Origin of the sequence: Lacrimispora indolis DSM 755 (assembly GCF_000526995.1) — a bacterium.
Taxonomy (GTDB): domain Bacteria; phylum Bacillota; class Clostridia; order Lachnospirales; family Lachnospiraceae; genus Lacrimispora; species Lacrimispora indolis.
The window spans coordinates 922,743-980,413 of sequence record NZ_AZUI01000001.1 but is presented as its reverse complement, the minus strand read 5'-3'; the positions used below and the strand labels follow the sequence as shown (position 1 = coordinate 980,413).

Annotated in this window: 48 protein-coding genes (1 of these 48 only partly in view); 42 read left to right on the top strand and 6 right to left on the bottom strand. The window is 46.8% G+C overall.

All coding sequences use genetic code 11. The features are described from left to right. Positions 1-750: 750 nt before the first annotated feature. The 12 genes from K401_RS0104690 to K401_RS0104630 all read left to right on the top strand — a co-directional run bounded on the left by K401_RS0104690 (position 751) and on the right by K401_RS0104630 (position 14,341). On the top strand, positions 751-1,581 hold the full coding sequence (locus tag K401_RS0104690) for an AraC family transcriptional regulator (protein ID WP_024291872.1): 831 nt from the start codon (positions 751-753) through the stop codon (positions 1,579-1,581). Between the two features lie 104 nt (positions 1,582-1,685). Beyond that, positions 1,686-2,663: an ABC transporter substrate-binding protein gene (locus K401_RS0104685; protein WP_024291871.1), complete on the top strand. Its 978-nt coding sequence runs from the start codon at positions 1,686-1,688 to the stop codon at positions 2,661-2,663. 168 nt (positions 2,664-2,831) lie between these two features. Further along, positions 2,832-4,553 carry an ABC transporter ATP-binding protein gene (locus K401_RS0104680; protein WP_024291870.1) on the top strand — a complete coding sequence of 574 codons (1,722 nt, stop codon included), beginning with the start codon at positions 2,832-2,834 and terminating at the stop codon, positions 4,551-4,553. A gap of 22 nt (positions 4,554-4,575) precedes the next feature. Further along, complete coding sequence (locus K401_RS0104675; protein ID WP_024291869.1) at positions 4,576-5,628, top strand: FecCD family ABC transporter permease; 1,053 nt, start codon at positions 4,576-4,578, stop codon at positions 5,626-5,628. Positions 5,629-5,642: 14 nt separating this feature from the next. Beyond that, positions 5,643-6,677: a FecCD family ABC transporter permease gene (locus K401_RS0104670; RefSeq protein WP_330363134.1), complete on the top strand. Its 1,035-nt coding sequence runs from the start codon at positions 5,643-5,645 to the stop codon at positions 6,675-6,677. Between the two features lie 20 nt (positions 6,678-6,697). After that, complete coding sequence (locus K401_RS0104665; protein WP_024291867.1) at positions 6,698-7,525, top strand: ABC transporter ATP-binding protein; 828 nt, start codon at positions 6,698-6,700, stop codon at positions 7,523-7,525. Further along, positions 7,522-8,277 (top strand): nucleotide-binding protein, encoded by a 756-nt coding sequence (locus K401_RS0104660; RefSeq protein ID WP_024291866.1) that lies wholly within the window; start codon positions 7,522-7,524, stop codon positions 8,275-8,277. The genes K401_RS0104665 and K401_RS0104660 overlap by 4 nt, the downstream gene beginning before the upstream one ends. Beyond that, the gene (locus K401_RS0104655; protein ID WP_024291865.1) at positions 8,274-9,575 is read left to right on the top strand and encodes a nitrogenase component 1; all 1,302 of its coding nucleotides are present in this window, start codon (positions 8,274-8,276) and stop codon (positions 9,573-9,575) included. The genes K401_RS0104660 and K401_RS0104655 overlap by 4 nt, the downstream gene beginning before the upstream one ends. Then, positions 9,556-10,803 (top strand): nitrogenase component 1, encoded by a 1,248-nt coding sequence (locus K401_RS0104650; RefSeq protein ID WP_024291864.1) that lies wholly within the window; start codon positions 9,556-9,558, stop codon positions 10,801-10,803. The genes K401_RS0104655 and K401_RS0104650 overlap by 20 nt, the downstream gene beginning before the upstream one ends. Positions 10,804-11,231: 428 nt before the next feature. Continuing rightward, positions 11,232-12,278 (top strand): L-threonine 3-dehydrogenase, encoded by a 1,047-nt coding sequence (gene tdh, locus K401_RS0104640; RefSeq protein WP_198018320.1) that lies wholly within the window; start codon positions 11,232-11,234, stop codon positions 12,276-12,278. An 81-nt stretch (positions 12,279-12,359) separates the two neighbouring features. After that, on the top strand, positions 12,360-13,541 hold the full coding sequence (locus tag K401_RS0104635) for a glycine C-acetyltransferase (RefSeq protein WP_024291861.1): 1,182 nt from the start codon (positions 12,360-12,362) through the stop codon (positions 13,539-13,541). A 92-nt stretch (positions 13,542-13,633) separates the two neighbouring features. Then, positions 13,634-14,341, top strand: coding sequence for an AlkZ-related protein (locus tag K401_RS0104630; protein WP_029695605.1), 708 nt, complete (start codon positions 13,634-13,636; stop codon positions 14,339-14,341). 155 nt (positions 14,342-14,496) lie between these two features. Here the strand turns inward: K401_RS0104630 and K401_RS0104625 are convergent, their stop codons facing one another. After that, complete coding sequence (locus tag K401_RS0104625; RefSeq protein ID WP_207641454.1) at positions 14,497-14,817, bottom strand: MazG nucleotide pyrophosphohydrolase domain-containing protein; 321 nt, start codon at positions 14,815-14,817, stop codon at positions 14,497-14,499. A 504-nt stretch (positions 14,818-15,321) separates the two neighbouring features. Here K401_RS0104625 and K401_RS0104620 point away from each other — a divergent pair. From K401_RS0104620 to K401_RS0104520, 18 genes are all read left to right on the top strand, one after another. Then, complete coding sequence (locus K401_RS0104620; RefSeq protein ID WP_024291858.1) at positions 15,322-15,855, top strand: VanZ family protein; 534 nt, start codon at positions 15,322-15,324, stop codon at positions 15,853-15,855. Positions 15,856-16,316: 461 nt separating this feature from the next. Continuing rightward, entirely contained in the window at positions 16,317-16,937 is a 621-nt protein-coding gene (locus tag K401_RS0104615) for a peptidase C39 (protein WP_024291857.1), read from the top strand. 182 nt (positions 16,938-17,119) lie between these two features. Further along, the gene (locus K401_RS0104605) at positions 17,120-17,923 is read left to right on the top strand and encodes a class I SAM-dependent methyltransferase (RefSeq protein ID WP_024291856.1); all 804 of its coding nucleotides are present in this window, start codon (positions 17,120-17,122) and stop codon (positions 17,921-17,923) included. Positions 17,924-18,637: 714 nt separating this feature from the next. After that, entirely contained in the window at positions 18,638-19,963 is a 1,326-nt protein-coding gene (gene aspS, locus K401_RS0104600; RefSeq protein WP_024291855.1) for an aspartate--tRNA(Asn) ligase, read from the top strand. A gap of 316 nt (positions 19,964-20,279) precedes the next feature. Beyond that, the gene (locus K401_RS0104590) at positions 20,280-21,524 is read left to right on the top strand and encodes a [Fe-Fe] hydrogenase large subunit C-terminal domain-containing protein (RefSeq protein WP_024291854.1); all 1,245 of its coding nucleotides are present in this window, start codon (positions 20,280-20,282) and stop codon (positions 21,522-21,524) included. 206 nt (positions 21,525-21,730) lie between these two features. Beyond that, entirely contained in the window at positions 21,731-22,714 is a 984-nt protein-coding gene (locus K401_RS0104585) for a hypothetical protein (protein WP_156882407.1), read from the top strand. An 85-nt stretch (positions 22,715-22,799) separates the two neighbouring features. After that, on the top strand, positions 22,800-23,303 hold the full coding sequence (gene greA, locus K401_RS0104580; protein WP_024291852.1) for a transcription elongation factor GreA: 504 nt from the start codon (positions 22,800-22,802) through the stop codon (positions 23,301-23,303). 22 nt (positions 23,304-23,325) lie between these two features. Next, positions 23,326-24,663 (top strand): MATE family efflux transporter, encoded by a 1,338-nt coding sequence (locus K401_RS0104575; protein WP_024291851.1) that lies wholly within the window; start codon positions 23,326-23,328, stop codon positions 24,661-24,663. Positions 24,664-24,667: 4 nt separating this feature from the next. Beyond that, positions 24,668-25,282, top strand: a complete 615-nt coding sequence (locus K401_RS0104570; RefSeq protein ID WP_024291850.1) for an HAD family hydrolase — start codon at positions 24,668-24,670, stop codon at positions 25,280-25,282. Positions 25,283-25,341: 59 nt separating this feature from the next. Beyond that, positions 25,342-26,223, top strand: coding sequence for a DNA glycosylase (locus K401_RS0104565; protein WP_024291849.1), 882 nt, complete (start codon positions 25,342-25,344; stop codon positions 26,221-26,223). Between the two features lie 342 nt (positions 26,224-26,565). Continuing rightward, positions 26,566-27,714 carry an ABC transporter ATP-binding protein gene (locus tag K401_RS0104560; protein WP_024291848.1) on the top strand — a complete coding sequence of 383 codons (1,149 nt, stop codon included), beginning with the start codon at positions 26,566-26,568 and terminating at the stop codon, positions 27,712-27,714. Then, complete coding sequence (locus K401_RS0104555; protein ID WP_024291847.1) at positions 27,714-28,580, top strand: ABC transporter permease; 867 nt, start codon at positions 27,714-27,716, stop codon at positions 28,578-28,580. Before K401_RS0104560 ends, K401_RS0104555 begins: the two co-directional genes overlap by 1 nt. A gap of 10 nt (positions 28,581-28,590) precedes the next feature. Beyond that, positions 28,591-29,961: a GldG family protein gene (locus tag K401_RS0104550; RefSeq protein WP_024291846.1), complete on the top strand. Its 1,371-nt coding sequence runs from the start codon at positions 28,591-28,593 to the stop codon at positions 29,959-29,961. Positions 29,962-29,975: 14 nt separating this feature from the next. After that, positions 29,976-30,956: a DUF4340 domain-containing protein gene (locus tag K401_RS0104545; RefSeq protein ID WP_024291845.1), complete on the top strand. Its 981-nt coding sequence runs from the start codon at positions 29,976-29,978 to the stop codon at positions 30,954-30,956. Between the two features lie 895 nt (positions 30,957-31,851). After that, on the top strand, positions 31,852-33,936 hold the full coding sequence (locus tag K401_RS32270) for a collagen-like domain-containing protein (protein ID WP_330363132.1): 2,085 nt from the start codon (positions 31,852-31,854) through the stop codon (positions 33,934-33,936). Between the two features lie 98 nt (positions 33,937-34,034). After that, positions 34,035-34,277: an acyl carrier protein gene (locus K401_RS0104530; protein ID WP_024291844.1), complete on the top strand. Its 243-nt coding sequence runs from the start codon at positions 34,035-34,037 to the stop codon at positions 34,275-34,277. Next, positions 34,274-35,758 carry a class I adenylate-forming enzyme family protein gene (locus tag K401_RS0104525; RefSeq protein WP_024291843.1) on the top strand — a complete coding sequence of 495 codons (1,485 nt, stop codon included), beginning with the start codon at positions 34,274-34,276 and terminating at the stop codon, positions 35,756-35,758. Before K401_RS0104530 ends, K401_RS0104525 begins: the two co-directional genes overlap by 4 nt. Next, positions 35,755-36,612, top strand: coding sequence for a hypothetical protein (locus K401_RS0104520; RefSeq protein ID WP_024291842.1), 858 nt, complete (start codon positions 35,755-35,757; stop codon positions 36,610-36,612). Before K401_RS0104525 ends, K401_RS0104520 begins: the two co-directional genes overlap by 4 nt. A gap of 210 nt (positions 36,613-36,822) precedes the next feature. Here K401_RS0104520 and K401_RS0104515 read toward each other — a convergent pair whose 3' ends face one another. The 3 genes from K401_RS0104515 to K401_RS0104505 are packed head-to-tail and all read right to left on the bottom strand — an operon-like array spanning position 36,823 to position 39,713. Beyond that, a complete protein-coding gene (locus tag K401_RS0104515; RefSeq protein WP_024291841.1) occupies positions 36,823-37,173 on the bottom strand; it encodes a cupin domain-containing protein in 351 nt (116 codons plus the stop codon). Positions 37,174-37,196: 23 nt separating this feature from the next. Beyond that, positions 37,197-38,762, bottom strand: coding sequence for an autoinducer-2 kinase (lsrK, locus tag K401_RS0104510; protein WP_024291840.1), 1,566 nt, complete (start codon positions 38,760-38,762; stop codon positions 37,197-37,199). 21 nt (positions 38,763-38,783) lie between these two features. Continuing rightward, positions 38,784-39,713, bottom strand: a complete 930-nt coding sequence (locus K401_RS0104505) for a sugar-binding transcriptional regulator (RefSeq protein WP_024291839.1) — start codon at positions 39,711-39,713, stop codon at positions 38,784-38,786. A gap of 307 nt (positions 39,714-40,020) precedes the next feature. Here K401_RS0104505 and K401_RS0104495 point away from each other — a divergent pair, with 307 nt between their 5' ends. From K401_RS0104495 to K401_RS0104450, 10 genes are all read left to right on the top strand, one after another. Next, positions 40,021-41,556 carry a sugar ABC transporter ATP-binding protein gene (locus tag K401_RS0104495; RefSeq protein WP_024291838.1) on the top strand — a complete coding sequence of 512 codons (1,536 nt, stop codon included), beginning with the start codon at positions 40,021-40,023 and terminating at the stop codon, positions 41,554-41,556. Further along, positions 41,553-42,551 (top strand): ABC transporter permease, encoded by a 999-nt coding sequence (locus K401_RS0104490; protein ID WP_024291837.1) that lies wholly within the window; start codon positions 41,553-41,555, stop codon positions 42,549-42,551. Before K401_RS0104495 ends, K401_RS0104490 begins: the two co-directional genes overlap by 4 nt. Beyond that, entirely contained in the window at positions 42,548-43,543 is a 996-nt protein-coding gene (locus K401_RS0104485) for an ABC transporter permease (RefSeq protein ID WP_024291836.1), read from the top strand. The genes K401_RS0104490 and K401_RS0104485 overlap by 4 nt, the downstream gene beginning before the upstream one ends. Positions 43,544-43,610: 67 nt before the next feature. After that, the gene (locus K401_RS0104480) at positions 43,611-44,762 is read left to right on the top strand and encodes a substrate-binding domain-containing protein (RefSeq protein WP_024291835.1); all 1,152 of its coding nucleotides are present in this window, start codon (positions 43,611-43,613) and stop codon (positions 44,760-44,762) included. 47 nt (positions 44,763-44,809) lie between these two features. Beyond that, entirely contained in the window at positions 44,810-45,691 is an 882-nt protein-coding gene (lsrF, locus tag K401_RS0104475; RefSeq protein ID WP_024291834.1) for a 3-hydroxy-5-phosphonooxypentane-2,4-dione thiolase, read from the top strand. Positions 45,692-46,053: 362 nt separating this feature from the next. Further along, entirely contained in the window at positions 46,054-47,169 is a 1,116-nt protein-coding gene (gene leuB, locus K401_RS0104470; protein ID WP_024291833.1) for a 3-isopropylmalate dehydrogenase, read from the top strand. Further along, complete coding sequence (gene ilvD, locus K401_RS0104465) at positions 47,159-48,820, top strand: dihydroxy-acid dehydratase (protein WP_024291832.1); 1,662 nt, start codon at positions 47,159-47,161, stop codon at positions 48,818-48,820. Before leuB ends, ilvD begins: the two co-directional genes overlap by 11 nt. Positions 48,821-48,837: 17 nt before the next feature. Continuing rightward, the gene (gene ilvB / locus K401_RS0104460; protein WP_024291831.1) at positions 48,838-50,517 is read left to right on the top strand and encodes a biosynthetic-type acetolactate synthase large subunit; all 1,680 of its coding nucleotides are present in this window, start codon (positions 48,838-48,840) and stop codon (positions 50,515-50,517) included. Positions 50,518-50,541: 24 nt separating this feature from the next. Then, positions 50,542-51,627: a 3-phosphoserine/phosphohydroxythreonine transaminase gene (gene serC / locus K401_RS0104455; protein ID WP_024291830.1), complete on the top strand. Its 1,086-nt coding sequence runs from the start codon at positions 50,542-50,544 to the stop codon at positions 51,625-51,627. A gap of 21 nt (positions 51,628-51,648) precedes the next feature. Further along, positions 51,649-52,815 (top strand): phosphoglycerate dehydrogenase, encoded by a 1,167-nt coding sequence (locus tag K401_RS0104450; protein ID WP_024291829.1) that lies wholly within the window; start codon positions 51,649-51,651, stop codon positions 52,813-52,815. A 341-nt stretch (positions 52,816-53,156) separates the two neighbouring features. Here K401_RS0104450 and K401_RS0104440 read toward each other — a convergent pair whose 3' ends face one another. Further along, positions 53,157-54,332 (bottom strand): IS110 family RNA-guided transposase, encoded by a 1,176-nt coding sequence (locus K401_RS0104440; protein WP_024291828.1) that lies wholly within the window; start codon positions 54,330-54,332, stop codon positions 53,157-53,159. A gap of 253 nt (positions 54,333-54,585) precedes the next feature. Between K401_RS0104440 and K401_RS0104435 the strand changes: the two genes are divergently transcribed. Beyond that, the gene (locus K401_RS0104435) at positions 54,586-55,821 is read left to right on the top strand and encodes a DUF1015 domain-containing protein (RefSeq protein WP_024291827.1); all 1,236 of its coding nucleotides are present in this window, start codon (positions 54,586-54,588) and stop codon (positions 55,819-55,821) included. 43 nt (positions 55,822-55,864) lie between these two features. Here K401_RS0104435 and K401_RS0104430 read toward each other — a convergent pair whose 3' ends face one another. Further along, entirely contained in the window at positions 55,865-56,881 is a 1,017-nt protein-coding gene (locus K401_RS0104430) for a helix-turn-helix domain-containing protein (RefSeq protein WP_024291826.1), read from the bottom strand. A gap of 281 nt (positions 56,882-57,162) precedes the next feature. Between K401_RS0104430 and arcC the strand changes: the two genes are divergently transcribed. After that, positions 57,163-57,671: the 5' portion of a carbamate kinase gene (arcC, locus tag K401_RS0104425; RefSeq protein WP_024291825.1), read on the top strand. 436 nt of this gene lie beyond the right edge of the window; the window shows 509 of its 945 coding nt (coding positions 1-509); its start codon is at positions 57,163-57,165; the stop codon falls past the right edge of the window.

Below are 57,671 nucleotides of genomic sequence, written 5' to 3'. Positions count from 1 at the left end.
GTTGCAGGGTGTGTTGACCTCATTCTAAGAGAATGGGGGTGATGCCTATGAAAAATCGTTTTGATTTTAAGGATATTATGACCTTTGGTCTTTTCCTTTTGGCATTACTTACATTCGTTTTTTCGTTTTGTAAGTAGCTGTACATAGCAAAACCACCCTATAAACTTTGGACGGTTAAGGGTGGCTTTGCTTCTCATATAATCAGCACTCTAAGTTCTTCAAGCGATAGTTTTTGCCTGTTTCATAAGGGTAAAAGTAATGTAAGTTCAACAGTTTCCGACTTATATTTACATGGGTATATTTGGATGGAAATATACAGGCTGCTTACAGGTTGCTTACAGAGAATCAGCCCCGGTATTAAGGCGGGGAACCATATGGAAAAAAAGTGAACCGGATATAAATCCCTATGCAGGGGCGGACAGTTTAGGCTGTCCGCCTCTTTTTCTGCCTGCGGGGCGGGACCGGTATTGGCCGCTGTGACAGAAGGGGGCAAGCCCAGCGCTGTTTTGCCGGTAATTGGCAAGTGCTGTTTATCATTGTAAAATCGTCGGAATTATGGTATTATAAAACGGTTAGACAAAACTAACCAGGCTTGCCGTCATGCTGTTTAAACAATTGCTGAGAGAAAGCGGCAGATAACCATATGATCCATAATGTTATGATGCCGAAAGGGTAAAGCCGTCATGAAAACCAATACCACGTGGGAATTTTGCGGGCACATGGCCCGTGACGCAGGAGGTGGAACATTAAATGAAGATAAACATTAATAATCTTGCAGATTATTACGCAGGGACAGATATAACCTTTGCGGCTGCTGGTCAATATCACATCCAGCCAGGCCGGTCTATTGTCAACGCCCAGACTTCACCGGAGTTTTGCGGATTGGTCATTCCCCTTGAGGGAAGCGCCTGCTTTACATTAAGCGGCGTACCCTATATCATGACGCCCGGCATGGTGATTCATGCGGGTCCAGGTGTGCAATTGGATAAAAAAGTAATCGGAAATACGACATGGCGATATGCGCTGCTTCATTATCAGGTCCCCCAGCACGTGCATTCTTCATCACCTTTTTTTTCTTCTGACTTTAATATCCCAGTCGGGATGAATCCCCGTTTGTTTGACATGGTAAGCCAGCTGGTTACCAGCTCAGTCACGCCGGGGAGTGCGGCAGCTCTGCGAAGCCGTTCCCTGTTTCACAATCTGATTGAGGAAATTGTTGTGTCGGCCTTCAGGCAGCATTGTGATAACTGTGGCAGCTTAATTGAGGATGCGGTCGCTTTTATGCATGAAAACTATTCCAGGCAGTTTTCCATAACAGAGCTGGCGGCGCAGTACGGCATGGATGGGAAACGGTTTGCAGAGCTGTTCCAAAGACATATGGGAATGGCACCCATCCGGTATTTAACAGCCCTTCGGATCGAGCGTTCCAAAGAGCTTCTGAGAATAAGCGACTGCCCTGTTATACAGGTGGCGGAGTACGCAGGATATATAAATTCCTATTATTTCAGCAGAATATTTAAGAAAATTACTGGGATTACACCTACGGATTTCCGGGCAGAAGCAAAAGCGGGAAAAGTATAGCTTTAAGCGGAAAAAAGTGTATTTACTTGTTTACCATGTTTTGATACACTTACTGGTGTTGAGTTAGACAAAACTAACTAATATTTATATTGGAGGAAGGAATCATGAAAAGACTACTGGGGCTGTTTTTGACAGCCGCACTTTTAACCGGATTGGTGGCGGGCTGTGCCGGAACACCTGTGGATAACAGCGGAACAAGCACGCCGGAAACAGGAAATACGGAAGCGGCAGCGTGGCCGAGAACATATGTTGATGCCAGCGGAACGGAAGTGGTCTTAGAGGCAAAACCGCAGAAAATCGCTTTGCTGTTCTTCCATCATTACGAAGCGGTATTGGCACTGAATGCACCGCTTTATGCCGCGACAGATCTGGAAGTATACAATGGCTGGGAGTCACTTAAACCGTATTTGGAAAAAACAGAACTTATTGATCTGGGCGGTACCAGGGAACCTAACCTGGAAAAACTCGTGGAGATTGAACCCGACCTGATCATCTCAGCAGCCGGGGTGCATGACGAGATATTAGACAGCCTTAGGAAAATTGCGCCGACCGTTGTTGTCAGCAGAAAAGATAACTTTGGCACCTGGCAGGGGACACTTCGTGAATATGGCAGGATATTGGGCGAAGAAGCATTGGCCGAGGAACGGATCACAGACTTGGAAGCCATGATTTCAGAAGCGCGCATGACATTGAGCGCTCATTCAGATAAAACGGTGGCTTTGATCCGGCCCTTAGAGAAAGATGTTAATTACTGGATGCCCGACTATGTATATAGCCCGGAAGGTGGCTTGGGCATAACTAGCGCCCTTTCAAAGCCGGATAGCGTGTCAGCAGGTGCAGTCACCTCCTATGAAGGGTTTGCCGAAGCCGACCCTGACTATATCTTTTTCTATGAAGATGCACTGAATGAGGATGATGAAGCCATACGAAAGAGCTTGGAAGAAAATGCGTTATGGGGATCCCTAAGTGCCGTTAAGCTGGGACATGTGTATATTCTGGATCGTTCGGCTTTCTCCGGAGGACCGCTGGCAATGGAACTTGGTGTGAAAACAATCCTGAACGCCATGGCACCTTCAGAATAAACCAAACCAACAGGACAGAACGAAAATTCGGCACAGATCTATTCCAAGTAATTTCTGGAGAAATCATGCTTGAAAACCGGGCACAGCCTGTTCGATGGCCTGCGCCCGGCTTTTTGTATTGCCTGAATTTTTATATTACCACGGAAAGGAGGGGCGAAACTGATTGTGATGAAGAACTTAAGACGCTTCCTGTGCTATTACCGCCCCTATAAAAGACTGTTTTTTCTGGATCTGTTCTGCGCGGCGGCAGCAGCTCTGCTGGGACTGCTTTTTCCGTTTACAGTGAGCCGTATTGTAGATACCCTCCTGCCCACCGGGGACTGGAACCTCATTTCATCTGCCTGCGCTGCGCTGGCGGGCATCTATCTTGTCAACACTGTTCTAAAATACATCGTGGGTTATTGGGGAGAGCGTTTGGGGCTATATATCGAAACCGACCTGCGAACCGAGCTATATATACATATGCAAAAGCTCTCCTTCCGATTTTTTGATAACCACAAAACCGGCCAGCTTGCGTCCCGTATTTCCAACGACCTGCTGGACGTGGGGAACATGGCTCACTATGGGCCTGAGCATCTTCTGATCTCGGTTTTCACCCTGATTGGCTCCATGTTCCTGATGTTTTGCGCTAACTGGCAGCTTGCCCTTTTGATGAGCATCTTTGTCGTGGTGCTGCTTGCAATCAACATGTATTTTATGAAGAAGCTCGTGGAGGCCAGGAAACGCATGTTTGGGGCCATCGGCGGCTTTATGTCCCGGTTAGAGGACGGAATCGGGGGCATCCGGGTGGTGCAGGCTTTTGCCAACGAGCCTTATCAGCAAAAGCTGTTCAGAAAGGACAATGAGAAATTCTGTGAGGCAAAAATTGAGGGCTTCAAGCATACCGCGAAGAATGAGGCAGTAACATATGTATTCCTCAGCCTGCTTCCGGTGCTTGCCCTGCTGGGCGGCAGCTACCTTTCTTTAAATGGCGGCATGAGCAGCGGTGAGCTGTTTGGTTTCATACTGCTTGGAAATGTAATGATGATGCCAATCCAGATGCTGGCCGCTTTTTCTGTCCGGTTTCCCAACGGTATGGCTGGATTTAAAAACTTTGCTGAAATCATGGACACCGAACCGGAGATCAAGGACACCCCGGACGCTGATGAAGTATGTTTTCTGCGCGGGGATATCGAATACGAAGACGTCACCTTTGGCTACAACAAAGACCAAACCGTACTGGAGAACATAAACCTTTCCGTCAAAGCTGGAGAAACTGTCGCCTTTGTGGGCGCTTCCGGTGCGGGAAAGACCACGCTTTGCAGCCTGCTTCCCCGGTTCTATGAAGCGGACTCCGGGCGCATCACCATTGATGGAACAGATATTAAGAAAATCACGCTTCAGTCTCTGCGGCGGCAGATTGGTGTGGTGCAGCAGGATGTGTTTTTGTTCGCGGGGACCATCCGGGAGAACATTCAGTACGGCAAGCTGGACGCCACGGAGCAGGAAATATGGGAGGCGGTACGGTGCGCCCAGCTCGACGAATTTATCCGGGAGCAGCCAGATGGTCTGGATACCCTCATCGGAGAACGGGGCGTAAAGCTTTCTGGCGGACAAAAGCAGCGGCTGTCCATCGCCCGGATGTTCCTAAAAAACCCGCCCATCCTCATTCTGGACGAAGCGACTTCCTCTCTGGACACAGAAACCGAGGCGGCAATACAGAAATCCCTCGCCAAGCTTACAAAAGGGCGGACAACCCTGATTATTGCCCATCGGCTGGCGACCGTGCGCAGCGCCGACCGGATTTTGGTGATGACGGAGGAGGGCATTGCCGAGCAGGGAGGGCATCAGAAGCTGCTGCAACAAGGTGGCATATACAGCCGTCTGCACCGGACGCAGTCCGAGGCATAGCGGCAAGGAGGTAAACACCCTAATGAATCAAAGAAATAAACCGGCATCGCCGGTCCAGATAAATCCACAGAAAAAGAAGAGCCGTGTATGGGCGGCGTGGCTCATTATCGTATGCGGCGGCGTGGCACTTATACTGCTCATGGCGTTTTCCGTCACCAAAGGCGCGGCACAGATTCCGCTATCCACGGTATGGGATGCCTTGTTCCGCTTTGACAGGGAAAGCACCCATCACCTCATCGTAATTGACCTGCGCCTGCCCCGTGTAATTGCCAGCGCTCTTGTGGGGGCGGCTTTCGCGGTAGCTGGCGCCATCATGCAGGGAACAACCCGTAACCCCATGGCGGATTCCGGGCTTTTGGGCATCAACGCCGGAGCAGGCTTTGCCCTTTCCATCTGCTTCGCCTTTTTCCCCGGCATGGGATACATGCAAATGATCCTGTTCTCTTTTTTAGGCGCAGCATTGGGCGCAGGGTTGGTAAACGGCATTGCCTCTATGCACCGGAGTGAAGCGACACCCATGCGTCTTGTGCTGGCAGGCGCGGCGGTCAGTGCGCTGCTGGCAGCTCTCGGTCAAGGCATTGCCCTGTATTTCGATGTTGCCCAGGACATCATGTTCTGGACAGTAGGCGGCGTGGCTGGTTCCAATTGGGAGCAGATTAAAATTATGACGCCGTGGATACTGGCAGCCCTGCTGTGCGCGGTCGCTTTGTCCCATTCCATATCTCTTCTCAGCTTGGGTGAGGATGTGGCAAAGGGTCTTGGGTTGAATGCCGCCGCCGTTAACGTTCTTTGCACCCTGACCGTTCTCATACTGGCCGGAGCCTCAGTTTCTGTCGTGGGTGCGGTGGGCTTTGTCGGCCTCATCATCCCCCATCTGGCGAGATATCTTGTGGGCGTGGATTACCGCTGGATTATCCCATCCTCGGCTGTATTGGGCGCTTTGCTTATGGTGGCGGCAGATTTGGGTGCGAGGATGATTAACCCGCCCTTTGAAACTCCCATCGGCGTATTGACCGCGCTGGTGGGCGTACCCTTCTTCCTTTACTTATCCCGCAAACAAAGGAGGGCGCTGTAATGAACAAACAACAAATGACAATACAACAGAAAAACGAAGCGTATAAGCGAAAGATCACCATCCGCAACACGGCCATTGTTTTCGGCTGTGCGGCCTTGCTTGTGATTTCCTTCATCATCAGCATGAATACGGGCTACACTAAGCTTACTCCCATGGATACCCTGCGTACTTTATTCGGCGGCGGTACCGCCAAGGAAATCTTGATCTTGTTTGATTTCCGTCTGCCCCGCATCGTCATTTCCATGCTGGTAGGGAGTGGGTTGGCACTTTCCGGGTGCATTATCCAAGGTATATCCAAAAACGCCCTGGCCGACCCAGGTTTGCTGGGTATCAACGCTGGGGCAGGGCTTATGGTCATCTTATATGTGATGTTCTTCGGGGCACAGTCCTTCCTTTCGGTGTTTACTCTGCCCTTCCTTGCTCTGGCAGGCGCGGGAGTGACGGCCAGAGTTATCTATGCGCTGGCATATAAGAAGGAAGAGGGCATTGCACCCATGCGCCTGATCTTAACAGGCGTGGCAATACAAGCGGGCATTTCCGCGCTAACCACCTTGCTGGTGGTCAAGCTGGACGACGATCAGTTCGGCTTTGTGGCGACATGGCAGGCGGGCAGCATTTGGGGCAGCAACTGGAAGTTCGTGATGGCTTTACTGCCATGGCTCCTTTTATTGATTCCCTATGTGTTGTATAAGGCCCGTGTGTTAGATGTGCTGAATATGGGGGACGATGTGGCGTGCAGTTTGGGTGCGAATGTGGAGCATGAACGGCGCTGGCTTCTGACTGCATCGGTAGCATTGGCGGCTTCCTGCGTGGCGGTCAGCGGCAGCATCAGCTTTGTTGGGTTGATTGCACCCCATCTGTCAAGACGGCTGGTGGGACCCAAACACTCAATATTGCTGCCCACCTGCGCCCTGACGGGCGCTGTGCTGGTATCTGTTGCGGATACCATAGCACGGGTGATCGTACAGCCCTCGGAGATACCTACCGGCATTATGGTGGCGATTATCGGAGCACCGTATTTCCTCTATCTGCTGGCAAAAAGCAGATAGCGACGAAAGGATTGATATACATGAACAGCATTGCAACAGAGAAGTTAACCGTCGCCTATGACGAAAACCTTGTGGTGGAGGACTTGGATATGCAGATTCCGCAAGGGAAAATAACGGCCATCATCGGGCCGAACGGCTGCGGGAAGTCCACGGTACTCAAGGCCGTGGGCCGTATCCTGAAACCTAAGGGCGGCATGGTTTACTTAAACGGGGATGATATTCGCCGTCTGACCACAAAGGAAGTGGCGCAGAAAATGGCAATTTTGCCTCAATCTCCCCAGGCCCCGGCAGGACTGACCGTGAGTGAGCTGGTGGCCTATGGCCGCTTTCCCCATCAGCGGGGATTCGGCAAGCTCAAGCCTGAGGACAAAGAAATCATCCAATGGGCGCTGGAGGTCACAAAACTTACGGAGCATGAAACAACTGACGTGGACAACCTCTCCGGCGGACAGCGCCAGCGGGTGTGGATTGCGATGGCGCTTGCCCAGCAGACCGACCTGATCCTTCTGGACGAGCCGACGACATATCTGGATCTGGCCTATCAGCTGGAGGTATTGGAACTGCTCTACCGCCTGAACCGGGAGCAGGGATGCACCATCATCATGGTATTGCACGACTTAAATCTTGCTTCTCGTTTTTCCGACTACATGATCGCCATCCGCTGCGGTGACATCATCAAGCATGGCACACCGGAAGAAGTGATGACGACCGGGGTGCTACGGGAAACCTTCCACATTGACGCTGAGATTGTAAAGGAATCCCGCACAGGCCGCCCCACCTGCGTTTCTTATGACCTGATTCCTGAAATGCCGAACGAATGTGATGATTGCGAGTGTGCATGTTCATGAAGAAGCTGGCAATTTACGGGAAAGGCGGCATCGGCAAGTCTACCACCGTTTCCAATGTATCGGCGGCAATGGCGGCAATGGGGCTGACCGTCATGCAGATTGGCTGCGACCCGAAGGCAGACTCCACGTGCAACCTGACAGGCGGCAGGAACATTTCTACGGTTTTAAATACCCTGCGGGAGAACGGCGATGCAGAGCTGGGTGATTTGGTGGTCAAAAGCAGCACCGGTGTGCTCTGTGTGGAATCGGGCGGGCCGGTGCCCGGCGTGGGCTGTGCGGGCCGTGGCATCATCACCGCCTTTGAAAAGCTGGAAGAATTGGACGCCTATGAAGTCTTTAAGCCAGATGTTGTTCTCTATGACGTATTGGGCGACGTGGTGTGCGGGGGCTTCGCCATGCCTATCCGGGGCGGATACGCCGACCAGGTGTGCATCGTGACCTCGGGGGAGATGATGTCCCTCTATGCCGCCGCAAATATAGCCCATGCCGTCAAGAGCTTCGGCAAGCGGGGTTATGCTTCCCTGCGGGGACTGATCCTCAACGCTAAAAATATCGAGGGTGAAAACGAGCTGGTAGACAAAGCGGCAGCGGAGATTGAAACAAGCGTCATCTACCGCCTGCCACGGAATCCCCTGGTGCAGCAGGCGGAAGCAGAGGGCAAAACCGTGGTAGAGGCATTCCCGGACTCCGATATGGCGAACCATTACAAGGCGCTGGCAACATTGCTGCTGGACGGAGGCGAAGGATCATGAAGGATGAATTAAAACACATAAAACCCTTGTCGGCGGTGAAGTCGGGAACAGGTATAAGGTTTCTGTCCCCAGCCGTTTCCCCCGGCTGCCACTGTCCTATGAGAATGGCGGCTCTGACGGCAAAGGACATCCGGGGACTCTCATCCCTGTTGGTGGGTATGCCGGAATGCGCCACCCATGTGCGGCTTTTCAATCCCAAGCCGGAGGGAAAGCATGGCGAGCTGCACTGGCTGTATGTGCTGGATCAGCATGAGGTGGTGTTTGGCTGCCGGGACGGACTGATAGATGCCCTCAAAAAAATGGGCAAAGCCGGTGCGAAGGCCATCCTGCTGATCGTCACCTGTATCCCTGAGTTGATCGGGGAGGACATTGAAGGCATTATCCGCGAGGTGCAGCCGGATATTTCCGCGCCTGTGGCCTATGTAATGCTGGGACAGTTCAAAAACTTCAGTTATCCGCCCGGCTATTGGAAAACGCTGAAAGCTATGGGTTCGCTGATGAACGCAAAGCAGACGGAGCCGCTTCGTATCAATGTGCTGGGCCGACGTCCGACGGAGGATCATATCGTTATGCCGCCGCTGCTTCAGGAACTGGAGCGCCGCGGGCTGTCCATTCGCTATCTCGCGCCAGGGGCTTTCCTGACGGATTTCCAGAGCGCGCCCGACGCAGCGCTGAATCTGGTGGTTTCTCCATATACACAGCCTTTGGCAGTCAGAATGAAAGAGGAATTCGGCGTACCATACGTTGCTCTGCACACTCTCTTTTCTGTGGAAGCTATTGACAGGGCTTATGAAGAAATCGCGGAGAGGTTCGGTTTTACATGGGCTGGTGAATTCTCCAAGGAACGGGAAAAAGCCCGTTCCTTGGAGAATGAAGCGGTGAAACGGCTAAACGGACTTCGGTATATTGTTTCTTTGGGGGTTGGAATGCCCCTTGCTCTTGCCGGTTATCTGGCGGGCTTTGGCATGGAGCCGCTGCTTTTGCATATGGAGGAATTCTACCCCGAGAATAAAGATCACGCCAAGGCACTTCTTGCCCTGGGGCAAAATCCCCTCATCTGCCGGATGGTGAATTTGAACGCGGAATATCCGATTATTGCAGAAATGGCTCCAGATCTTTGTTTTGGGCGGCTGCCGCCGGAGAACAAGACCATTCCCAATGTGGAAAATGTGTATCAGTTATATGGGAAAATTGGTTACGGGCTGACTATAGCGCTTTTGGAACAAACGCTGAAGGTATTACGCAGAGACGGAATATCCGAGAAAGGGGTGAATGCCTATGGGACTGCATCGGTTTAAGCCGCTTCCTTCGGGGCGCATGGGGATTCTGTGGACGCTTGCATCCATTCGGGATGCGGCTGTGGTGGAATTTGGCTGCATGGGGCACATGATGTACAGCGGCGTGACACTGGAGAACACTGGTGTGCGCGGTGCAGGCAGGCGGTACTCCACCCACATCGACGAAACTGATATCGCTTTGGGCGGCACGGACAAGCTGGCTGCAACCATCGCTCATGTGGTGAGATATGACAATCCTAAAGTGATTTTCCTGCTCCCATCCTCCATCCCCCAGGTGATCGGGACAGACCTTCCCGCTGAAGCCAAACAGTTGCAGCGGGAATATCCCGGCACCCTCCTGCTGCCCTTGGGGCACGGTGGGTTTGAGATAACCCAGCACCGGGGAGTACAGGAGGCGCTTTTGCGGCTGGTGCAGGCGCTGCCCCGGGATGCGGATAAAACGTCGCAACCGACCTTCAATATTATTGGCTCATGTGCCGATTTGTTTCGGTTTCAGGCTGATGCACAGGAAATTCTGCGTATCATGCAGGGGGCATTTGGTATGAAACCGCTGTGCGTGCTGACTTCCGATACCTCCATCGCGGACATTGAAAGCATGGGCGGGGCGCATATCAACCTGGTCATTCGGCGCGAGGGCGAGAGCGCCGCAAAGCATTTGCAGGCGCGATTCGGTACGCCGTATCTGATTGGCCGGCCCTACGGTGTGGAGGGAACGGCGCGCTGGATCCGGGATGCTGCTGAAATGCTGAACGCCCCAACCAACCGTGATTTTATGAACAGCCAAATAAGGGAAGTGAAAAAACTGCTTTCGGATATAGCTCCCTGGCTTCGGCACCTTATCCGAGATCAACCCGGAGAGATCCGGCTCTCCGTCGGTGCTCACGCCGATGTGGTACGGGGCATCCTCGATTTCGGCCACGGCGAGCTTTCCCTGCCCAAAGGCACATGCTGGTGCGACAGTCCCGACATGGCGGGTGACGGCATCCCCTATTTCACCGAGGAACAGTGGATGCAAGCAATACAGGCTCAGAAAAAGGGGCTGTTGATGGCAAGCGGAGAGGCGCTGGAATGGGCGGATCGAAACCGGACGCTGCAAATCGCCAATCCCGATACGCGGCGGCGGCTGAATCCCTATGTTCCGCCCTTTGTGGGCTTCCGCGGTGCGCTTCACCTGATCGACCTGTGGCTGAACGCTGCGCTGGAGCAGGAGGAGGGCGAGGAAGATTAATATTTCCATACACTGCTGAATTTTGTAAAGTGGGAACGGCTGTATGAAAAATCTCACTCAATCCCAGTCCTATTATATTTGTGTTTTCATTATGTGTAAAAACACCTCATTTTCAAACAGTATAGAAAGTGAGGTGTTTTTCCGTATTCAGTTTACTTTATGGGGTGAATTCACAACTTGTCCTTCTGACTTCCCGGCTTTTTGCCGGGCTTTTTTAGATCATATGAATGCAAAGCCATTGTATATGGGGAGCCTGGAAAAGCATGTGCTTTACTGGAATTTTCTCATAAGAAAAGGGATTGCAATCTACCTGCATTCGTGTTATTATGTCCTTGGGGTAGAGACATTAAAAGGGAAAGTGTCTGCGTATAAAAGACATTTTTCGTCTCACAAAGACATATAAAACAATAAGGAAGGTGGAGGTTACAATGAAAGAAAGAATGATGTATGCAATTGTAAAAGAACAGGCGGCGGGTGGTCTGGTCCTTAGAGAGGTCCCCATTCCAGTAACAGGGGAAAATGATGTTAAGATCAAGATTCACTACACATCAATTTGCGGTACGGATTTACATATCTATAACTGGGATAAGTGGTCTCAGGAAACAATAAAACCACCAATGACCATCGGCCATGAATTTGTAGGTGAAATCGTGGAAATGGGCAGTCATGTGGGGGGATTTAAAATCGGTGATATCGTATCGGGGGAGGGCCATATTGTATGCGGTCACTGCCGTAACTGTAAAGCAGGAAAACGCCATCTCTGTAAAAATACCGTGGGTGTAGGGGTAAACCGTGACGGAGCATTTGCACAGTATCTGGTAATTCCGCAGACAAATGTCATCATCTGTGAGCCGGGAATCCCCGAGGAATTATGCTCCTCCTTTGATCCCCTGGGCAATGCGGTGCATACTGCTTTGTCCTTTGATATGGTGGGAGAAGATGTGCTGATCACAGGAGCCGGTCCTATCGGCATTATGGCCGCTGCGATCTGCCGCCATGTGGGAGCAAAACATGTGGTAATCACTGATGTCAATGATTACCGGCTGAATCTGGCCCGGGAAATCTGCGGCGCTCATACTGTCAATGTAGCCAGAGAGAGTTTAGATGATAAAATGAGGGAACTTCATATCGAAGAGGGCTTTGATGTGGGACTTGAGATGTCCGGCAACGGCCAGGCGTTTACTTCAATGATTGACCATATGTATAACGGCGGCAAGATTGCAGTGCTGGGACTTCAGGCAAGTGATACCGTGGTGCCATGGAATAAGATCGTGGTTAACTGTCTGCAGTTAAAGGGTATTTATGGAAGGGAAATGTTTGAAACCTGGTACAAGATGATGGCCATGCTAAACAGCGGCCTTGAGATTGAGAAAATTATCACCCACAAATTCGATTTCCGGGAGTTCCAGAAGGGCTTTGATGTGATGAACAGCGGACAGTGCGGAAAGGTGGTTCTGGACTGGACGAAGGCCTGAAAGAGGAAGGAAAGAACGAATTGGCAAGGTTAGTTTATTCAGCCAGGCGTGGAAAATAAACGACAGGAGAGAGGGAATATTATGAAAGAAGCATTAAACTATTTTAAAGAAGCGGTGGAACTGGCCAAGGGAGACGGAACTTACAAGGAAGAGCGCATTATCACAACTCCTCAAAGGAGCAGGATTAATACTACCAAGACAGAAAATGTCATTAATATGTGTGCCAACAATTATCTTGGACTTTCTGACAACCAGGAGATTATTGAGGCGGCCAAAGCCACTTATGACACATGGGGATACGGCTTGTCTTCCGTACGTTTCATCTGCGGAACCCAGGGGATACACAAGGAACTGGAAGCCAGAATCTCTTCTTTCTTAGGCATGGATGACACGATTTTGTACTCTTCCTGCTTTGATGCCAACGGAGGCCTGTTTGAGACACTGCTGACGGAGGAAGATGCAATAATCAGCGATGCGTTAAACCATGCCAGCATCATTGACGGCGTGCGTTTATGCAGGGCAAAACGCTTCCGTTATGCCAACAATAATATGGAAGAGTTAGAGCAGTGCTTAAAGGATTCCCAGGATGCCAGGATACGTCTGATTGCTACCGACGGTGTGTTTTCCATGGATGGCATTGTGGCGGATTTAAAAGCAATCTGTGATCTGGCTGATAAGTACGATGCGCTGGTGATGGTGGATGACAGCCATGCAGTAGGATTTATGGGAAGGTTTGGCAAAGGCACACCAGAGCACTGCGGTGTCATGGGCCGGGTGGATATCATCACCGGCACACTGGGTAAGGCCCTGGGCGGAGCCAGCGGCGGATATACCAGTGCCAGGCAGGAAATCGTGGATTTGCTCCGCCAGAAGAGCAGACCGTATCTGTTTTCCAATACTGTAGCTCCTGCAATTGCAGGCGGAGCTATAAAGACCTTTGAAATTCTGGAACGGAGCACAGAGTACAGAGACCGGGTTCATGAAAATACCCGCTATTTCAGGGAGAAGATAAAAGAGGTGGGCTTTGATATCATAGAAAGTGATCATCCGATTGTGGCGATCATGCTGTATGATGCAAAGACGGCTGTAGAATTTGCAGCAAGGATGCTGGAACGCGGGGTATACGTCATCGGCTTCTGTTATCCGGTGGTGCCAAAAGGAAAGGCAAGAATCCGTACACAGATATCCGCCGCCCATACCAGGGAGGATCTGGATTTTGCAGTGGAATGCTTTAAACGCGTAAAGGAAGAAATGGGGATTTGAAAAACCGGCAATGATTAACTGAATCAATTTTTAAATAAGACATACCGTTGTCCAGTCGCTTATGATAAAATGGTAAAAAAGGGGTGGCAGAGATGAATCACAAGACTATAAAAAATTACCATGATTTTATAACCGCATTGCTGGAAGCGGGATTTTCAATGGGAGGAGGAAACAGTGAGGATGTTTTTTCTTTAATCACCTGGAATTGGGATGAACAGCCGCCCTATGATACTCCGGTGCGTTGGCATACAGGAGATTCTGAAACCGATCCATGGGAATGGCGCATGCGGGTGTTAGATGAGAGAGATGACATTGCCTATGCAAAACTCTTCTTCAAGAAAAGCGGATACATTACGAAACAATGGATTCCTTATTTTCTTGCAGCCCGGCGTAACGGTATACTTTTTGAAGAAGCCTATGAAGAAGGATTGATCAGCAATTATGCCAAACGGATATACAGCGTTGTTGCCGAACATGAAATACTGCCTCTTCATGCAATAAAGCAGCTTGCGGGTTTTGGAAAAGAGGAGAAAAGTCAATTTGACCGGGCTTTGGTTGAACTCCAGATGAAAATGTTTCTGACCATGTGCGGCAGGCAGCAAAAGGTTTCCAGTAAGGGTGAGGAATACGGCTGGTCCTCCACAGTATTCTGCACCACGGAAAGGTATTGGGGAGAGGGAGTTTTCAAAGAAGCATCCAATATGGATCAGGCCGAAGCCATTGAAAGAATAACGAAACAAATTTATACACTAAACCAGGATGCAGACCCTAAAAAGGTTATGAAGTTCATCAAGGGATAATTCATTCAGTACTGTTTATTACAATTCGAAATTATTAGGAACCTCTCAGGACTTTTCCTGAGGGGTTTTTAATAATTAAAGATCAAGATACCAATGCAGTGATAGAACCCTTTTATCCATGTCATTTTTATTGGAAGGACCGCATAAATCAAGGCTTATTTTGTTGGGTCAAATTCAATTCCCGTATTATATTTTTGATTGTTGATATACTCTTTTTGAGGAATAACTTTTTCCAAATCGATGTCATAGCAATTTGCAACAGCAAGGACGTAGTAAATAACATCCCATAGTTCTTCTTCAATTGTTTCTTTGATTTGAAATTCCGTTTCAGGACGTAAATTTTTCCGGATAGCCTTTGCCAATTCTCCGGTTTCTTCAGATAATTTCAAATAGTATTCCATTGTTAAATCAGGATTATAATCTTTTGATTTTATGTATTGCTGTAAATACTTGATCGTAATTTTACCTTTATCCATTTTTCGTTCTCCGAGTATTATTAAATTTATTTTAACAAGATACAGAGCTGGTAACGGTTTTATTATACCGCCGGCAACCCTGCAAATCAATGCTGTAAAACCCTATTGCCCGAATTTCTGCTGCTAGTCTGTGCATTTGCGGAATACGTTATAAGGCTAATGATCCTGGAGTATGTTTTGATATTGGGGCAGCTGGTAAAGTTCTATCATGCGTTATCGATTATCTGTTGAAAGCATACTTTTTTGAACTGCATTTGAATAATGATGAAATGATAGAACCATAAAAAGTGGGAACATTAATATCTGGCTGCTTTTCTGCAAGCAAAAACCCCTGTCAGGCATGTGGGGTGAGAAGACGGAAATGACAGGGCTGGATTTATGTGATAAAATGAATGTTATTAATCTAATGGAAATCTGCAATGGGAAAAAATGGCGACGTACGGTATATATTTTTTGTTCGTCTTTGGAGTACAGGCTGGTTAACCTGAATATGTGAGGTAATACATGATAAAAAAGATATTTAACATCGCTTTTTATGTAATGGCTATTTTCTATGTTTTCTTAATGTTTGATTTGTTTTTCAGGATTAATATTATTTCTAGCAGCAATGGTATATCGCGTAGTTATAATTTGATCCCATTCAAGACAATCTGGGATTACGCAAGCGGGAATATTTATGTCTCAAAATCCATGGTTAGATATAATATCCTTGGAAATATAGCGGTAATCATTCCGTATGGACTGTATTTACAGGTATTGCTGAAAAATAAAGTTTTTGGCAAAAGTCTATGGATAATAATTGGCACATCTGTTTCCATAGAGATCATTCAGTATATTTTTGGATTAGGTGCTGCGGACATAGATGATGTTATATTAAATGTCTGTGGGGGTGTCATTGGCATCATTGGGTATAAGGTGCTGCGGAAATTATTTCGTGAGGAAAGCAAAACAAAGACAGCTATAACCTTAATTTCACTCGTTATTGGTATGCCGGTTATGTTTGTATACTTTATGGTTTGTATCCGCAGGTATTTCTGAAATCAGGCTGTTATCAACAGATTGTTCGGCGATCTGTGTGTAGTTCCACATAAATGAACCCAATGGGAAAGGCCGCCCTTTCCCATTCTTGTTATAGAAGGGGGAATCATGGAAGATTCACAATACAAAAAAACCAACATTCAAGAAACCTCCATCCCCGCATCAGACATGTTCCATCGTATATAAAGCTGTTAAAGTTTAACCGAAGCAAGTAGCGAAGCGGATTGCGGATATCTGCCGTCATAAGAATTTTAAAATCATAAAGTTCCTTATGTGACATGATGGGCTTAAAATGCAAACAATAGGATCCCAGAGAATAATATGGATGTAAATATATTGACAACAGTGTGCTAAAATGATACAAATAATGCTTATAAGAAAGAAATGTGATTCCAACGATATAAAGTATTTTCTTAAAGATAATCCCCTAATACACTTAAGAACAAGGAAGTGAACCCAATATGAAAAATCCTTTAAATTATCAGGTCACGGAATACGATTGCGGTCCAACCACATTACTGAATGCAATGAGTTACCTCTTTACCCGGGATCAGATTCCGCCGGATATTATCAAACATATTATGCTTTTTTGCCTTGATTCCTACAATGCCAAAGGAGAATTTGGGAAAAATGGAACCTCCCGTATGGCAATGATGTTTTTCAGCAACTGGATCAACCAATTCGGCAAAATGAAAAAGTTCCCTGTTCAAAGCGATTATCTGACTGGGGATGAAGTGTATATGGGGGAAAACAGCAAGGTCATGTATGGTCTGCAGCAGGGGGGAGTAGTGGTAGCGCGGGTGATGTACGGCTGCTGGCACTATGTATTGCTGACAGGGGCTGACAGCCAGTGCGTATATTTATTCGATCCTTATTTCAGGAAAAAGCCCTTTAAGCAAAAGGGGTTGGAGCTGATCACAGATATGCCTTACGAAAGAAACCGTTGTGTGCCGTGGGAAATGTTTAACGACACAGGAAAGGGCACTTATGCACTTGGTCCTAAGGATACAAGAGAGGCGGTCATTATTTTTAACAAAGTGACACAGAAGAAACCGGCAGATACCATTGAATATTTTATTTAATGCAGGACCGGTTTCCGGTCTGTTTTTCAAAAGGGGAATTGCAGCGAAATGGCAAGGAAAAGTCCGGACTGTCAATGGACGGAGATATTTTTATTGTTTTGAGCATGCATATGTGATATATTTGAGTTAGTTAAAACTAACCTACTGATTTTGTGTCTCATATGAAAGGTGGAGAGTATCCAATGAAACTTAGTGTTCAATTATCAGGCGTATCAGAAACCATGCTCATTCCCATGTATGCCAGGGCAATAGAGAGCAAAAAAGAAAATCCGGCATTTTTTGATCGGTACGCGATTGAAATGACGGAAAAACTTGACTATGACTTTTCGAAATTCGATAAAGGTAAAATGAGCTTATGGGGATGCGCCGCCAGAACAATTATTTTGGACCGGGAGGTAAAAGCTTTTATCAAGGAGCATCCTCATTGCACCTGTATTAATTTAGGCTGCGGACTGGATACCCGGTTCCATCGGGTGGATAATGGGAGCATACGATGGTACAATGTTGACTTTCAGCCAATTGCCGATTTAAGGGCACAGCTATTACCCGTTGAGCAACGGGAAACAATGATCTCTTGTTCCGCGCTGGAAAGCGGTTGGATTAATGAAATTGCCCGGGATGGCGAAGTGCTCATCATCATGGAAGGTCTGATCATGTACTTTTCAGTGGATGAAATCAAAGCCCTGATGGGTATGATCCGCGATGCATTTCCGGACTGTACGCTTCTCATTGAATTGCTGTCTTCCTTTACGCTCAAAAACCAGAAGCAGCACGACACGATCAATAAAACCAGCGCTGTGTTTAGGTGGGGCGTAAAGGAAGCTAAAGAGCTTGAAGTCTTGTGCCCGTATGGGAAATTAAAAGGAGAATGGAACTATACTCCTGTGATGAAGCGGTTTTCGCCTTTTTTTATCACTTTGATTTCTCCCATACTGACCAACGCAAACAATAGAATTGCAAAATTTGAGATTTCTGCGGCATCATAACAAGAGCAGAAGCATTATTATGGTTGCATTTGCAGCAAAATAAGTCGGTGGCGTAGATAAAAACTATTCCGCCGCCTTGCCTTTTACTGCTTAGTATTTTGTGTCCTGGGCGGCGGCTGTTCCCTCTGTTTCTGCCGCAAAATCCTGTACACGCTTATGCGTATTTGTCAGGCTTCTTCTGCGGCCTTTTTTTCATAGCTTATTTTATCATGCTCGTGCTTATGCTGATGGCGGCGTAGGCTTTGGACAGCTGTTCTCCGTTCCTTTATGAATTTAGATTGATCATATTGTTACATAATTCCAATTCCTTAATTTCAGGCATTTCCTTTTGGACTGAACTGGTCCTCTTAAGCTTAATAATAAAGCAAATATATTTGACAAAATAAGTTCTTTGTGATAACCTGAATCAAATTACAGGTGGAGGCAGCCATAATGAATCAATTTCAACAACTAAAAAAGCTGAATAGGGACGACGATCGGTAGCGCTTGTATCTGTGATGAATCATAGGTGCGAGCGCTTAACGCGTTGTGCCTGTGTGGATGGATATTTTACGGACCACATTGGTAGATTAAATTTACTCGTGTGGTTCTATTTTTTTACCCATACGAGGAAAAAGAAAGGTTGTGATCGTATGGGACATAATGATAATGTCCTCATGGATATATTGAATCGCAAGGAAAATCAAAATAATTATAATCCAGGAGGAATAGATAATGAAAAGTATTGTTGGAGCCATAGAAAAGGTAACTGTTGAAGCAGAGGAGTTAGTAAGCCATATCGGTGAAAATGTCCGTATACACGGCAGCATATATAAAATCAGAAAAATGAGCGATTTCGCTTTTGTGTTATTAAGAACAAAAAGAAACGTAGTCCAGTGCCTTTACTCAGAGGAAATATCAAAATTTCCACTTGGAGAATTAAAAGAAGAAAGCAGTGTAATCATAACTGCCCATGTCAAGGCGGAAGAGAGATCAAAGACAGGTTATGACCTGCAGATGCTAGAGGCGGAGGTTTTATCAGGGCCGGAAGAACCAGGCCCTGTTGTAATCAATAATAAATATGTCGATGCCTCCATGGAAACTTTGCTTAATTTCAGGCCAATCACCCTGAGAAACGAAAAAGAACGGGCTGTTTTTAAATTGCAGGAAGGAATCACCTATGGAATACGTGAGTTTTTAAAACAGGAAAGGTTTACGGAGATCCATACTCCCAAGATCGTTTACGCAGGAGCTGAAGGGGGTGCAAATATCTTTTGTCTTGATTATTTTGGCAGGGAAGCTTATTTAGCACAAAGCCCTCAGTTCTATAAGCAGATGATGGCAGGCGTTTATGAAAGGGTGTTTGAGATTGCTCCGGTATTCCGGGCGGAAAAGCATGATACTTCCAGGCATTTAAATGAATATATCAGCGTGGATTTTGAAATGGGATTTATACGCAGCTTTGAAGATATTATGCAGATGGAAACCATGATGCTCAAGTTTGTAATGGAATATTTGAATAAAGAATATGTCAATGAAATAAGGCTGTTAAAGGCGGTTATTCCGGTAATTAAAGAGATCCTGGCAATTAAATTCAAAGAAGCAAAAGAACTGATTTCAAAGGAATATAACAGACCCGTAAAGGATTTTGATGATTTTGAACCGGAAGAGGAAAAACTGCTTTATGAGCTGATAAAACGGAAAACAGGAAGTGAGTTTGTGTTTGTGACCCATTACCCAAGCCAAAAGAGGCCTTTTTATGCCATGGACAGCCAGGAGAACAAAGAGGAAACGTTAAGCTTTGACCTTTTGTTCCGGGGGCTGGAAATAACCACAGGCGGCCAAAGGATCCATAAATATAAAGAACAGACCGAGAAAATGAAATCCAGAGGAATGAATGTGGAGCTGTTTGGAACTTATCTCATGATGCACAAATATGGGATGCCGCCTCATGGAGGGCTGGGATTGGGCCTGGAGCGTTTTACAAGCAGACTGCTGGAACAGGAAAACGTAAGGTTTTCCACCCTGTTCCCCAGAGATATCAACAGGCTGACGCCATAATATCATGAAAAAGCAGAACCATTGTAAAAGGATTGGTTTCCTGCCATATATCATAGAGCTTGATTTTGAAGAGGAGCTGTGTACGGATAAAACAGAACATCTGTATATAGAAAAGGAATTCAAGGGAAAATAGAAGATGAGTAAGGAATGATCATCTATTGCCCCAACCATTATTGGGTAAAAATTATCATTTATTCCATGAATGGTGTGGTAAGGATGGAGAAAAAGTATTATAATAGCTGTAATAGAATCGTCTGATTCCATGAGTATCGCAGCACCACAAAGAAAAATAAAACATACATGCGGGAGGTATCTTATGCAGACATTTAAGCAGTTGTATGAAAGTATGGTGAAATCCGTATTAGATAATAATTCGGATCCCGAGAAGGACCTGGAAATCTCATATGATCCTCATCATCTGGACTGTCTTTTAAATCCCCAAAAGCATCCGGTGGTAATCCGCACCGGAACCTGTACCTGTTCTAAAGAGGACCGGGAGGAATGTTTAAAGCGATGTCCTTTCGGAGCCCTGGGGATCGAAAAGGATGGGATCACCGTTGATCCGGAGTTATGCCTGGGCTGCGAAAAGTGCATTGAAGGCTGCGCGCCGGAAAAGCTGACGGCCAGCACGGATATTATTCCGGCTTTAAAGGCAATCAAAAGCTCCAAGGGGCTGGTATATGCAATGATAGCTCCCGCATTTTTAGGACAGTTTTCAAAGGATGTCACTCCCGGAAAGCTGAGGACGGCTTTAAAAGCCGTGGGGTTTGACGGCATGCTGGAGGTCGCCCTGTTTGCAGACATCCTTACATTAAAAGAAGCCCTTGAGTTTGATAAAAATATTAACGATGTAGACGATTATCAGCTGACAAGCTGCTGCTGTCCCATGTGGATCGGCATGATTCGTAAGGTCTATCACCAGCTGATTCCTCATGTCCCTGGTTCTGTTTCTCCCATGGTTGCCTGTGCCAGAGTGGTAAAGGCGCTGCATCCGGATGCCTTGACCGTGTTCATCGGGCCATGCCTTGCTAAAAAGGCGGAAGCACGGGAAAAGGATCTGGCCGGTGCGGTTGATTTTGTACTCACCTTTCAGGAGGTAAAGAATATATTTGACGCCCTGGGAATTGATCCGGCAGTCATGGAAGAGAGTGAAAAGGATCACTCCTCAAAGGCCGGAAGGATTTATGCCAGAAAGGGCGGAGTCAGTGAAGCGGTGGAGAATACGGTAAGAGCCATTAACCCTAACAAAAAAACTGAAATCCGCACCAAACAGGCCGATGGAGTGCCTGCGTGCAGGAAAATGATCCAGGATATTATGGACGGGAAGATCGAGGCAAACTTTTACGAAGGCATGGGCTGTGTGGGCGGCTGCGTGGGCGGGCCAAGATCCATTTTAGGAGTTGAGCAAGGGACAGAGCTGGTCAATGATTATGGAGAAATGGCTACCTATAATCATCCGGCGGAAAATCCATATGTAATCGAGCTGCTGCACCGCCTGAATTTGGACAGCATTGAAAGCCTGTTGGAGGAAACGGATCTGTTCAGCAGAAATATTACGTAAGGCAGATTGCGTTCATAAGCTTTATACCATTTAAGTGAAATCAGTACACGGGAACCGGAATGAGAGGTTCTCATGTGCTGATTTTTTGATTTTCCTGCTGAAATGAGGATAAGGGGGTGATTGCATCTTGCTTTTCCCCCCTTAAAAATGCTAATATAAAAGAGTATGTATGGACAGGACAGGGAACTGGAAGAAAGGAAATGGTTATGGCAACGGGCAGAATGAATCAGCTGGTGGTAATGGTCAATTTATGCAGCAGTGTTGTGGAAGGAATCGAACACCTTATGGCCTATGAAAAAAATGAACGGCTGAAAGAGGACGCTGTCACAGGGCTTCTCACCTTGGAGGAGAATTTAAGAGGATTTAAGGCAGATAAATCCGTGATCCATGAAACGAGATGGATGGCGGAAGTCATAAGGAACTGGCTGTTTGTTTTTGATCAGGAATTTAAAAGCAGGCTGTACCGCTGGTATTTTACAGCCTTAAAAGAGCTTCGGAACCTGATGACGGCGGAAATAGAGCTGTGCCCCATCTGCTCAGGGAAAGGCGTTCCCCATTATGGAGCAGTGTTTTATATGGAAGACGAGGAAACGGATCAATATGTATTGGAGCCGGTCCGGGTCTTTATGAAGTGCAGGGATTGCGGAAATTATTATCTTGCAAAGGAAGAACGGGGATTTTCCGGCGGAATGAAAGATTTCCGCCGCACAAAGGCAAGATGTGAACGGCTTTTAGCCGATATCGGTGAATTTGCGGAAGAAGGAACCATGCTGTTCATCGGAGAAGAGAAAAGCCAATTATATAAGGAAGCCAGAAGGGCCGGGTATGATCCTCATGCCATGTCCCTGGAAGATGCCGGAAACCGGAAAGAGGAAGGAAAGGGGGCGTACCGGATCGTCCTCATTGACCGGATCTCCCGCACCCAGGATATGAAACAGGTCCTGACCAGGGCGGCGGAGTATTTGGGGGATGACGGAGTTCTCTGGTTTGACGGGCCGGATCTGGATAAATCCATTAAAAACCTGGAGCAAAAGGGGGCGTCCATGTGGAAGGGAGAAGCGGCGGAAGTCTGCTTAACAGATATGGGAATTGATGCTCTGGCAGAAAAATGCGGACTTTCCATACAATCATACCGCCATGTGGGGACTGCTTCCGGACGCATTGAGGTGATCGCACGGAAAAAGGAATGATATAAAAGGTATTTGGCCATGGTTCATGCCGCCTCCCATAATGGCAGACGGCTTATAAGCAGAATGAAGGAAAAGGAGGGGCAGTGTGTTTGACAAATTGACAGAAAATGATATTAAAAAAATGCAGGAAGAAATAGAACACCGGAAGCTGGTTGTCCGGAAGGAAGCTCTGGAAGCCGTAAAAGAGGCAAGGGCCCATGGGGATTTAAGTGAAAACTTCGAATACCATGCGGCAAAAAAGGATAAGAATCAGAACGAAAGCAGGATCCGTTACTTAGAGAAGATGATAAAAACGGCCCAGGTCATATCTGATGAATCCAAAGATGATGAGATCGGCCTTTATAATACGGTTGACTTGTATTTTGAGGATGACGACGAGGAAGAGACCTACAAGCTTGTGACAACTGTCCGGGGAAATTCCATGAAAGGCCTTATCAGCTCTGAGTCTCCTTTAGGAAGTGCCATTATGGGCCACAGGGTAGGGGACCGGGTTTATGTGAAGGTCAATGAAAAGACAGGCTACTACGTAGTAGTAAAACGCCTGGAAAATACAAAGGATGACGGCAGCGATAAGCTGAGAAGCTATTGAGCTGCCGAAAGAGTTGGATAATATGATGAAGGATATGACAAGAGGAGATATTTCCTCCCAGCTGATACGGTTTTCCATTCCTCTGGTTTTGGGAAACTTATTCCAGCTTACCTATAATGCAGTGGATTCCATTGTGGTGGGCCGGTTCGCCGGGGAGGAGGCACTGGCAGCGGTCGGAACGGCAGGCCCTGTCATGAACATAGTGATCCTGGGGATCACAGGGATCTGCATCGGTGCTTCAGTGCTGATGAGTGAATTCTTTGGTGCGGGAAACCATGAGAAGTTAAAAAAGGAAGTGGCCACCACTCTTTTATTTGGTTGTTATTTTTCCCTGGCTATTGTGATTCTGGGGCTTTTCTTTTCCGGAGGGATCATAAGGCTTCTCCGGGTGCCGGAGGAGATCACAGAGGATGCGACCGTCTATTTAAGGCTGATACTCATAGGAATGCCTTTTACCTTTTTTTACAATGGAGTGGCTTCCGCTCTTCGGAGCGTGGGGGATTCAAGAACCCCGGTCCGGTTTCTGGCTGTTGCTTCGGTTTTAAATGCAATTCTGGATCTAATATTTGTGGCAGGGTTCCATATGGGGGTTTTTGGAGCGGCCTTTTCTACAGTCATTGCGGAGGCTGTTTCTGCATTTCTGTGCATCTTTTACATATACAGAAAGGTTCCGCTTCTCAGGCTTGGGCCAAAGGATTTCCGCATGGACCGGGAACTTTTAAGGCTTACGGTAAAGCAGGGGGCGGTCACGGCGCTGCAGCAGTCCTGCCAGCCCATTGGCAAGCTTTTGATACAGGGAGTCATAAATCCTCTGGGAGTCAGTACGATTGCGGCATTCCAGGCGGTAAACCGGGTGGATGATTTTGCTTTTACCCCGGAGCAGAGCATTTCCAGCGGAATGATGACCTTTGTGGCACAAAACCGGGGAGCCGGTAACGGGGAACGGGTGAAGAAGGGATTCCGGACCGGACTTTTTATAGAATTCAGTTACTGGGTGATTATATGCATCGTCATTCTGCTGGTAAAGGAGCCTGTAATGAAATTATTTGTCTCCCAGGGAGATGGGGCTATGGTCAGGATCGGAGCAGAATATTTAAGCCTTATGGCATTTTTTTATCTTCTTCCGGCATTTACCAATGGGATCCAGGGATTTTTCCGGGGAATGGGAAATATGTCCATCACTCTGATTTCCACCTTGATCCAGATATCCGTCCGGGTGGTATTTGTTTATCTGCTGGTTCCCACCATGGGGATGAAAGGCGTTCCCTATGCCTGTCTCATTGGCTGGATATGTATGCTGATCTACGAGGTTCCGTATTATTTCTGGTTTAAAAAGAAAAATAAATTATTACAGGAGTGAAATGATGATTAAAAATATCGTATTTGACATGGGAAAAGTACTGGTCCATTACGACGCAGACATGGTTTGCCGCCATTTTATTGAGGATGAGGCAGAGAGGAAAGCGGTAAGAATCGCTGTGTTCGAATCTCATGAATGGCTGTTTCTGGATATGGGAGTGATCTCAGAGGAAGAAGCATTAAAGAAAATGCAGGCGCGTCTGGACACAGAACACGCAAAGGAAATGGCGGCTCTTTGCCTGGAACACTGGCATGAATATAACATGTGGCCTGACAAGGAGATGGGAGAGGTGATCAGGCAGCTTAAGGAGAAGGGCTATGGCATCTATCTTTGCTCTAACGCTTCCCTCCGTCTGCTGACGTGTTACAATATCATTCCAGGAATCGAATATTTTGACGGGATTTTGTTTTCCGCAGAGGTAAAGTGCATGAAGCCTCAGAAGGAAATGTATTGCCATTTATTTGAACGGTTTCATTTAAAGCCTGAGGAATGCTTTTTCATTGACGATATGCCCTTGAATATTGAGGGGGCAAAGGCCTGTGGCATGGATGGATACTGCTTTGCCGACGGAGATGTTGCACGGCTGAAGGAATTTCTGTCCCATATCAATGGTGACTAGGAATGGTATGGCAGCATGAGATCTTATGGTTTGGACAATGAAATGGAGAAAGACTTATTATGTACCGGATTCAGATAAAGGATATGGATTTTGAACAGATCGCCAGATCCGGCCAGTGCTTTCGCATGGAAGGCCGGGGGGAAGACAACCGGGTCTGGTCGGTCGCGGCAGGGGGAGAATATGTGGAAGCAGTAAAAGAAGAAGATGGCTTTCTGTTTTCCTGCGGGGAAAAGGAGTTTGAAGAAACGTGGGCCGGTTATTTTGACTTGCAGACCGATTACGGCGGCTATAAAAAGCGTGTGGATTCTGAGGATTTTTATCTGAAGGAAGCAATGGAATGGGGCTGGGGTGTCAGGATCCTTCATCAGGACTTATGGGAAATGCTGGTGACCTTCTTGATTTCCCAGAATAACAACATCACCCGCATCACAGGCAGCGTGAAGGAATTGTGCAAACGGTTCGGAGACAAAAGAAAAGGGCTGGGTCTTGCCATGTCTTCTGACGGGAGCTGGATAGAAACAGAAAGAAGCTATGATGCCTTTCCTGAGCCGGAGAGCCTTTCCGCGGCAGGTCTTCAGGGGCTGTCCGGCCTGGGCCTTGGTTACCGGGACAAATACATTTTGTCAATTGCAGAAGCCTGCAGCAGGCAGGAGGGAAAAGAATGGCTATTACGCTTAAGGGAAGCGGATTATGAAAGCGCCCATACCATGCTCATGGAACAGTATGGGATCGGAAGAAAAGTGGCTGACTGTGTCTGCCTTTTCGGCCTTCACCATGTGGGAGCTTTTCCTGTGGATACCCACGTAAGACAGATTTTAGAGGTTCACTATCCTAAGGGTTTTCCTCTGGAGCGTTATCAGGGGTATGCCGGAATCCTTCAGCAGTACATGTTTTATTATAAGGTAAATCAAATCTCCCGCAGCAAGTTACGGGGAATTTGACCTTGCAGCATTTGCCGGTTGCAGGAATACAAACAATCCTGCGCCTGGCTCATTGCTTACGGAAATAAACTGTTAAAAAGGAACTTATTCCTTTGTCCTGGTTGCCTGTGCAGCGGAAGCTGCCAGGCGTTTTTTGTATTACAGGGAAATGCATTCTATGATATAAAAACCTCTGGTTCGCCTCTCGGGTCTGCAAAGCAGACTCTTTGTTTATTTAAAATAATGTCGAAATATTTCATACTTTTATCACACAATCAACAAAAATATATCACACAATTTTCACAATTCCCTTTTACCCTAAGTAAGGATGCAAAAATGCATAAAGAACAGGAGGAGAGAGAGTTGATTGAAGTCAGGAATCTTGTAAAGGATTACAGCGGCCATTTGGCTGTGGACCATTTGAGCTTTACCATCAGCGACGGGCAGATATATGGTTTTTTGGGGCCAAATGGTGCAGGAAAATCCACTACAATGAACATTATGACCGGGTACATAGGGGCAACGGAGGGCGATGTGCTGATCAACGGCCATAACATACTGGAGGATGGGGAGGAAGCAAAGAAGTGTATCGGCTATCTGCCGGAGCTTCCGCCCCTTTATGTGGATATGACTGTAAGAGAGCAGCTGCTGTTTGCAGCTGAATTGAAGAAAATACCGAAAAAGGAAAGGGAGGAAGCTGTTCGTGAGGTTATGGAGCTTGCCAGACTGGAGGATGTGCAGGGCCGCTTGATCCGCAACCTGTCAAAGGGTTACAGGCAGCGTGTGGGCCTTGCCCAGGCGGTTATAGGGTTTCCTCCTGTCATCATTCTGGATGAACCCACTGTGGGATTGGACCCCAAGCAGATCATTGAGATCCGGGATACTATCCGCGAGCTGGGTCGAAAGCATACGGTTATTTTAAGCTCCCACATCCTTTCTGAGGTCAGCGCGGTGTGCGACCACATCATGATCATTGACAAAGGAAGGCTGCTCGCCAGCGATACACCGGAAAACCTGGAACAACAGATGGCCGGAACAGCCGGAATGGAGCTTTTGGTCAAGGGAGAGGAAGAACAGATACATAAAACCCTGGAAGCCATTCCCCAGGCAGCCGATGTGTCACTAAAGGAAAGCGGGGAAGAGGGAATTTACAGGGCATTGTTCCGCATCCGTACGGATGAGGAGGGAAATGGAGAGGATATCCGGGAGACTATTTTCTTTGCATTTGCAGACCAAAGGATTCCTATTCTTTCTATGCATGAAACAAAGGCATCTTTGGAAGAGGTATTTCTGGAACTGACTGCGGAAGCGGACGGCGGGGAAATAGAAGATGAGGAGACCGGTAACGAAGAGACCGGTAATAGAGAGACAGACAACGGGCTGACAGATAACGGAGATGCAGGCCAAGGTTTTGAGGAGGCTGATTTTGAGGGATCTGAAGAATATGAAGAGCCTGCCGGGACAGCAGACCAAAAGGAAGCCGGTGGAATCGGAGAGGGGGATGAAGAATAATGGCAGCAATATATAGAAGAGAACTGAAGGCCTATTTTCAGTCCATGACCGGATACGTATTTATTGCCTTTATGGTGCTGTTCGTAGGCATTTACTTTATGGCCTATAACATGATGAGCGGGTATCCTTACTTTTCCTTTACCTTGTCCGGCATGGTGACCATTATCATGATCGGCATTCCTGTGCTTACCATGAGAAGCTTTGCAGATGACAGAAAGACGAAGACAGACCAGCTGCTCCTCACTTCTCCGGTATCTGTTACCCAGATGGTACTTGGAAAATATCTTTCCATGACAACCGTATATGCTATCCCTGTACTGCTTTTCGGAATCTGCCCACTCATTATCAAGCTGAACGGAAATGCAAATTTGAAGGCGGATTATGCTTCCATACTGGCCTTTTTCCTGCTGGGCTGTGTCTATATCGCAATTGGGATGTTCATTTCGTCCCTGACTGAGAGTCAGATCATTGCTGCAGTAGGAACCTTTGGAATCATCCTTTTACTGCTTTTATGGCCCAATCTTGTGGGATTTTTGCCCACCTCTGCTTCCGGATCTGCAATAGGGTTTCTGATCCTTTGGACCGGAATCGTTTTTGCCGTACACCGGGTCACAAGCCATGGCCCTCTTGCAGCCGTTTTGGAATCGGCCGGAGTTCTTTGCATCGGGGTTCTATACTTTGTGAAAAAGGGCATTTTTGACCGGGCTTTGACAAATATTCTGGAAAAGGTTGCCATAACGGACGTATTCCAGAACTTTGCCAGTCATTACATCTTTGATGCAGGCGGCCTGGTTTACTATATCAGCATCATATTTCTGCTGGTATTTTTGACCGTGCAGTCCATAGAGAAACGCAGATGGAGTTAGGAGGATGGAAATGACCAGAAAATTAAAAAAAGGCGGCTACACGGCGATTCTTTCCGTGATCGTCATAGCAGCCGTGGTAATATTGAATTTGATCGTAGGCCGTCTTCCTGAGAAGGTGCGGCAATGGGATATGAGCAGCAGCCAGATCTACACTCTGGGAGGAACTACAAAGGATCTTGTAAGGGCCCTTGATAAAGATATAACGATCTATGTGGTAGCTGATCCGGCTTCTGTGGATAAGCGGATCACAAGCTTTATAAAACGCTACGAGGATTTATCCGGCCATATTAAGGTGGTGACCGTGGATTCTGTCCTTCATCCGGACCAGGTAAATAAGCTGAAGGCACAGGACAATACCCTTTTGGTAAGCTGTGAAGCCACAGACAAGACAGAAACCATCGCCCTGACGGATATCATTAAGATGGATGAAATGTCCTACTATTATTATGGACAGTCTCAAGAAACAGAATTTGACGGAGAAGGCAAGCTTACCGGAGCCATTTCCCATGTGATCAACAACGTGCAGAAAACGGTTTACGTTACAGAGGGCCATGGAGAGGGAGCTCTAGGGGATACGGCATCTGACATGCTGAAAAAGTCCAATCTGACCGTGAACTCCTTAAATATTCTGACAGAAGGCAGCATTCCTGAGGACTGCCAGCTTTTGCTCATCAACGCCCCGGCCTCAGATCTGGCCAATGACGAAAAGAAAATGGTCTCCGATTATCTGGACAAAGGCGGAAGGGTAATGATTCTTGCCGGCTACTCAGAGAAGGACCGTCCCAATCTCAATGCTCTTATGAATGATTACGGTCTGAATCTGGAAAATGGGCTTGCGGCGGATACCAAGAAATTTTACCAGAACAACCCTTACTATATATTCCCAACCATTCAGGTTGGAAGTGAAGTGACAAATGGTATTGATGGAAAAAGCGCGGCCCTTGTCCTTCAGTCTGCAGCCCTGACTCAGAAGGAAGAACTGCCGGAAGGCGTGGAAGTGACTCCATTTATGGAAACCAGTGACGGAGGCATGCTGGTAACTGCCGATAAGCAGACCCAGGGGACCTATATTCTGGGGGCAGTATCAGAGAAAACCCTGGACTCAGGAACAGCCCGTTTGACCGTGTTCAGCACCCCTTCCCTTATTGATGAGGGTCTGAATACCAGCTTCTCCAATTTGACCAACTTAACCCTTTTCATGAACGCAGTTACCTCCAATTTCGATGACGTTTCCAATGTGTCCATTCCATCAAAGAGTCTGGAAGTGACCTATAATACCGTCACTCATGGAGGCATGTGGGGGATCCTGTTTATCTTTGTCATCCCTGTGGTGACGCTGGCAGCAGGACTGGTGATCTGGCTGAAGCGCAGGCGTCTGTAGAAGGAGGCGTGGACATGAAGAAGAAAAAAGGCCTTATATACGGAGCGATCGCCCTGGTGGTTTTATGCGTGATCTATGGGGGAGTGGGAAGATATATGAATCACTCTCAGAAACAGGAAAAGGAGAAGGCAGAAGGGGATAAGGTCTATCTCACCGACCTATCCAATGTTGCTTCTGTTTCTTATGATATTGACGGTCAGGAGCTCTCCTTTTCGAAAAAGGACGGCAAATGGAAATATGACGGAGATGACCTCTTTCCTGTAAATCAGACGGAAGTGGATTCCATCGCTTCCACGGTTTCAAAGCTTGAGGCATTGCGGAAGCTGGAAGGAGGGGACAGCTTAAGCGCCTATGGCCTGGATCAGCCCGTCAGAAAGATCACTGCAGCCGCAGAGGATGGGACGAAGTCTGTAATTCTGCTGGGCAATGCCACCGGAGACGGGGATTATTATGCCGCTGTAGAGGGACAGGATACGCCGTATCTCATCAGTTCTGCCCTGTACAACGAAACCGGCAGCAGTCTGACTGATCTTATGGCTCTGGAAGAATTTCCTGCCGTTTCCGGAGCCGACATAAAAAGCATCACAATTACAAAGGAAGGCTCCAGTGAACATTTTATAAAAAAGAAACTGGATGATAAAGAAGGGACCATCGAATGGTACCGGGATTCTGTGGAATCTCAGGGCAACAAGCTTTCCGATAATTCCGGTTTAAATGTTCTGGCAGATTCTTTAAGCAGCCTGAAGGTGAAAAGCTGCCCTAATTATAAGGTGCAGGAAAAGGAATTGGCAGACTACGGCTTAGATCAGCCCGCTGCGGTCATAACCTATACTTACGATAAGAATGGTTCAGAAGAAACCTTTACCCTGTCAATAGGTTCCTTAAACAGTGATTCCAGCTGCTACTATACCCGTACAGATAATTCTTCTAATATTAATGAAATTGAAAAAGCTTCTATAGATAAATGCCTGACAGTTGACAAGGGCATTTCATAAAAAATAACCTGTCCCCTGGCGGAAAGGCATAGAAAGGAGGGGGAGACCCCCTCTTTTCTATACCCAGCTGTCAGGAGACAGGTTGCAGGCGCTAAAATGTATAGTTATCCACTTCTGTTTTATCCATTTCTTGAAACGCGTCAGCGTTGAAATTGTTTCCTGTCTGAATGGTTACAAGATTTATGTGTATCCTTTTGTTAAATATCTTGGAATAAATCCTTAAAATGTTTTTGATTCATTGATAATAAACATCTTTTTTCTCTTTTCTCCCATGCAATCTGGGCATAAATATCTGGCATATTATCTCTTTTTCAGAGTGACTTTAGAATGGTATTAAGGGCATGAAGCTGTCCTGTTTCCTGACAGAGAAGGAGTACAAGTCCTGGATCCCTTCATACCAGATGTTTTACTTCATTATTACTTCGGGCCTTTACATTGGTGCAGGCCCGGCTTTTTTGCCTTTTCTCATAGGACGATACATTTCCTCATACGGGGAGCGGATATGGTGACTCGGATGGGAGGTAAATCAAATAGAACTGTAATGGAAAAGCATCTGTTTTTGAGTTTCTCATCTTTGTGATAATAAAAAGCATTCTTTTTCTTTTGACAGGATTGGCTTGAATGTGAGCAATTCTCTGTTTTGGAAAGGTGTATAAAGCAAGCTGCGGGAATTAAACCCTGAAAGATATAAAAGCATATAATTAAGTGTAAGGAGCAAAAAGCCCTTTATATTATGATTTTTAGCTTTCTATAAAATGCTTGTAAGTAAAAACGTAACATCAGATCCTAATAGGAGAGAATTATAATGGGGAATTGTAGAAATTGTAATGATGATTGCTGCTTTAATGGAAGCAGATGCTGTAACTCTAATGGGTCACAGGGGTGCAGGTGTTGTGTGGGGCCAACAGGACCACAAGGCCCGAGAGGCTGCCCAGGCTCGACTGGACCAACAGGAGCCCAGGGTCCAACTGGCCCAACGGGGGCAACGGGAGCGACAGGAGCCCAGGGTCCAACTGGCCCAACGGGAGCAACGGGAGCGACAGGAGCTCAGGGTCCAACTGGCCCAACGGGAGCGACAGGGGCTCAGGGTCCAACGGGGGCAACGGGAGCGACAGGAGCCCAGGGTCCAACCGGCCCAACGGGGGCGACAGGAGCTCAGGGTCCAACTGGCCCAACGGGAGCGACAGGAGCCCAGGGTCCAACTGGCCCAACGGGGGAGACAGGAGCGACAGGAGCCCAGGGTCCAACCGGCCCAACGGGGGCGACAGGAGCTCAGGGTCCAACTGGCCCAACGGGGGCCACAGGAGTTCAGGGTCCAACGGGGGCAACAGGGGCCCAGGGTCCAACTGGCCCAACGGGAGCAATGGGAGCCCAGGGTCCAACTGGCCCAACGGGGGAGACAGGAGCCCAGGGTCCAACCGGTCCAACGGGAGCAACGGGGGCGACAGGAGCTCAAGGTCCAACCGGTCCGATGGGAGCCACTGGGGAAGAAGGTCCAACTGGCCCAACCGGTCCGACCGGAGCCGCTGGGGAAGAAGGTCCAACTGGCCCGACGGGAGCTACAGGAGCCGAAGGCCCAACCGGTCCGACGGGAGCGACAGGAGCCGAGGGCCCAACTGGTCCGATGGGAGCCACTGGGGAAGAAGGTCCAACTGGCCCGACGGGAGCCGAGGGCCCATCAGGTCCAATTGGTCCGACGGGAGCGACAGGAGCCGAGGGCCCAACAGGTCCAATCGGTCCGACGGGAGCTACAGGAGCCGAAGGCCCAACCGGTCCGACGGGAGCCATAGGAGCTGAGGGTCCGACCGGCCCGACCGGTCCGATGGGAGCGACAGGAGCCGAGGGTCCAACCGGCCCGACGGGAGCCACTGGGATAGAAGGTCCAACTGGCCCGACGGGAGCTACGGGAGCCGAGGGCCCAACAGGTCCAATTGGTCCGACGGGAGCGACAGGAGCCGAGGGCCCAACAGGTCCAATCGGTCCGACGGGAGCTACAGGAGCCGAAGGCCCAACCGGTCCGACGGGAGCCACTGGGGAAGAAGGTCCAACTGGCCCAACAGGAGCCACCGGAGCGACAGGAGCCGAGGGTCCAACCGGCCCAACGGGAGCGACAGGAGCCGAGGGTCCAACCGGCCCAACGGGAGCGACAGGAGCCGAGGGTCCAACCGGCCCAACGGGAGCCACAGGAGCCGAGGGCCCAACTGGCCCGACCGGAGCTACAGGGGCCGAGGGCCCAACCGGCCCGACTGGAGCGACAGGAGCCGAGGGTCCAACCGGCCCAACGGGAGCGACAGGAGCCGAGGGTCCGACCGGCCCGACGGGAACCACAGGAACTGAGGGCCCAACAGGTCCTACTGGCCCAACAGGGCCTGCGGGATCGACCGGCCCCGACCGGGCAGGAGTGATCCCATTTGCCATTGACAACGAATATGCTGAAGTTTCCACAGATGATCAGGGGAATCCGTCAATTATTCAATTTGCTGGATTTGAAGCAAATCAGATTAATTCAGGCAGGCCTACACAGCTGCAGGAAGGTGATTGGGAAGCTGGAATAATTACGTTTAATTTTAATAATTACGATCAATTTTACCGCAGTTGTTTTGTAATGCCTTATGACGCAGTGGTAAAAAACATCTATGTGTTATTTGGCGCAAAATTGTCACTTTTTTTAGATGACGGAGTAACCATGTATCCGTTTGCGGCTCTTGCAGTGTTAACCTCAGATACTCCAGGGCAAACGACAGGAGGGATGGTATTTACCATACTTCAGGATACCCTGACTTATTCGGAACCGTTTACAGCGCCGGAAGGAGGGGGAGTGGTTCCCAAATATACACTGAGAAGAGGTTCCACAACAGATATCAATGCCCTCATTCCGGCAGGTTCTCTTGTTGGCATTATAGTCGGATGCAGAGCAGAAGGAGTTACAACGGAAACATTCGGCAGATTCTCAGTCAGCGGTGGAATTTTGCTTGAATAAATACTTGAATAGACGATAGAAAAAGGCCTGTGATCAGCTTGTTTGTATGATGCAGGCCTTTTAAAAAAGAAATATCTGAAAAAAGGAGGAAAACTGCAGTGGTGATCCATGACGAAATTATCCGTCTGATAGAAGAAACGGCAAAGCTACCGGTTTCTGACAGAAAACGCAATCTTTATAAAGACCTGGGCTTTGATTCCCTTTCCTTTATCCACCTTTTGCTTAAGATAGAAGATATGTATTCCATTACCTTTGACATCTCAGAAATGGAATCCTGTCTGGAAGTCAGCCAGCTGATCGCACTGACTGAAAAAAAAGTAAAGGAGAACATGAAAAGATGATTAGAAATCTATTTCTGAATCCCCCACTCCCCCAAAAAACGGCAGTTATTGATGGGGAAGCCAGCATTACCTTCCAGGACCTCATACAAAAAGCCATAAGCATTCAATCCTGCCTGCCCCGGAGTCATTGGGAAAATGCCGTAATATTTTTACCTGACGGGAGCGATTTTATTGCCGCTCTTTTCGGCATATTCTTAATGGGGAAAACAGCATTTCCTTTAAATGTCCATCTGACGAAACACGAAATGATTCCTTTGCTTAAACAGACAGACACAGGCATTATCATTACATCCCAAAGATTCCATCCGGTTTTTGAAGAGATAAATGCCGGGCCAGTCCCTCATTTACAGGTGATCTATGTAGAGGAATGCCAGCCAAAAGAATCTATGCAGCTTCTTTTCGAACCCAGTACAGGATCGGATGTACCATTGGTCCTGTTAACCACATCAGGCTCTACAGGCAGAGTCAAAATTGTGCCTCTTACGGAGAGGAATGTTGAAACTTCTGTTTTGGGTTATATTGACAGAATGTGTTATGAAGACATGAATGAGGAGGAAATTAAGTATATTCTTGCAGTTCCGTTTTCTTCAGCGTACGGCCTGATGATCCTGTGTGCCTGTCTTATAAAAGCATTTCCCTTGGTTCTGCTTAAGGAAGGCTTTACTTTGGACTCCTTTTATAAAACGGTTCAGGACCATAGGGTGACTCACTATGAGGGCGGGGCAATGATCCCCCTCTTAATGGAGCAGACAGCAGGAAGGCCCATCCCTTATGATATTCATTTATTAAAATACTACGGTTTCGGGGGAAGTAAAATTTCTGGTGCTACATTGAGAAACCTTTTAAATGCATATCCCGGAATCCAGCTCTGGCAGGGCTATGGGATGACGGAAGCTGCCCCGCTGATTACAAAGTACACGAAAACCAGTGTGGAGAAGCTGGATTCCGTGGGAAAGGCGATAAAGGGCGTTAAAATTTTCATAGAAGCTGACGGTATGATCACAGATAGCCCTTATACCAATGGAGAAATCCTTGTAAAGGGACTTAACGTGATGTCAGGGTATTACCGAAATCAAGAAGAAACAAAGGCGGTGCTGAAAAACGGCTATTTGTATACAGGCGATCTTGGCTATTTGGATGAGGAAGGCTATTTGTATATTTACGGGCGGAAGAAAAATGTGATTATCGTCAGAGGATTTAACGTATATCCGGAGGAAGTGGAAGCCTGTATCTTAAACAGCCTGCTTGCAAAAGACTGTGTTGTCTATGGAGAAACGGATGAGTGGGGAAATGAAACTGTCTGCGCAGATATTATTCCGGCCGATACCCAGTCCAGCCGGGAAGAAATCCAGGAAGAGATCAGAGCTTACTGCAAAGTGCATTTGTCAGGATTTAAACAGCCCCGGAAAATAAAAATAGTTGATACAATCAGAAAGACTGTGTCTGGTAAAAATGAAAGAAGGAGAGAAGAACAGTCATGAGTCTGATTTATTTTCAGGGATTAAACTGTTATTCCAGCAGCATATTGAATGCTGCTGTTTTCACAGGTGTGGATTACCGGAACGCTTTTGCTAACCTGTGGTCAGAAACAGATTTTACGTATGATCAGATCCATCATCTGTATTTATCCAGAAGAATGCCTGTTAATCTGGAGGCTCTGGGTGTAAAGCTGGAATTTCTGAATTGCTGTTCTTCAGAAGAGGTAGAAAAAAACTTATCGCGGCTTTCCCACGGGCAATGGCTGGTAGCTGGAATGGATGCCTTTTTTATTCCGTGGACTCCTTATTTCCAGACATTGCACAGCTTTCATTATTTTATTGCAAGGAAAGAGAAGGAAGGCGTATTTTCCTGCTTTGACCCCACGTATGACAGAAAGGATATGGAGATAACGGAGAAGGATATGATTTTCCACGCCTTTGATATTTGCTGGATTTATAAAACTGCGGAACAACAGTCTGATATGAGCATCCAAAGGGAAGCACAGGAAATTCTGCATTCTCATCCAGGAACACAGGAAAATCTCCTCGCCCAAATCAGGGAGTGTGCTTATGGAAAACAGAAAAACGGGGAATTGCTTGCAAAGTACATAGATGCTTTGATCAATAACCGTTATCTCTATCTTCATTATCTTCAGAACATGCCGTTGTACAAGGGAAAGTATGACCAGTATTTTTCTAAAGAATTCTTTCTCAAGTGGACGGCGGTGAAATATGGATTATACAAGGCCTCAATCAGGTTGAATAACCAGGAACTCATCCAGGAAGCATGCGGACATTTCCAGGAACTGATAGAGGAAGAAATGGACATTGCCCGGAAAATAGGGACAGTGTTATAAAACTTCTATAAGCCTTCATGAATGAATAGACATGTTTTTAATCATTATTATTAAAGCGATAGAAGAGATTTTAGAAAAGAAAAAGAATATTTCAGAGAATTGGTGAATTTTCGGCATCAAAAAAGTAAACTGTATCCTGAAAGAAAGATATAGAAAAGAGGTTGACATCCTCTGCTTCTATCTCAATTGTCAGGATACAGTTTACATATGCTAAAATGTATAGTCTTCCAATTCTACCTTATCCACTTCCTGGAATGGCGCCAGTGTGGATATCATCTTTACGATGTTCCTGTAGGGATTAAAGCAATAGTGAGTCTCCGAAGGCTCAATATGGATAAAATCCCCCTGTTTTAAATGATGGACGACTCCATCTACAACAATGTTAACCTCTCCCTCAAGAATGAAGAAATTCTCTTCCATCACGTTATGATAATGAGCGGTGAAATCCTCACCTGGCTGGAATTGCACCACTGCAAAATTCATGCGTGGACCTTTCATTAAATATTTTGGACCGCTGTTGCCAAAACGGAATTCTTTCTCTGATTCATTGATGATAAACATATTTTTTTCTCCTTTTTCTTCACTTATAAGCCAGGTGCAATCCACATATTCTTTGTGATTTTACGATCACAAAGAAGCAGCTGGGCTTGGTAAAATTCTCTCCAGTTTTTATAAATCCCACAATAAATTCTATGATTCTCCATGTTTGGCATAAACTGGTGCTCTATGGTTACCAGTTCTTTTGCAGTCTCAGCAATATCCTGATACATGCCGATCCCATATCCTGCCAGGATGGCAGCACCCAGCGCAGTGGCTTCCTTTACTTTGGGAACCTTTACAGGGAGTCCCAGAACATCTGAGAGGATCTGGGCCCAGAGAGAGCTGTTTGCGGCTCCGCCTGCAAATGTGATTTCTTTTGGAAGATGGCCGGTGGCCTCCCGAACCAGTTCTAAATGTCCCTTTGTAACCAAAGCCGTATTTTCTAAAATCGCCCGGTAGAAGGTATAGTGGTTGTATTTCTGAGGATCCAGTTCAAAGTTGGAGAAAGTTGGTGCAGCATGTTTCCAGTTTATAAAGTTCATCACATCTGAAAAAGTGCACATCATGCCGTAGCAGCCTGCCGGTATTTTTTCTGCTTCCTCATTCATCAGGTCATAGACACTCTTTCCTGTTTGATCTGCCAGCCTTTTTTCTGCATGACAGAAGCTGTCCCGGTACCAGCGCATGACAAGTCCCGGCTGAAAGGCGAGGGCTTCATATTGCCATATGCCTGGTATGGCATGACAGTTTACCCGGACACGGCAGCCAGGGTCTGTGTCTGGCTTGTCTGTATTGTATTCGTACTGCCAGAAACTGCCTCCGAATAATGCGGCTTCCTCTACATGCACAACACCTACTCCTATACAACCTAATTGGGCATCTCCTCCGCCTACGACAACCGGAATTCCTTCCGGCAGTCCTGTATGGCCTGTGCAGTCAGAAGATGTTCTCCCGATTACTGTTCCGCATTCCTTTACAAGGGGGAATATATCCGTTCGTAATCCGCATCGCCCGGCAATCTTTGGATTCCAGAGGCGGGTCTTTAAATCAAATAGTCCGGTTGTAGATCCGTTGCTTGGCTCTACGGCCAGGATTCCGGTCAGCTTAAACATAAGCCAGTCGTTGAACATACCAATGTATGCAATCCGTTCATAAATATCCGGCATTTTATTCTTTACCCATAGAAGCCTGGGAAGGGCATCCAGGGCATAAGACTGTCCTGTTTCGTAATAGAGGAGGCGTTCCAGTTCTGGATCGCTGGAAATCAGCTGTTTTACTTCATCATTGCTCCGGGCATCTACATTGGCGCAGGCCCAGATTTCTTTTCCGTCTTTGTCGTAAAGAACGATACCTTCTCTCATGCAGGTAGTGGAGATGGCGGCTATCTCATAAGGTTCGCCGGTACTTGAGCATAAGACCCTGCGGATACAGGAGGAGGCAAGCTCCCAGTTCCTTTCCCAGTCAAAATCCATACTCCCCGGATACTTAGGATCCTCCCTGTGTTCCCATTCCTCCTGAACACAGGAGAGCTGATTGCCCTTACGGTCAAATAGTACTGCACGAATACTTCCAGTGCCTGCGTCAATAGCTAAAAGGTAATTTGATGACATATCCATTCCTCCATTCTATTTTCATTTCGGCGAATCAGGATCTTCTTCCATCAGTTTTATTGCTGTTTGTTCATCTGTGATCAGCACATTTAAATAACCGCCCTTTAAAGAAGCGCGTATGGCTCTGACTTTACTGTCTCCGGCGGCGACCCCAATTACATTGGGCAGGGTGCGCAAGGTTGCAAGAGATGTGCTTAACAGCCGGTCCTCAATATCAGTATGGACGGGATTTCCATCTGCATCGATGAAATGGCTGAGGATATCGCCTACGGCTCCCTGCATGGACAGGTAGAGAAAGTCATTTTTCGTAAAAATTCCATTCTTGATTATGGTTGCATCTTCTTTGATTCCCCCTATGCCTACCACGGTCATGGAAGCCAGGTTCACCATACGGGATATTTCCTGTATGGAAGGTTCGTTTTGCATGGCATTGCATAGCTCTTTGGTTGAAACAACCAGAGGAGCGGGATAAAGAAACAGCTTTGCGTTAAACCTGCTGGAAAATGCATTTGGAAGATAATAGCTGACACCTCCTGTTAAAGATACGGCAGAAAGAGGTGCTTCCGTTATGTTGGCCAGATGATTGATTACCCTGCCCAGGGTATCTCCGTATCCGATGTTGACGTATGTGTTTTCTGTGATCCGGTCACTGATGTACATGGCGGCAGCTTTGGCAATGGTATCGTTTAGGCAGGAGACATCAGGGGCAGAGGGAACTACAAACGCATCTTTTAAACTCCATCTGCGGATTATTTCTTGCTCGATTTTTAAGTGACGGCTCCGTTCCTGGGAAATCTGGAACTGTATCACACCGTCCTGTCTGGCTTTTTCCAGAAGCTTAATCACTTTCATACGGGATATTCCGAGTTTTTCCGAGATTTTTTGCTGGGTCATATTTTCTATATAATAATACCACGCTGTTTTGATAATAAGGGAATCTTCATAATTCATGTCTTGGTCTCCTATTCGTATCATTCGTTCTAAACAAATGTTTTTGTAATGATAAAATGTTTGAATTTGTACTTAGTATAGCAAAGGAAGATCTATATGTCAATAGTGCCAAAACAAATAAAACATCACAAAAATATGTGTGGTAATTTTGATAAAACATAGAAGATATAATGAGAAATTTCGTATAAAATCACCATGCTTTTGGAAAAGGCTATTGACAATACGGGCTATATCATGTATGATGTGGACATGAAACAAAAGTTAGCATATGAAACAAAAATATCAACTTTGATGGGTGGGAGGAAATATGAAGCAGTCTGAAGCAGCCCGTTTGGAACAGGTATTGTTCTCTGTCAGCGATATTGTTAAATCATTTGGCTCCAATGCTGTTTTAAAAGGAATTGATTTAAGCGTGAGAGAGGGAGAAGTCCTTGCGCTGATCGGCGGAAACGGAGCAGGAAAAAGTACCTTGATGAAGATTATTATGGGCATATATCAGCCGGATGCCGGAAGTGTAACGGTAGCCGGGGAAACACTTTCGGTATTTAAGCCGTCTGTTGCTCTTGCAAAAGGGATTTATATGGTTCCCCAGGAACCCATGCTGTTTCCAAACATGACTGTTGAGGAGAACATTCTCATTGGTTTTCATGAAAATACGGCCATTCTTCGAAAACGTCTGCACCAGATCATGGATGAGATTGGCTGGCACCTGGACACCGACCGGAAGGCTATGAGCCTTTCCATAGCGGAGCAGCAGCTGGTGGAGCTTCTCAGAGGGTTGTTAAGACAGGCAAAGCTTCTTATTTTAGATGAACCCACCAGCGCCCTGACCTTTGATGAGGTGGAAAGCCTTTTCCGGATTGTGGAGGATTTAAAAAAGAAAGGAATAGGTATCATCTATATTACTCACCGGTTGGCTGAGGTATTTCAGATTGCTACCCATGTGGCAATTATGAGAGACGGAGTGATTACATTAAAGGGAAGGACTTCAGATTTTACCAGAGAAATGCTGGTTAAGGGGCTGCTTCCCGCCAATATGGATGGGCAGAAGGAATGTGAAAAAAAGGAATCTTCTGATCTGGACTATTCTGAACTGAAACCGGTATTTGAATTAAAAGGCTACTCGGGTTACGGATTCAAGGATATGGACCTTAAGATCTACCCTGGAGAGATTCTTGGAGTTGCAGGAGTTGTGGGGGCTGGGCGTACCGAGCTTGCAGTTACGATTTTTGGAAAAGATAAGGTTCTTAGCGGAAAAGCTTTTCTGGATGGAAGAGATGTGACAGGCCTCTCTACCAGGGAAATTTTAAAAGCCGGTATTAATTATGTACCGGAGGACCGCCGCTTAAATGGTCTGTTCGGAATCAGTGATGTGGCAGCAAATACTACCTCTGCCTTAGTTCCGGGGAAAGCTCTTGGGCGGATATTCTTAAACACAAGGACTGAGCGGGGAATCACCCGGAAATATGTGGAGGACTTTCGTATTAGGATTACGGGCCAGGATCAGGCGGCGGGAAGTCTTTCCGGAGGCAATCAGCAGAAAATAGTCATTGGACGGTCACTGTCTACAAATCCAAGGCTGGTGATTTTGGACGAGCCGACACGGGGAATCGATGCGGCGGCCCGCGGCGATGTGTATGCAATTATCCATGAACTGAAAAGGCAGGGAGTTGCGGTCATGCTGATTTCTTCTGATATGGAAGAGATCGTGGAGCTTTCAGACAGGGCGGTTGTGGTCTTTCAGGGAAGGCTTAAGGGAGAACTGAGCAAATGTGAGATCAGTCAGGCAAGCCTTATGGCGGCCTCCTTTGGGGTGACGGAAGGAAAGCAGGTGGGGGCATGAAGAAAATTGGAAAAGTCCGTGAGTTAAACAGTTTTCTGTTTCTGGCGGGGCTGATTTTTCTGGTAGGCCTGGTTAACCGGAGTTTCTGGCAGCCGGCAGTCATATGGAATTGTTTTAATGACAGCGTTGTATTTACGCTTCTGTCAGCAGGAATCGCATTTGTCATCCTGACAGGGGAAATCGATGTTTCCATTGGGGCGGTACTGGGCTTATCGGCAGCCGTCGGAGCTACACTTTTAAGGGACGGTTATGGAGTGATAACAGCCGCCGCGGCTGCCCTTATCATCGGCATTCTGGCCGGACTGGTCAATGGGGTGGGGGTAGCGATATTTCACATTCCATCTCTGATTTTTACACTGGGTGTTAATGGTGTTGTACGGGGCTTGATTTATGTATACACAAAGGGAGCCTGGGTTGAGAATCTTCCGGCTGCATTTACCAGAATGTCAAACCGCATGCTTATGGGAAATCTGACGGTTTTTTATGCCATGACAGTTGTTATGGTTTTGATTGTCCATCTCGTTTTGACGAAGACCAAAAAGGGAAAATATTTTATCGCAGTGGGGGATCATGAAGCCGGTGCAACCCTGGTTGGAATTCCGGCAGATAAAACGAAAATCATGGCATATGTCCTGTGCGGTATGTTTGCTTCTGCTGCAGGTATGATTTATGCGTCCCGCATTGGTTTTATTACGCCTACGGCAGGTAACGGATATGAGATGAAGGCAATTGCGGCATGTGTTCTGGGGGGCTTAAGTTTAAATGGAGGAATTGGAAGCCTGGCAGGTGCATCCATCGGTGCGGTAATCATGTCCTCCATCAGCAGAATCCTTGTGTTTCTTGGCTTCTCTTCCGATTATGACAATACCATCACCGGCATTATGCTGCTGACCATTGTGGTAATCAATACCGTGGCGCAGAACCGGGCGGCTGAGAAAAACCGCCGCAGGATCTTGTCTGCCAGGACTGGTGGAAAAGGAGGAGAGAAGAAATGAAAGCTTCTGTCTGGAAAAAGTGGGAATTTGCACTTTTCTTGATTTTGATTCTGGAAATTGTTGTCTTTGCGTCAAAAAACAGCAAATTCCTTATGCCCAGAGTGCTGTTTGGCAGTATGAATGACATTATTTCCATTTGTATCATTTCGCTGTTTGTCACCTTTGTCATGATTACGGGAGGGATTGATATCCAGGCCGGTTCCATTGTAGGGCTTTCTTCCATTATTATGGGAGTTGCCTGGCAGGATGGGGGAGTGAATATCTGGGCGGCTTCCCTGGCTGCCATAGCTGCTGCGGGACTGTGCGGCGCTCTTTCCGGCTATTTTATCGCATACTGCGGTGTGCAGCCCATGGTGGTTACTCTTGGAGGGAGTTTTCTGTATTCCGGGGTTGCGCTGATGGTGTCAAATTTGTCAGCAACAGAAAGCTACAAAGGGATCAGCGGTTTCCCGGATAGTTTTTTAAGGCTCTCTAAAATAAAGCTGTTTGGCGTCATTCCAAGCCAGGTTATCATATTTCTGATCCTGGCAGTACTGGCTTATTTTCTTCTGCATAAGACCAGATATGGAAGACAGGTATTTCTGGTGGGGGTAAATCCCAATGCAGCGGAATATTCAGGCATTCATACAAAGCTTATTATCATGAGTACATATATTCTTTCCGGAATCAGTGCGGCTGTGGCCGGAATTATCCTTACCTCTTATCTTGGTACGGCAAAAAGCGATATTGGTTCTACACTGACCCTCCCCATCATTACTGCAGTGGTTCTGGGAGGTACCTTAAGTACAGGAGGGAAAGGAAGTGTACCTGGGACGGCACTTGCCGCAGTGGTGATCGGGACTTTAAGATTCGGACTTCCGCTGTGCTTTAAGGTGAGCCAGCAGTATCTGGACATTCCGGCAGGGATTCTCCTTCTGGCAGTAGTGACGGGACGGGCATTCCTGAATAATCCGGGTTTGAGAGCACGTTTTCTGAAAAGAGAGCGGAAGTGACTGATAAAATGAGGGGAAAACCTTATCATTATAAAACTATATAAAGCATATTAAAGGAGGATTTTTTATGAGAAAAGCAATGGCATTTGTATTGGCGGGACTGATGGCGGCGTCACTGTCTGCCTGCAGCGGTTCGGAAAAACTTACTGACACAACCAAGGCAGCCGGTGGGGAAACAAAAACAGAATCTAAAGCGGAAGAAGGCACGGGCAATGCCGGTTCTACCGATATTTCCGGAAAAACAGTGGCATTTATTCCAAAGCTGACGGGTAATGCATTTTTTGAATCAGCCAATGCGGGAGCCCAGAAATACGGAAAATCCTGGGGAATTACCGTTGATTATCAGGGAAGCGCCAATGCGGCCGTAGCAGACCAGGTTCAGGTAATCAACAATGCGGTGGCAAGCGGAGTGGATGCCTTATGTGTTTCCTCTGTAGATGCGACGGGACTTGACTCTGCATTAAAGGAGGCAAGTGATGCAGGCCTGACCGTGGTCACATGGGATTCCGATGTTTCTGATACGGCACGCACCTTGATGGTTTCCCAGGGAACGCCAGAGATGCTTGGCAAAATGCTTGTAGATATGGGGGCGGACTCTTTAACAAATAGGGGGAAGGATGTCAAAGCGGATGGGATTAAGTACTGCTGGCACTATTCCCAGGCAACCGTGGCAGATCAGAACTCCTGGCAGGTTGCGGGAGAGGCTTATATAAAGGAGACTTTTCCCAATTGGGTGAATGTTGCTCCCAATAATTATTATTCCGAACAGGATGCAGAAAAAGCAGTATCCATCGGCGCCTCCATTCTGGAAGCCAATCCGGATATTGATTTGATTATCTGCAATGACTCTACAGCACTTCCGGGTCAGTGTAAGGCGGCTCAGAACAAAGGAATTACAAAAGAAGATGTGACCATCACCGGTTTTGCTTCTCCCATGTCCATTAAGGATTACTGCAATGCAGGTGTGATCGAGCAGTGGGGACTTTGGGACTGCCAGGTTCAGGGTGCTATTGGCTGCTATCTTGCCGCCTATTTATCTGCGGGAAATCAGGTAAAGGTAGGAGATAAGATTGACATACCGGAGATCGGCGCTGTGGAAGTAATGCCCAATGACTGTCTGGTTGAGGGAGCCACTACCGGTGAGGTAAACAATGGAGTCGTTCTCCTTCCGGAGCGCACGGTATTTAATAAAGACAATATGAATAACTATGATTTTTAATCCGGCCAAACCGCTGGGTGCAATGACAGTAAAAGGAGAGAATGAACATGGCAGATCTGGAAGGAATAAAAGTAACACATAATTATTATAAGGATGTACTCTTTGCAAATAATAAGCCTTTTTATGTAAAAGGAGCCAATCAACTGGATTGGGGAATGAAAAAGCATTTATCGAATATTTTTGATGAGAGCAGCGGGAATACGGTCATGTTTGCATTTGACCATGGATACTTTATGGGTTCTGTTGCCGGTCTGGAGCGTTTGGACTTAGTGGTGCCCAAGCTGCTTCCCAACATTGATGTTTTAATGGGAACAAGAGGGGCGCTGCGAAGCTGTGTGCCTGCAGAGGGAAGAAAAGGCATTGCACTTCGCGTCACCTCCGGTTCTTCCATGCTTGATGAGGACTTGTCCCATGAGGTTCTCGCTGTTGATATTGAAGATGTGATCCGTATGAATGCGGATTGTATGGCCGTTCAAACCTTTATCGGAGCGGAAGGTCAGCTTTCAAGCCTTGATAATCTGTCAAAAGCGGTGAACTTAGGTGTGCGCTATAGCATACCTACTATGGGAGTTGTGGCAGTAGGAAAGCAGATGGAGAGAACAGACCGCTTCTTTAAGCTGGCTACCCGTATTGTGGCAGAGTTAGGAGCCAATATCATAAAAACCTACTATTGTGAAAACTTTGAAGAAGTGGTATCTGCCTGCCCGGTACCTATTGTAGTGGCAGGGGGGAAGAAACTTCCTGAGAAAGAAGCACTGGAGCTTGCGTACCAGTCCATCAGCCAGGGTGCAAGAGGAGTTGATATGGGAAGAAATATCTTCCAGAGTGAAAACCCTGTGGAGATGAGCGCAGCTGTCCGCAGGATCGTGCACGAAGGTTTTACTGCGAAGGAAGCTTATGAGTTTTATCAGGACATGATTCATCAATAAATGCAGAGGTATAGTTAAAAAGGATAGTTAATAGTGCGTCTTGAAACGGTATAAGCCGAAAGCCGGAATAAGACGCACTTTTTTTGCGCATAGCAGTTTAGAAGGGACAGGGCTTTTCCATATTTATCAAATAACTCATATGAAATGCCTCTTTTATAACCTATGTTTATAGTTTCAATTCCAATCTTATATAGTCTTTTCCCGAAAATTATTTTATTTTAGTTGAAAAATCCCGATAAATGTTCTATTATGAGAAGAAATATATTATCGAAAGCATAAAGCGCCTTCGATAATCGGATGGACGGCAGTAAAAATACTGCCTTTTATCAGCATAGTGCAGTGACATAGAGGGAGAGGCAGAGATGAATTACAATATTGCAGTGATTCCCGGCGACGGGATCGGGCCTGAAATCATTGGAGAAGCGAGAAAGGTCCTTGATAAGGTGGGAAGTGTATACGGTCATGACTTTCAGTATACAGAAGTATTGATGGGCGGCATTTCTATTGATACCCATGGAGTTCCTTTAACAGAGGAAGCTCTCAAAACAGCAAAAAACAGTGATTCCGTTCTCCTCGGAGCAGTCGGCGGAAATGTGGGAAATTCAAAATGGTACGATGTGGCACCGAATCTGAGACCTGAAGCGGGGCTACTTGCTATCCGTAAGGGTCTTAATTTATTTGCCAATATCCGTCCGGCCTATTTGTACAAAGAGCTATCTGATGCCTGCCCTTTAAAAAAGGAGATCATTGGAGACGGATTTGACATGGTCATCATGAGAGAGCTGACAGGCGGCCTGTATTTCGGAGAGCGGCACACCGAAGAGGTGGATGGTGTCATGACTGCCGTGGATACCCTTGCCTATAATGAAAATGAAATAAGAAGAATCGCCGTTAAGGCCTTTGATATTGCCATGAAACGCCGGAAAAAAGTGACCAGCGTGGATAAGGCGAATGTGCTGGATTCCTCCAGGCTTTGGAGAAAAGTGGTGGAAGAGGTGGCAAAGGATTATCCGGAAGTTGCCCTGTCCCATATGCTGGTTGATAACTGCGCCATGCAGCTTGTGATGAATCCGGGACAGTTTGACGTGATCCTGACGGAAAACATGTTCGGTGATATCCTGTCCGATGAAGCCAGCATGATCACAGGCTCCATTGGGATGCTGTCTTCAGCCAGCATGAATGAAAGTAAATTTGGAATGTATGAACCAAGCCACGGCTCTGCCCCGGATATTGCGGGAAAAAATATTGCAAACCCCATAGCCACCGTTCTTTCCGCAGCCATGATGCTCCGCTTTTCCTTTGATTTGGACCGGGAAGCAGCAGCGGTGGAGTCAGCAGTGGAAAAGGTGCTGAAAGAAGGATACCGGACGGCAGACATTTATTCAGAAGGATGTAAAAAAGTTTCGACCGCAGAAATGGGAGACAGAATTGCGGAACGGATTAAAAAAGAAAAGGAGTGTGCAGCAGATGAAAAGTGATTCAGTAAAAAAAGGGATGCAGCAGGCGCCTCACCGTTCCCTGTTTAACGCGCTGGGAATGACAGAGGAAGAGATGGAAAGACCTCTGATCGGTATTGTCAGTTCTTATAATGAAATCGTACCAGGCCATATGAACCTGGACAAAATGGTGGATGCCGTTAAAATGGGAGTTGCCATGGCAGGCGGTACCCCGGTCATGGTTCCGGCCATTGCGGTCTGTGACGGAATTGCCATGGGACACATTGGTATGAAATACTCTCTGGTCACCAGGGACTTAATTGCGGATTCCACGGAATGCCTTGCAAAGGCCCATGCCTTTGATGCCCTGGTCATGGTACCCAACTGTGATAAGAATGTACCCGGACTCTTAATGGCAGCGGCCCGCATTAATGTACCCACAGTGTTCGTCAGTGGCGGACCAATGTTAGCTGGGCGTGTGCATGGCCATAAGACCAGCCTTTCCAGCATGTTTGAGGCGGTAGGAGCTTATACTGCAGGAAACATGACTGAAGAGGATGTGAGGGAATATGAACAGCATGCCTGCCCCACCTGCGGCTCTTGTTCCGGTATGTATACGGCCAACAGCATGAACTGTCTGACAGAGGTCCTGGGAATGGGACTGAAAGGTAACGGAACCATTCCGGCGGTTTATTCGGAAAGGCTGAAACTGGCAAAGCATGCAGGAATGGCTGTTATGGAAATGCTTAAGAAGAATATCTGTCCACGTGACATTATGACGGAAAAAGCCTTCCGCAATGCACTGACCATGGATATGGCCCTGGGCTGCAGCACCAACAGTATGCTCCATCTTCCCGCCATCGCCCATGATGCGGGTGTGGATTTGAATCTGGAGATCGCAAATGAGATCAGCGCAAAGACCCCCAACCTTTGCCATCTGGCTCCGGCAGGGCCTACTTATATGGAAGATTTAAATGAAGCAGGCGGAATTTACGCTGTTATGAACGAGATCAGCAAGCTGGGACTTCTGGAATTAGACTGTATGACCGTGACAGGAAAAACGGTTGGAGAAAATATAAAGAATTGTGTAAATAGGAATCATGAAGTGATCCGGCCTGTGGAAAATCCCTACAGCCAGACAGGAGGCATCGCCATATTAAAAGGAAATCTGGCTCCTGATTCCGCGGTGGTAAAGCGCTCCGCCGTAGCGCCTGAAATGTTAAAGCATGATGGTCCGGCAAGAGTCTTTGACTGTGAAGAGGATGCAATAGATGCCATTAAGGGAGGAAAGATCGTGGCAGGAGATGTGGTTGTTATCCGCTACGAAGGACCCAAAGGCGGCCCCGGCATGAGAGAGATGCTAAATCCAACCTCAGCCATTGCAGGCATGGGACTTGGTTCCACGGTGGCCCTGATCACTGACGGCCGTTTCAGCGGCGCTTCCAGAGGCGCTTCCATTGGGCATGCATGTCCGGAAGCAGCGGTGGGAGGTCCCATTGCCCTGGTGGAAGAAGGAGACATTATTTCCATTGATATTGACAACCACAGGTTGGATGTAAACATATCTGACGATGAGATGACAAGAAGAAAGGCCAATTGGCAGCCAAGGAAACCTCAGGTGACTACAGGATACTTAGCCCGCTATGCGGCTATGGCAGCCCCGGCAAGCCGTGGAGCAATTCTTGAAATATAAAGGAAAAGGAGCAGCCTATGAAAACATTGAATGGAGCAGAGATTGTAATCGAATGCCTGAAGGAACAGGGGGTTGATACTGTTTTCGGGTATCCCGGCGGTACGATCTTAAATATATACGATGCCCTTTATAAGCATCAGGATGAGATAACCCATATCCTCACTTCCCATGAACAGGGGGCAGCCCATGCGGCCGACGGATACGCGAGAGCCACCGGCAGGGTAGGTGTCTGTCTGGCAACCTCAGGCCCTGGGGCAACCAACCTGGTGACCGGAATCGCCACCGCTTTTATGGATTCAATCCCAATGGTGGCCATTACCTGTAACGTGGCTGTAAACCTTCTTGGACGTGACAGCTTCCAGGAGGTGGATATCACCGGCGTGACCATGCCTATTACCAAATACAATTTCATTGTTAAAGATATAACAAAACTGGCGGATACCATCCGCCGGGCATTCCAGATCGCACAGACTGGAAGGCCTGGCCCTGTGCTGGTGGATATCACAAAGGATGTGACCGCAGCAAACTATGACTATGAATATGTAACTCCGGAGCCCATCAAAAGGCAGGAGGATACCATAACAGAGGAAGATTTGGAAAATGCCCTGCAGCTGATCCGGAAATCCCAGAAACCGTATATTTTCGTAGGAGGAGGCGCAGTTGCAGCCAATGCTTCAGAAGAGCTTTCTTCTTTTGCCCACAAGATCCAGGCCCCTGTTGCGGACAGTCTGATGGGAAAGGGGGCCTTTAACGGAACCGACGAATTATATACCGGAATGGTGGGAATGCACGGGACCAAGACCTCAAATTTCGGAATCACGGAATGCGACTTATTGATCGTTGTGGGGGCCCGGTTCAGTGACCGGGTGACAGGTAATGCCGCCAAGTTTGCCAGAAAGGCGAAGATCCTTCAATTTGATGTGGATCCGGCGGAAATCAATAAGAACGTCAAGACTTATGCCAGCGTGATCGGCGATGTAAAAGTGATCTTAAAGAAGCTGAATGCACGGTTAGATCCTATCAACCATGAAGAATGGCTGGCCCACATTGACCGCTTAAAGGATATGTATCCCATGCGCTTTGACAAGAGTATCCTGACCGGCCCCTATATTATAGAAAAGATTTATGAGGTTACCCAGGGAGATGCCATCATCACGACGGAGGTAGGCCAGCATCAGATGTGGGCTGCCCAGTTCTATCAATATAAATACCCCAGAAGCTTCATTTCCTCCGGCGGCCTTGGAACCATGGGCTACGGTCTGGGAGCTTCCCTTGGAGCAAAGCTGGGCTGCAAGGATAAGGCAGTCATTAACGTGGCAGGAGACGGGTGTTTCCGCATGAATATGAATGAGATCGCCACAGCTACCCGCTACAATATTCCCATCATTCAGGTGGTTTTAAACAACCAGGTACTGGGCATGGTCCGCCAGTGGCAGACCCTGTTCTATGGAAAGCGGTATTCACATACAGTACTTAATGACCAGGTAGATTTTGTAAAAGTAGCGGAGGGGCTGGGAGCCAAGGCTTACCGGGTGACCGGTAAGGATGAGTTTGAGCCTGCTCTCAGAGAAGCCATTGAGTTAAACGTTCCTGTTGTTATAGAATGTCAGATCCATTGTGATGACAAGGTATTCCCCATGGTATCTCCGGGAGCGCCGATTCAGGATGCGTTTGACGCGGAAGACTTAAAGTTTTAGATAAAAGTATGAGGAGGAAGAGATATGAGCAGAGTGTACAATTTTTCCGCAGGGCCAGCCGTGCTGCCGGAAGATGTCTTAAGAGAAGCCGCGGAAGAGATGTTGGATTACAGGGGCTGCGGTATGTCCGTCATGGAGATGAGCCACAGGTCTAAAATGTTTGAGACCATCATCGGCGATGCTGAGGCGGATTTAAGGGACTTATTAAAGATTCCGGACAATTACAAGGTGTTGTTTTTACAGGGCGGAGCCTCCCAGCAGTTTGCCATGGTTCCCATGAACTTATTCAAGAACCGGGTGGGAGACTACATTATCACGGGACAGTGGGCAAAAAAGGCATACCAGGAAGCAAAGCTTTACGGTACGGCCAATGCAATTGCTTCAAGCGCTGATAAAACCTTCAGCTATATTCCGGAGGTTTCGGATCTTCCCATTTCTGAAGATGCGGATTACGTTTATATCTGTGAAAACAACACGATTTATGGTACAAAGTTCAAAACATTGCCCAATACAAAGGGAAAAACACTGGTAGCTGATCTCTCCTCCTGTTTCTTATCGGAACCCGTTGACGTTTCAAAGTACGGCCTGATTTTTGCAGGCGCCCAGAAAAACGTAGGGCCTGCAGGCGTGGTCATTGCTATCATCCGGGAAGACTTAATCACAGAAGATGTGCTTCCCGGAACTCCTACCATGCTTCGTTATAAAACCCATGCCAACGAGAAATCTCTATACAATACGCCGCCGGCCTATGGGATCTACATTTGCGGAAAGGTATTCCAGTGGCTGAAGAAGCGGGGCGGCTTAGAGGCCATGAAGGAATTCAATGAAAAGAAGGCTGCCCTCCTTTATGATTATCTGGATCAGAGTCAGATGTTTACCGGTACTGTGGTAAAGGAGGACCGTTCCCTGATGAATGTTCCTTTTGTCACCGGAAATGAGGAACTGGATGCATTGTTTGTAAAGGAATCAAAGGCAGCAGGATTTGAAAACTTAAAGGGCCACAGGAGCGTTGGCGGTATGCGTGCCAGCATCTACAATGCCATGCCAATGGAAGGTGTAGAAAAGCTGGTTTCCTTTATGAAGGATTTTGAAGAAAAGCATGGGAAATGACTTACTTGGAGGAGAGGAATTATGACAAAAAAAATTCATTGCCTCAATGCGGTTTCTAATTGCGGAACCGTATTGCTGACAGACGATTATACATTAACAAATGACATCAATGAAGCGGACGGAGTTCTTGTCCGAAGCGCTTCCATGCATGAACTGGAGCTTCCTGAGGGCCTTTTAGCCATTGCAAGAGCCGGAGCGGGGGTGAATAACATTCCCCTGGAGGAATGTGCTGCAAAAGGGATTGTGGTATTCAATACGCCGGGAGCCAATGCCAACGGAGTAAAGGAACTGGTCATCGCAGGCCTTATGATGGCTTCCAGGGATATTGTGGGAGGCGTCCGCTGGTGCAAGGATAATAAGGACGATGAAAATATTGCAAAATCTGCAGAAAAAGCCAAAAAGGCTTTTGCAGGCTGCGAGATCAGGGGAAAGAAGCTGGGTGTTATCGGCCTTGGAGCCATTGGTACGGAGGTGGCAAATGCCTGTTCTTACTTAGGGATGGACGTCTATGGATATGATCCCTTTATTTCCATAAACGCGGCATGGAAGCTTTCCAGAAACATCAAGCACATCACCTCTGCGGATACCATTTTCCAGGAGTGCGATTACATAACCCTTCATCTTCCTCTGGTGGATTCCACAAAGGGAATGGTGAATAAATCTGTCCTTGATCATATGAAGGATGGTGTTGTGATCCTGAATTTTGCAAGAGATGTTCTGGTGAACGAAGATGATATGGCAGAGGCTTTACAGTCAGGCAAGGTAAGAAAATATGTGACTGATTTCCCAAATCCAAAGTCTGCTCACATGGAAGGAGCCCTAGTCATTCCTCATTTAGGCGCTTCTACGGAGGAATCTGAGGATAACTGCGCAAAGATGGCTGTAGAAGAGATCATGGATTATATTGACAACGGCAACATCCGCAATTCCGTAAACTTTCCTTTCTGTGATATGGGAGTGTGCAAGGCGGCCAGCCGCATTGCAGTGCTTCACTTAAATATCCCCAACATGATCGGGCAGATCACAGGAACCCTGGCGGCAGGGGATGTGAATATCTCCGACATGACCAACAAGAGCCGTGAAAAGTACGCTTATACCATGCTTGATCTGGAGAGTGTTCCTGATGAAGATAGCATACAGAAGCTGAAAAACATCAAGGGTGTGGTCAGGGTAAGAATCATTAAATAGAGTTCGGGTTCTGCCATGCCATTCGTCATTCAGCGGATAGAAGTTATTTCCTCAAGGGAAATAGACAGGCCGCTAAATGATTCATGTCGGGCGTCCGCCCTATAGAAACATGTATAAAATTTGTACGTGTGAGCTTGCTCACTAAGTACAAATTCTATACATATTTCTGCATGGCAGAACTGGTAAGCAAGTAAAGACTAACTATTAAAAGTCAAGTCTAAAAAAGAAAGTTTATGAATGAATTGCAGAAATGCATTTCAAGTAAATCAGTACCTTGAAAACCGCATGACAAACAGAGCATCTTTACAGGTGCTCAAAAAGAAAATTATTAAACAGAAAAGTTAAGAGACTTTGTTGTATGCCTGTCCCGATTTTTCTAACCGATAAATGACTCTGACCAGCTTCTTCGCAGCATGAGAAACAGCAACGTTATAATGCTTACCCTCCGCCCTCTTTTTTGCAAGATAGGCGGCAAATACCGGATCCCACTTACAGACAAATTTAGCAGCATTAAAAAGTGCGTAGCGCAGATACCTGGAACCACGCTTTTCCATATGTGAATGAGAAGATTCCAACTGTCCGGATTGGTAGGTAGAGGGAGATAATCCAGCATAGGCAAGAATCTTATCAGGAGAGTCAAAACGGGAAAAATCACCGATTTCAGCTAGAATCATGGCGCCCATCCGGTAACTGATTCCAGGAATCGTAAGAATAGGGGAATGGAGTTCATCCATGATACGTTTTATTTCCTGTTCGATTTCATCAATTTCGGCATCTAATTCACCTATCAGCTTTAGGGTGTGTTTCAGTTCCAGAGATTTTACAGGCATATTCGAACCGATAGAGGCTCTGGCTGTTTCCCTGAACAGGATGGCGTTGTCTCTGCCGTAACGACCCTTAGAGGTTTCGTAAAGCAGATTGGTCAGTCTGGTAAGATGAGCAGAAGCAATCTGAAAAGCACCGGGGAATTCGCTTAGTAAAGCGGAAATGGAAGGCATATGAAGAGTGGGAACCAGCTTTTCCAGTTCAGGAAAAAGAATCGTAACCAGACGGGAAACAGAAGTTTTAAGCTTGGCGCGCTCCCTGACTTTATCAAAACGGTAACGGGTTAGTGACTTTAATTCCTCGTTGTGGTAAGATATGTCTGAGTAGGACTTTAAGTTCACATCAGACATAAGCATTGTAGCAATCGTATGGGAATCAACTTTATCCGTTTTCGTCTTTCTAAGGCTTAGACTTTTTCTGAAAAGACTGGTATGTAACGGATTGATAACAAAGGTGGTCAGACCTTTATCAAGAAGAAAGCCCAAGATGTTATAACTGTAGTGTCCAGTGGCTTCAAGGCCTACTTTTACATTGGTTAAATCATCTGTAGTGGAAGTGATCTTCTGATAGAGGACCTCAAAACCTTCCCGGTTGTTGGGAATGGTAAAGGATTTAAAGAGAATCTTCCCATCTGAGTTGGTGATAAAACAATCATGCTTATCCTTGGAAACATCAATCCCTGCGTATATCATAGCGAAACTCCTATTAAATGAATTTGATACTGTTTTAGACCACGGTGGCTCTCTGCGATTGTAACCTTGTTCTAAATAAACCGTCATGCGGTATCTAACTGATTAACAAGTGAACAAAGAGACTGTGGTTAGAGCCTTTACTAAACCATCAAGTGGTAGGAGAAATGAACTAATCCACAGTATCTAAAACAGCATAGCTCATACCTAAGAAAAGGTAAAGAAAAGCTATGACTATATAATACAAGGAGATATTATGGCGATTGTAAAACCATTCCCTTGCGTCAGACCGGGCCAGGGGTATGCCCATCAGGTGGCAGCTCTTCCCTATGACGTGTACAGCCGTAAGGAGGCCTGTCAGGTAACGGCAGCCAACCCAAGGTCGTTTTTAAACATTGACAGGCCGGAAACACAGTTTTCCGATGATGTGGACATCTACGATGACCGTGTATATGAAAAAGCCGGGGAAATGTTAAAAGACTGGATAAAGGATGGGATTTTTGAGGCAGATCCTCTGGAAGCCTACTATATTTATGAACTGACCATGGACGGAAGAAAACAGACCGGACTGGTGGCCTGTTCCTCCATTGATGATTATGTAAACGGAGTTATTAAAAAGCACGAAAATACAAGAGAAGAAAAGGAAGTGGACCGGATCCGCCATGTGGATACCACAGATGCCCAGACAGGTCCCATTTTCCTGGCTTACCGGTCCGATGAAGGGATCAACGGGATCGTTAATTCTGTAACAAGTACTGAGCCATTATATGACTTTGTTGCGGAAGACGGGATCAGCCACAGGGTATGGCGGATCCATGAAAAAGGCAAAATCTCCCTGATCCAAGAGGCTTTTCATGGGATTCCCTCCACTTATATAGCAGACGGCCACCACAGAGCGGCTTCCGCCGTGAAGGTAGGACTTAAACGGCGTGAGGAGAATCCGGGCTATAGGGGGGAAGAACCTTTTAACTACTTCCTGTCCGTGCTGTTTCCCGACGATCAGCTGATGATCATGCCTTATAACCGTGTGGTAAAGGATTTAAACGGCCTTTCACAAGAGGAGTTCCTTCATAAGACAGGACAGCTCTTTGAAGTATCCTGTATGGGAACAGAGGCCTTTGCACCTTTGGAAAAAGGGACCTTTGGGATGTATTTAAACGGGAAGTGGTACTGTTTAAAAGCATTTAATTCCTTAAAATCCTCAGACCCGGTAAAGGGCCTTGATGTATCCATCCTTCAGGACAATCTGCTAGGCCCTGTTTTGGGGATCAAAGATCCCAGAACGGATAAGAGAATCGATTTTATCGGAGGGATCCGAGGACTTAAGGAGCTGGAAAAACGGTGCAGCCAGGATATGGAGGTAGCGTTTTCCATGTATCCCACTTCCATTGATGAATTGTTTTCCGTGGCAGATGCAGGGCTTTTAATGCCGCCCAAATCTACTTGGTTTGAGCCAAAGCTGCGCAGCGGATTATTTATCCACTTATTATAACTGGGAAAAACACGAAAATAACGCCGTCCCCGGCAGGTGAAACTTATGGGGACGGCGTTTCTTTTTCAGGCTCCTGTTTTAGCTGGTCTCTGCGGTAGACGTCATAGACCTCTAAAAGCTGAGGACGTTTTACGACTCCTATTTTTTGAAAAATGTTATGGACATGGGTTTTAGCTGTTCCCAGGGAGATATATAAGTCCTCGCTTATTTCCTGGTTGGTTTTGTCCATCAGAAGAACTCTTAAGATTTCCCTTTCCCTTGCGGTCAGGTGGTAGATCTCGCTGAAATGAAACAGAATGCTTTCTTCAATATCAGAGGGAAGATTTCCGCGGGTCTGGCTTGTCACCTCTTCCACAATGGTATTATTCTTTAATAATATTTTCAGGTAATACATAAGATATCCGGCAGAAAACAGGGCGTACATAAAATACAGAATATCCGAGGTAAAGCTCCGGTTGTTCATATTGATATAATATTTTGAATAAGTATCAAAATTAAAAATTACTATGGTATCTTCCACAATGATGAGGATATTCATGAGAACAGTGATATAAAAAAGTCTTTTACACCATTTAAAGAAAGGATCCTGATATTCCTCAGGATTCTTTTTTATTATCCCTAAGCACTCCGCTCCTATATAGGCGTTGTAAAGCTGGCTTGGGAGGAAATAGAGCCATATTTTCCAGGCGCTGTTGTCCATGGCCGGAACAAAGAGCATGAAGGTCACGTATACTGCTAAGATTCCATAATCACGGTAGGTAATCGTTCTGTTTAACAGCCGTTTGAAGATCGTTAAGTATCCCAGTGACAGGATCAGGTAGATCATGGTCTTATGGGTGGGAACGATCATAAAAATCCTGTTATAAGATTCTGCAAAATTCTCAAACATTTCTGACGCAAAAATCACAATATCATCCACTAAAATTGCTCCGAATATAATGCCTATCCATAAAAGGATTTTTTCTTTCCCATTAAAAAGAAGGGAGAAAGACATCCAAAGGATACCAGAGTATACCGTGATCAAAATCAGATTGTAAATGAATACGATTTCTTTTTCCATAACCTGTCTCCTGCCTATTGTACGTCCTCATGTTGTCCAACATCAGTATAACAAATAAAAAAGTTTTTTCAACTGCAAAATTTCATGAGAGGTCCATTTTTTAGTGCACAATGCATAAAAGTTTAGGAGAGTTTATGTGGATTAGAGTTAAAAGTGATATAAATATCCACCTTTGGTTGCATTCTCAACCGGTGCTGAAACTGCTATTTTCATCTTGTGAGGACGCCCCTGAAAGAGCAGATCACAAAAATCACAGCAAAGCAAAAAAGGAGGTTTTACTGATGGCAGAGAAAATAGTCCTTGCCTTAGGCGGAAATGCGCTGCAGTCAGGAAAGGGAGAAGCAACTGCCAAGGCACAGCTTGAAGTCGTTCATAAGACTTGCGAGTATATAGCAGAATTAAATGAACGAGGATATGAGATGGCCATAGTACATGGGAACGGACCTCAGGTAGGGAGAATTTTGCTGGCATCTGAAACTGCAAAAGATGTAACACCGCCTATGCCGTTTGATGTATGCGGGGCAATGTCCCAGGGTTATATCGGATATCATTTGCAGCAGGGCCTGAAATATGCGCTCAATAAGAGGAATCAGAACTTTCCTGTTGTCACCATCGCTACCCAGATGATTGTAGATGAACAGGATCAGGCTTTTCATCATCCAACCAAGCCCATCGGGCCTTTCTATACCAGAGAAGAGGCTCACGCTTTGGAAGAAGAAAAGGGATACGTTATGAAAGAAGATGCCGGCCGGGGATACCGCAGAGTGGTTGCATCTCCGATTCCTAAAAA

What these genes read in the sequence shown, in the direction of transcription:
- K401_RS0104690 (WP_024291872.1), top strand. Translation starts at nt 751, where the DNA reads ATGAAGATAAACATTAATAATCTTGCAGATTATTACGCAGGGACAGAT.
- K401_RS0104685 (WP_024291871.1), top strand. Translation starts at nt 1,686, where the DNA reads ATGAAAAGACTACTGGGGCTGTTTTTGACAGCCGCACTTTTAACCGGA.
- K401_RS0104680 (WP_024291870.1), top strand. Translation starts at nt 2,832, where the DNA reads ATGAAGAACTTAAGACGCTTCCTGTGCTATTACCGCCCCTATAAAAGA.
- K401_RS0104675 (WP_024291869.1), top strand. Translation starts at nt 4,576, where the DNA reads ATGAATCAAAGAAATAAACCGGCATCGCCGGTCCAGATAAATCCACAG.
- K401_RS0104670 (WP_330363134.1), top strand. Translation starts at nt 5,643, where the DNA reads ATGACAATACAACAGAAAAACGAAGCGTATAAGCGAAAGATCACCATC.
- K401_RS0104665 (WP_024291867.1), top strand. Translation starts at nt 6,698, where the DNA reads ATGAACAGCATTGCAACAGAGAAGTTAACCGTCGCCTATGACGAAAAC.
- K401_RS0104660 (WP_024291866.1), top strand. Translation starts at nt 7,522, where the DNA reads ATGAAGAAGCTGGCAATTTACGGGAAAGGCGGCATCGGCAAGTCTACC.
- K401_RS0104655 (WP_024291865.1), top strand. Translation starts at nt 8,274, where the DNA reads ATGAAGGATGAATTAAAACACATAAAACCCTTGTCGGCGGTGAAGTCG.
- K401_RS0104650 (WP_024291864.1), top strand. Translation starts at nt 9,556, where the DNA reads ATGGGACTGCATCGGTTTAAGCCGCTTCCTTCGGGGCGCATGGGGATT.
- tdh (WP_198018320.1), top strand. Translation starts at nt 11,232, where the DNA reads ATGAAAGAAAGAATGATGTATGCAATTGTAAAAGAACAGGCGGCGGGT.
- K401_RS0104635 (WP_024291861.1), top strand. Translation starts at nt 12,360, where the DNA reads ATGAAAGAAGCATTAAACTATTTTAAAGAAGCGGTGGAACTGGCCAAG.
- K401_RS0104630 (WP_029695605.1), top strand. Translation starts at nt 13,634, where the DNA reads ATGAATCACAAGACTATAAAAAATTACCATGATTTTATAACCGCATTG.
- K401_RS0104625 (WP_207641454.1), bottom strand. Translation starts at nt 14,817, where the DNA reads ATGGATAAAGGTAAAATTACGATCAAGTATTTACAGCAATACATAAAA.
- K401_RS0104620 (WP_024291858.1), top strand. Translation starts at nt 15,322, where the DNA reads ATGATAAAAAAGATATTTAACATCGCTTTTTATGTAATGGCTATTTTC.
- K401_RS0104615 (WP_024291857.1), top strand. Translation starts at nt 16,317, where the DNA reads ATGAAAAATCCTTTAAATTATCAGGTCACGGAATACGATTGCGGTCCA.
- K401_RS0104605 (WP_024291856.1), top strand. Translation starts at nt 17,120, where the DNA reads ATGAAACTTAGTGTTCAATTATCAGGCGTATCAGAAACCATGCTCATT.
- aspS (WP_024291855.1), top strand. Translation starts at nt 18,638, where the DNA reads ATGAAAAGTATTGTTGGAGCCATAGAAAAGGTAACTGTTGAAGCAGAG.
- K401_RS0104590 (WP_024291854.1), top strand. Translation starts at nt 20,280, where the DNA reads ATGCAGACATTTAAGCAGTTGTATGAAAGTATGGTGAAATCCGTATTA.
- K401_RS0104585 (WP_156882407.1), top strand. Translation starts at nt 21,731, where the DNA reads ATGGCAACGGGCAGAATGAATCAGCTGGTGGTAATGGTCAATTTATGC.
- K401_RS0104575 (WP_024291851.1), top strand. Translation starts at nt 23,326, where the DNA reads ATGATGAAGGATATGACAAGAGGAGATATTTCCTCCCAGCTGATACGG.
- K401_RS0104570 (WP_024291850.1), top strand. Translation starts at nt 24,668, where the DNA reads ATGATTAAAAATATCGTATTTGACATGGGAAAAGTACTGGTCCATTAC.
- K401_RS0104565 (WP_024291849.1), top strand. Translation starts at nt 25,342, where the DNA reads ATGTACCGGATTCAGATAAAGGATATGGATTTTGAACAGATCGCCAGA.
- K401_RS0104555 (WP_024291847.1), top strand. Translation starts at nt 27,714, where the DNA reads ATGGCAGCAATATATAGAAGAGAACTGAAGGCCTATTTTCAGTCCATG.
- K401_RS0104550 (WP_024291846.1), top strand. Translation starts at nt 28,591, where the DNA reads ATGACCAGAAAATTAAAAAAAGGCGGCTACACGGCGATTCTTTCCGTG.
- K401_RS0104545 (WP_024291845.1), top strand. Translation starts at nt 29,976, where the DNA reads ATGAAGAAGAAAAAAGGCCTTATATACGGAGCGATCGCCCTGGTGGTT.
- K401_RS0104525 (WP_024291843.1), top strand. Translation starts at nt 34,274, where the DNA reads ATGATTAGAAATCTATTTCTGAATCCCCCACTCCCCCAAAAAACGGCA.
- K401_RS0104520 (WP_024291842.1), top strand. Translation starts at nt 35,755, where the DNA reads ATGAGTCTGATTTATTTTCAGGGATTAAACTGTTATTCCAGCAGCATA.
- K401_RS0104515 (WP_024291841.1), bottom strand. Translation starts at nt 37,173, where the DNA reads ATGTTTATCATCAATGAATCAGAGAAAGAATTCCGTTTTGGCAACAGC.
- lsrK (WP_024291840.1), bottom strand. Translation starts at nt 38,762, where the DNA reads ATGTCATCAAATTACCTTTTAGCTATTGACGCAGGCACTGGAAGTATT.
- K401_RS0104505 (WP_024291839.1), bottom strand. Translation starts at nt 39,713, where the DNA reads ATGAATTATGAAGATTCCCTTATTATCAAAACAGCGTGGTATTATTAT.
- K401_RS0104495 (WP_024291838.1), top strand. Translation starts at nt 40,021, where the DNA reads ATGAAGCAGTCTGAAGCAGCCCGTTTGGAACAGGTATTGTTCTCTGTC.
- K401_RS0104490 (WP_024291837.1), top strand. Translation starts at nt 41,553, where the DNA reads ATGAAGAAAATTGGAAAAGTCCGTGAGTTAAACAGTTTTCTGTTTCTG.
- K401_RS0104485 (WP_024291836.1), top strand. Translation starts at nt 42,548, where the DNA reads ATGAAAGCTTCTGTCTGGAAAAAGTGGGAATTTGCACTTTTCTTGATT.
- K401_RS0104480 (WP_024291835.1), top strand. Translation starts at nt 43,611, where the DNA reads ATGAGAAAAGCAATGGCATTTGTATTGGCGGGACTGATGGCGGCGTCA.
- lsrF (WP_024291834.1), top strand. Translation starts at nt 44,810, where the DNA reads ATGGCAGATCTGGAAGGAATAAAAGTAACACATAATTATTATAAGGAT.
- leuB (WP_024291833.1), top strand. Translation starts at nt 46,054, where the DNA reads ATGAATTACAATATTGCAGTGATTCCCGGCGACGGGATCGGGCCTGAA.
- ilvD (WP_024291832.1), top strand. Translation starts at nt 47,159, where the DNA reads ATGAAAAGTGATTCAGTAAAAAAAGGGATGCAGCAGGCGCCTCACCGT.
- ilvB (WP_024291831.1), top strand. Translation starts at nt 48,838, where the DNA reads ATGAAAACATTGAATGGAGCAGAGATTGTAATCGAATGCCTGAAGGAA.
- serC (WP_024291830.1), top strand. Translation starts at nt 50,542, where the DNA reads ATGAGCAGAGTGTACAATTTTTCCGCAGGGCCAGCCGTGCTGCCGGAA.
- K401_RS0104450 (WP_024291829.1), top strand. Translation starts at nt 51,649, where the DNA reads ATGACAAAAAAAATTCATTGCCTCAATGCGGTTTCTAATTGCGGAACC.
- K401_RS0104440 (WP_024291828.1), bottom strand. Translation starts at nt 54,332, where the DNA reads ATGATATACGCAGGGATTGATGTTTCCAAGGATAAGCATGATTGTTTT.
- K401_RS0104435 (WP_024291827.1), top strand. Translation starts at nt 54,586, where the DNA reads ATGGCGATTGTAAAACCATTCCCTTGCGTCAGACCGGGCCAGGGGTAT.
- K401_RS0104430 (WP_024291826.1), bottom strand. Translation starts at nt 56,881, where the DNA reads ATGGAAAAAGAAATCGTATTCATTTACAATCTGATTTTGATCACGGTA.